This is a genomic window from Klebsiella sp. JN_Kp126, from assembly GCF_033843325.1.
GTDB classification, from domain to species: domain Bacteria; phylum Pseudomonadota; class Gammaproteobacteria; order Enterobacterales; family Enterobacteriaceae; genus Klebsiella; species Klebsiella michiganensis.
The window spans coordinates 114,579-170,594 of sequence record NZ_JAWXQV010000050.1 but is presented as its reverse complement, the minus strand read 5'-3'; the positions used below and the strand labels follow the sequence as shown (position 1 = coordinate 170,594).

At 56.1% G+C, this 56,016-nt stretch carries 54 protein-coding genes (2 of these 54 running past the window's edge); 19 read left to right on the top strand and 35 right to left on the bottom strand.

The genetic code is table 11. The features are described from left to right. The 4 genes from SIK97_RS09745 to SIK97_RS09730 all read left to right on the top strand — a co-directional run. A protein-coding gene (locus SIK97_RS09745; protein ID WP_057173035.1) for a LysR family transcriptional regulator crosses the window boundary here: on the top strand, positions 1–756 show its 3' portion. 153 nt of this gene lie to the left of the window's left edge; 756 of the gene's 909 nt are visible here — the last part of the coding sequence; its start codon lies off the left edge, out of view; its stop codon occupies positions 754–756. Continuing rightward, positions 750–1,193 carry a FosA family fosfomycin resistance glutathione transferase gene (locus SIK97_RS09740; RefSeq protein WP_014227755.1) on the top strand — a complete coding sequence of 148 codons (444 nt, stop codon included), beginning with the start codon at positions 750–752 and terminating at the stop codon, positions 1,191–1,193. Before SIK97_RS09745 ends, SIK97_RS09740 begins: the two co-directional genes overlap by 7 nt. 259 nt (positions 1,194–1,452) lie before the next feature. Further along, entirely contained in the window at positions 1,453–1,740 is a 288-nt protein-coding gene (locus SIK97_RS09735) for a BrnT family toxin (protein WP_042933975.1), read from the top strand. Then, positions 1,727–2,029 carry a BrnA antitoxin family protein gene (locus tag SIK97_RS09730; protein ID WP_014227757.1) on the top strand — a complete coding sequence of 101 codons (303 nt, stop codon included), beginning with the start codon at positions 1,727–1,729 and terminating at the stop codon, positions 2,027–2,029. The genes SIK97_RS09735 and SIK97_RS09730 overlap by 14 nt, the downstream gene beginning before the upstream one ends. 120 nt (positions 2,030–2,149) lie before the next feature. Here the strand turns inward: SIK97_RS09730 and SIK97_RS09725 are convergent, their stop codons facing one another. From SIK97_RS09725 to SIK97_RS09690, 8 genes are all read right to left on the bottom strand, one after another. Beyond that, positions 2,150–3,493: an APC family permease gene (locus SIK97_RS09725; RefSeq protein WP_057173034.1), complete on the bottom strand. Its 1,344-nt coding sequence runs from the start codon at positions 3,491–3,493 to the stop codon at positions 2,150–2,152. Continuing rightward, positions 3,490–4,401 (bottom strand): acetamidase/formamidase family protein, encoded by a 912-nt coding sequence (locus tag SIK97_RS09720; protein ID WP_057173033.1) that lies wholly within the window; start codon positions 4,399–4,401, stop codon positions 3,490–3,492. The genes SIK97_RS09725 and SIK97_RS09720 overlap by 4 nt, the downstream gene beginning before the upstream one ends. A 451-nt stretch (positions 4,402–4,852) precedes the next feature. Next, on the bottom strand, positions 4,853–5,188 hold the full coding sequence (gene symE / locus SIK97_RS09715) for an endoribonuclease SymE (protein WP_047724615.1): 336 nt from the start codon (positions 5,186–5,188) through the stop codon (positions 4,853–4,855). Between the two features lie 223 nt (positions 5,189–5,411). Continuing rightward, positions 5,412–8,675: a type I restriction endonuclease subunit R gene (locus SIK97_RS09710; RefSeq protein WP_057173032.1), complete on the bottom strand. Its 3,264-nt coding sequence runs from the start codon at positions 8,673–8,675 to the stop codon at positions 5,412–5,414. A 95-nt stretch (positions 8,676–8,770) separates the two neighbouring features. After that, positions 8,771–10,144: a restriction endonuclease subunit S gene (locus SIK97_RS09705; protein ID WP_220995189.1), complete on the bottom strand. Its 1,374-nt coding sequence runs from the start codon at positions 10,142–10,144 to the stop codon at positions 8,771–8,773. After that, the gene (locus tag SIK97_RS09700; RefSeq protein ID WP_057173842.1) at positions 10,134–11,753 is read right to left on the bottom strand and encodes a type I restriction-modification system subunit M; all 1,620 of its coding nucleotides are present in this window, start codon (positions 11,751–11,753) and stop codon (positions 10,134–10,136) included. The genes SIK97_RS09705 and SIK97_RS09700 overlap by 11 nt, the downstream gene beginning before the upstream one ends. A gap of 29 nt (positions 11,754–11,782) precedes the next feature. Further along, positions 11,783–13,129: an McrC family protein gene (locus tag SIK97_RS09695; protein WP_057173843.1), complete on the bottom strand. Its 1,347-nt coding sequence runs from the start codon at positions 13,127–13,129 to the stop codon at positions 11,783–11,785. Beyond that, entirely contained in the window at positions 13,129–15,201 is a 2,073-nt protein-coding gene (locus SIK97_RS09690; RefSeq protein ID WP_057173844.1) for an McrB family protein, read from the bottom strand. Before SIK97_RS09690 ends, SIK97_RS09695 begins: the two co-directional genes overlap by 1 nt. 186 nt (positions 15,202–15,387) lie before the next feature. Between SIK97_RS09690 and SIK97_RS09685 the strand changes: the two genes are divergently transcribed. Beyond that, a complete protein-coding gene (locus tag SIK97_RS09685) occupies positions 15,388–15,780 on the top strand; it encodes a hypothetical protein (protein ID WP_057173845.1) in 393 nt (130 codons plus the stop codon). Between the two features lie 262 nt (positions 15,781–16,042). Here the strand turns inward: SIK97_RS09685 and SIK97_RS09680 are convergent, their stop codons facing one another. Then, complete coding sequence (locus SIK97_RS09680; protein ID WP_047724610.1) at positions 16,043–17,467, bottom strand: PLP-dependent aminotransferase family protein; 1,425 nt, start codon at positions 17,465–17,467, stop codon at positions 16,043–16,045. A 177-nt stretch (positions 17,468–17,644) separates the two neighbouring features. Between SIK97_RS09680 and SIK97_RS09675 the strand changes: the two genes are divergently transcribed. From SIK97_RS09675 to SIK97_RS09660, 4 genes are all read left to right on the top strand, one after another. Next, complete coding sequence (locus SIK97_RS09675; RefSeq protein WP_004098259.1) at positions 17,645–17,809, top strand: DUF1127 domain-containing protein; 165 nt, start codon at positions 17,645–17,647, stop codon at positions 17,807–17,809. 571 nt (positions 17,810–18,380) lie between these two features. Then, positions 18,381–18,845 (top strand): MarR family winged helix-turn-helix transcriptional regulator, encoded by a 465-nt coding sequence (locus SIK97_RS09670; protein WP_057173110.1) that lies wholly within the window; start codon positions 18,381–18,383, stop codon positions 18,843–18,845. A 6-nt stretch (positions 18,846–18,851) separates the two neighbouring features. After that, positions 18,852–19,919, top strand: coding sequence for an HlyD family secretion protein (locus tag SIK97_RS09665; RefSeq protein ID WP_057173111.1), 1,068 nt, complete (start codon positions 18,852–18,854; stop codon positions 19,917–19,919). After that, entirely contained in the window at positions 19,909–20,973 is a 1,065-nt protein-coding gene (locus tag SIK97_RS09660; RefSeq protein WP_004098265.1) for a DUF2955 domain-containing protein, read from the top strand. The genes SIK97_RS09665 and SIK97_RS09660 overlap by 11 nt, the downstream gene beginning before the upstream one ends. Positions 20,974–20,975: 2 nt before the next feature. On the opposite strand, the gene SIK97_RS09655 is transcribed toward SIK97_RS09660, so the two are convergent. Then, positions 20,976–21,890, bottom strand: coding sequence for a LysR substrate-binding domain-containing protein (locus SIK97_RS09655; RefSeq protein WP_025108161.1), 915 nt, complete (start codon positions 21,888–21,890; stop codon positions 20,976–20,978). A gap of 312 nt (positions 21,891–22,202) precedes the next feature. Between SIK97_RS09655 and SIK97_RS09650 the strand changes: the two genes are divergently transcribed. The 3 genes from SIK97_RS09650 to SIK97_RS09640 are packed head-to-tail and all read left to right on the top strand — an operon-like array spanning position 22,203 to position 24,470. Continuing rightward, positions 22,203–22,886 (top strand): nucleoside recognition domain-containing protein, encoded by a 684-nt coding sequence (locus SIK97_RS09650; protein WP_014227768.1) that lies wholly within the window; start codon positions 22,203–22,205, stop codon positions 22,884–22,886. After that, positions 22,879–23,346, top strand: coding sequence for a YjiG family protein (locus SIK97_RS09645; RefSeq protein ID WP_004128539.1), 468 nt, complete (start codon positions 22,879–22,881; stop codon positions 23,344–23,346). Before SIK97_RS09650 ends, SIK97_RS09645 begins: the two co-directional genes overlap by 8 nt. 20 nt (positions 23,347–23,366) lie before the next feature. Further along, on the top strand, positions 23,367–24,470 hold the full coding sequence (locus SIK97_RS09640; protein WP_047724607.1) for a M20 peptidase aminoacylase family protein: 1,104 nt from the start codon (positions 23,367–23,369) through the stop codon (positions 24,468–24,470). Positions 24,471–24,529: 59 nt separating this feature from the next. On the opposite strand, the gene SIK97_RS09635 is transcribed toward SIK97_RS09640, so the two are convergent. The 4 genes from SIK97_RS09635 to SIK97_RS09620 all read right to left on the bottom strand — a co-directional run bounded on the left by SIK97_RS09635 (position 24,530) and on the right by SIK97_RS09620 (position 27,030). Further along, entirely contained in the window at positions 24,530–24,784 is a 255-nt protein-coding gene (locus SIK97_RS09635; protein ID WP_014227770.1) for a DUF3343 domain-containing protein, read from the bottom strand. Next, on the bottom strand, positions 24,781–25,548 hold the full coding sequence (gene yjiL / locus SIK97_RS09630; RefSeq protein WP_014837323.1) for a putative 2-hydroxyacyl-CoA dehydratase activator YjiL: 768 nt from the start codon (positions 25,546–25,548) through the stop codon (positions 24,781–24,783). The genes SIK97_RS09635 and yjiL overlap by 4 nt, the downstream gene beginning before the upstream one ends. A gap of 8 nt (positions 25,549–25,556) precedes the next feature. Further along, positions 25,557–26,708, bottom strand: coding sequence for a double-cubane-cluster-containing anaerobic reductase (locus SIK97_RS09625; RefSeq protein ID WP_025108164.1), 1,152 nt, complete (start codon positions 26,706–26,708; stop codon positions 25,557–25,559). Between the two features lie 82 nt (positions 26,709–26,790). After that, a complete protein-coding gene (locus tag SIK97_RS09620) occupies positions 26,791–27,030 on the bottom strand; it encodes a DUF2164 domain-containing protein (RefSeq protein ID WP_009652824.1) in 240 nt (79 codons plus the stop codon). Positions 27,031–27,404: 374 nt separating this feature from the next. Between SIK97_RS09620 and SIK97_RS09615 the strand changes: the two genes are divergently transcribed. Continuing rightward, positions 27,405–28,616: a phosphoadenosine phosphosulfate reductase gene (locus tag SIK97_RS09615; protein ID WP_047724604.1), complete on the top strand. Its 1,212-nt coding sequence runs from the start codon at positions 27,405–27,407 to the stop codon at positions 28,614–28,616. Continuing rightward, positions 28,616–29,242, top strand: coding sequence for an IbrB-like domain-containing protein (locus SIK97_RS09610; RefSeq protein ID WP_014227775.1), 627 nt, complete (start codon positions 28,616–28,618; stop codon positions 29,240–29,242). Before SIK97_RS09615 ends, SIK97_RS09610 begins: the two co-directional genes overlap by 1 nt. 10 nt (positions 29,243–29,252) lie before the next feature. Here the strand turns inward: SIK97_RS09610 and mdtM are convergent, their stop codons facing one another. Both mdtM and SIK97_RS09600 read right to left on the bottom strand, forming a co-directional pair. Then, positions 29,253–30,494, bottom strand: coding sequence for a multidrug efflux MFS transporter MdtM (gene mdtM, locus SIK97_RS09605; RefSeq protein ID WP_049075164.1), 1,242 nt, complete (start codon positions 30,492–30,494; stop codon positions 29,253–29,255). A 163-nt stretch (positions 30,495–30,657) separates the two neighbouring features. After that, on the bottom strand, positions 30,658–31,947 hold the full coding sequence (locus tag SIK97_RS09600; protein WP_074463557.1) for a DUF445 domain-containing protein: 1,290 nt from the start codon (positions 31,945–31,947) through the stop codon (positions 30,658–30,660). 300 nt (positions 31,948–32,247) lie between these two features. Between SIK97_RS09600 and SIK97_RS09595 the strand changes: the two genes are divergently transcribed. After that, a complete protein-coding gene (locus SIK97_RS09595) occupies positions 32,248–32,682 on the top strand; it encodes an RICIN domain-containing protein (RefSeq protein WP_046877824.1) in 435 nt (144 codons plus the stop codon). An 89-nt stretch (positions 32,683–32,771) separates the two neighbouring features. Here the strand turns inward: SIK97_RS09595 and SIK97_RS09590 are convergent, their stop codons facing one another. Both SIK97_RS09590 and SIK97_RS09585 read right to left on the bottom strand, forming a co-directional pair. Next, the gene (locus SIK97_RS09590; RefSeq protein WP_047724601.1) at positions 32,772–33,413 is read right to left on the bottom strand and encodes a LysE family translocator; all 642 of its coding nucleotides are present in this window, start codon (positions 33,411–33,413) and stop codon (positions 32,772–32,774) included. 46 nt (positions 33,414–33,459) lie between these two features. Beyond that, positions 33,460–34,275: an AraC family transcriptional regulator gene (locus SIK97_RS09585; protein ID WP_032747771.1), complete on the bottom strand. Its 816-nt coding sequence runs from the start codon at positions 34,273–34,275 to the stop codon at positions 33,460–33,462. Between the two features lie 208 nt (positions 34,276–34,483). Here SIK97_RS09585 and SIK97_RS09580 point away from each other — a divergent pair, with 208 nt between their 5' ends. Together SIK97_RS09580 and SIK97_RS09575 are read left to right on the top strand one after the other, a co-directional pair. Next, positions 34,484–35,434, top strand: coding sequence for an Rpn family recombination-promoting nuclease/putative transposase (locus tag SIK97_RS09580; RefSeq protein WP_057173113.1), 951 nt, complete (start codon positions 34,484–34,486; stop codon positions 35,432–35,434). Positions 35,435–35,612: 178 nt separating this feature from the next. After that, on the top strand, positions 35,613–36,983 hold the full coding sequence (locus tag SIK97_RS09575; RefSeq protein ID WP_057173114.1) for an NAD-dependent succinate-semialdehyde dehydrogenase: 1,371 nt from the start codon (positions 35,613–35,615) through the stop codon (positions 36,981–36,983). Between the two features lie 44 nt (positions 36,984–37,027). Here SIK97_RS09575 and SIK97_RS09570 read toward each other — a convergent pair whose 3' ends face one another. The 16 genes from SIK97_RS09570 to SIK97_RS09495 all read right to left on the bottom strand — a co-directional run bounded on the left by SIK97_RS09570 (position 37,028) and on the right by SIK97_RS09495 (position 52,561). Then, on the bottom strand, positions 37,028–37,348 hold the full coding sequence (locus tag SIK97_RS09570) for a hypothetical protein (RefSeq protein ID WP_004098289.1): 321 nt from the start codon (positions 37,346–37,348) through the stop codon (positions 37,028–37,030). After that, positions 37,348–37,893: a YfaZ family outer membrane protein gene (locus tag SIK97_RS09565; RefSeq protein WP_057173115.1), complete on the bottom strand. Its 546-nt coding sequence runs from the start codon at positions 37,891–37,893 to the stop codon at positions 37,348–37,350. Before SIK97_RS09565 ends, SIK97_RS09570 begins: the two co-directional genes overlap by 1 nt. A gap of 347 nt (positions 37,894–38,240) precedes the next feature. After that, positions 38,241–39,197: a GTPase gene (gene yjiA / locus SIK97_RS09560; protein WP_057173116.1), complete on the bottom strand. Its 957-nt coding sequence runs from the start codon at positions 39,195–39,197 to the stop codon at positions 38,241–38,243. An 11-nt stretch (positions 39,198–39,208) separates the two neighbouring features. Further along, positions 39,209–39,412 carry a YbdD/YjiX family protein gene (locus SIK97_RS09555; protein WP_004098292.1) on the bottom strand — a complete coding sequence of 68 codons (204 nt, stop codon included), beginning with the start codon at positions 39,410–39,412 and terminating at the stop codon, positions 39,209–39,211. A 109-nt stretch (positions 39,413–39,521) separates the two neighbouring features. After that, complete coding sequence (btsT, locus tag SIK97_RS09550; RefSeq protein ID WP_014227784.1) at positions 39,522–41,672, bottom strand: pyruvate/proton symporter BtsT; 2,151 nt, start codon at positions 41,670–41,672, stop codon at positions 39,522–39,524. A 297-nt stretch (positions 41,673–41,969) separates the two neighbouring features. Beyond that, a complete protein-coding gene (locus tag SIK97_RS09545; protein WP_047724590.1) occupies positions 41,970–42,482 on the bottom strand; it encodes a 4-hydroxyphenylacetate 3-monooxygenase reductase subunit in 513 nt (170 codons plus the stop codon). A gap of 19 nt (positions 42,483–42,501) precedes the next feature. Further along, positions 42,502–44,064 carry a 4-hydroxyphenylacetate 3-monooxygenase, oxygenase component gene (gene hpaB, locus SIK97_RS09540; protein ID WP_057173117.1) on the bottom strand — a complete coding sequence of 521 codons (1,563 nt, stop codon included), beginning with the start codon at positions 44,062–44,064 and terminating at the stop codon, positions 42,502–42,504. Between the two features lie 363 nt (positions 44,065–44,427). After that, positions 44,428–45,318, bottom strand: coding sequence for a 4-hydroxyphenylacetate catabolism regulatory protein HpaA (gene hpaA, locus SIK97_RS09535; protein ID WP_057173118.1), 891 nt, complete (start codon positions 45,316–45,318; stop codon positions 44,428–44,430). Positions 45,319–45,327: 9 nt separating this feature from the next. Continuing rightward, positions 45,328–46,704 (bottom strand): 4-hydroxyphenylacetate permease, encoded by a 1,377-nt coding sequence (gene hpaX, locus SIK97_RS09530; RefSeq protein ID WP_014227785.1) that lies wholly within the window; start codon positions 46,702–46,704, stop codon positions 45,328–45,330. A gap of 43 nt (positions 46,705–46,747) precedes the next feature. After that, positions 46,748–47,539, bottom strand: coding sequence for a 4-hydroxy-2-oxoheptanedioate aldolase (gene hpaI / locus SIK97_RS09525; RefSeq protein WP_032747780.1), 792 nt, complete (start codon positions 47,537–47,539; stop codon positions 46,748–46,750). A 10-nt stretch (positions 47,540–47,549) separates the two neighbouring features. Further along, entirely contained in the window at positions 47,550–48,353 is an 804-nt protein-coding gene (hpaH, locus tag SIK97_RS09520) for a 2-oxo-hept-4-ene-1,7-dioate hydratase (RefSeq protein WP_004098303.1), read from the bottom strand. Between the two features lie 99 nt (positions 48,354–48,452). After that, the gene (locus SIK97_RS09515; protein ID WP_004098305.1) at positions 48,453–48,833 is read right to left on the bottom strand and encodes a 5-carboxymethyl-2-hydroxymuconate Delta-isomerase; all 381 of its coding nucleotides are present in this window, start codon (positions 48,831–48,833) and stop codon (positions 48,453–48,455) included. A 12-nt stretch (positions 48,834–48,845) separates the two neighbouring features. Continuing rightward, positions 48,846–49,703 carry a 3,4-dihydroxyphenylacetate 2,3-dioxygenase gene (gene hpaD / locus SIK97_RS09510; RefSeq protein WP_004098307.1) on the bottom strand — a complete coding sequence of 286 codons (858 nt, stop codon included), beginning with the start codon at positions 49,701–49,703 and terminating at the stop codon, positions 48,846–48,848. A 1-nt stretch (position 49,704) separates the two neighbouring features. After that, the gene (gene hpaE, locus SIK97_RS09505; protein ID WP_032719289.1) at positions 49,705–51,171 is read right to left on the bottom strand and encodes a 5-carboxymethyl-2-hydroxymuconate semialdehyde dehydrogenase; all 1,467 of its coding nucleotides are present in this window, start codon (positions 51,169–51,171) and stop codon (positions 49,705–49,707) included. Then, entirely contained in the window at positions 51,168–51,932 is a 765-nt protein-coding gene (locus tag SIK97_RS09500) for a fumarylacetoacetate hydrolase family protein (RefSeq protein ID WP_057173119.1), read from the bottom strand. The genes hpaE and SIK97_RS09500 overlap by 4 nt, the downstream gene beginning before the upstream one ends. Then, positions 51,929–52,561, bottom strand: coding sequence for a fumarylacetoacetate hydrolase family protein (locus tag SIK97_RS09495; protein ID WP_048262622.1), 633 nt, complete (start codon positions 52,559–52,561; stop codon positions 51,929–51,931). The genes SIK97_RS09500 and SIK97_RS09495 overlap by 4 nt, the downstream gene beginning before the upstream one ends. A gap of 285 nt (positions 52,562–52,846) precedes the next feature. Here SIK97_RS09495 and hpaR point away from each other — a divergent pair, with 285 nt between their 5' ends. Beyond that, positions 52,847–53,284, top strand: coding sequence for a homoprotocatechuate degradation operon regulator HpaR (hpaR, locus tag SIK97_RS09490; RefSeq protein WP_014227790.1), 438 nt, complete (start codon positions 52,847–52,849; stop codon positions 53,282–53,284). A gap of 121 nt (positions 53,285–53,405) precedes the next feature. Here hpaR and SIK97_RS09485 read toward each other — a convergent pair whose 3' ends face one another. Next, a complete protein-coding gene (locus tag SIK97_RS09485) occupies positions 53,406–54,620 on the bottom strand; it encodes an amino acid deaminase (protein WP_057173120.1) in 1,215 nt (404 codons plus the stop codon). Between the two features lie 201 nt (positions 54,621–54,821). Between SIK97_RS09485 and SIK97_RS09475 the strand changes: the two genes are divergently transcribed. Continuing rightward, positions 54,822–56,016, top strand: partial view of an N-acyl-D-amino-acid deacylase family protein gene (locus SIK97_RS09475; RefSeq protein ID WP_057173121.1) — the 5' portion only. Its footprint extends 245 nt past the window's final position; only the first 1,195 of its 1,440 coding nucleotides appear in the window; its start codon is at positions 54,822–54,824; its stop codon lies off the right edge, out of view.

Below are 56,016 nucleotides of genomic sequence, written 5' to 3'. Positions count from 1 at the left end.
CCGCTGCTGCTGCCGGGGCCGCGCGGTATGCAGTCCACCGCCCGCGCCGATGAACTGCGCGGGCCGCTGCGCGATGCGCTGCTGGCGCTGGAGCTGGCGGTAGCGCCGGTTCAGCCCTTCGACCCGGCCACGGCGGCGCAGACCTGGCGGGTGGCGGCGACCGACTATATGGCGTCGGCGATTTTGCTGCCGGTGCTCAGTACCCTGCGCATCGCCTCTCCGGCCAGCCGCCTGGCGCTGTTTGAGCTACAGCCCGCGCGGCTGGTACAGCAGGCGGATCGCGATGAAGTGGATCTGTTTTTTCACACGCGAGACGGCGCGCCGCCCGGGCTGCATCAGCGTTTGTTGTTCCGCGAACGCTACGTGCTGGCGGGCAGGGCCGGGCATCCGGCGCTGCGGTCGCCATTAAGCCTGGCGCAGTTCTGCCAGCTGGAGCAGGTGATTGTCTCGCCGGACGGCGGAGGATTCAGCGCCGCGACCGATAGCGCGCTGACGAATCTCGGGCTGGCGCGGCGGGTTGTCCTTTCCGTGCCACATTTCCTGTTTATGCTGGAGACGCTGCGTAATAGCGAGCTGGTGGCGGTGCTGCCGGAGCGGCTGGTGCGCGGAGCTGAGGGGCTGACGGTGGTTGAACCGCCGCTGGCGGTCGCCGGGTTTGAGATGCTGATGCTGTGGCACGAGCGCTGGCACCGCGATCCGGCGCATCGGTGGCTGCGCCAGCAAATCGTAACGTCATTAGAGGAAAAGCCATGTTAAGCGGATTAAACCATCTGACCCTGGCGGTCAGCCAGCTGGCGCCGAGCGTGGCGTTTTATCAGCAGCTTCCGGGGATGACGCTGCGCGCCCGCTGGGATAACGGCGCGTATTTCTCCTGCGGCGACCTCTGGCTGTGCCTGTCGCTGGACCCGCAGCGGCGCGTTATTTCGCCGGAGGAGAGCGACTACACCCACTACGCGTTCAGCATTGCGGAGGCGGATTTCGCGCTTTTTGCCGGACGGCTGAATGCGGCTGGCGTCCCGGTATGGAAAACCAATAAAAGCGAAGGCGCGTCGCACTATTTCCTCGACCCGGACGGCCACAAGCTGGAGCTGCACGTTGGCAATCTCGCCCAGCGCCTGGCGGCGTGCCGGGCGAAGCCCTATAAAGGTATGGTGTTTTTTGGCGAGGACGAACAGGCGGCCGGGAACCCGTAGCCCGGCTAAGCGCAGCGCGAGCCGGGGAAAAGCTGAGGCTGCATTGCGCGTTGTTTCCCCGGAGGCGGCGCTTGACGCGCCTTGTCCGGGCTACCGGCCCGCAGACGGCTGGGAACCTGTAGCCCGGCTAAGCGCAGCGCGAGCCGGGAACATCTTTTACAATTCCTGCTTTAAAAATGTGAAGTTTTTTCCAACGTTGAGAGTATTATCCCTGGATAATTGTCTATACTTTTTTGTATATACAATCAGGATGAATATGATGCCAATGGAGTTTGAATGGGATGCAAACAAGGCAAGAAGTAATCTAAGAAAACATGGAATCCGGTTTGAAGAAGCGGTGCTCGTCTTTGACGATCCCCGGCATCTTTCCCGACAGGATCGTTATGAGAATGGTGAATATCGCTGGCAAACTATCGGTCTCGTTCATGGGGTCATTGTTATCATGGTTGCGCATTCGGTCCGTTTTGAAAGTGGAACAGAGGTCATTCGTATTATCAGCGCCCGGAAGGCGGACAGCAAAGAGAGAAATCGTTATGAACATGGTTAAACATAAACGTGACAATCCGGATACGCTTACGGCTAAGCGAGACGATGAGCTTAAAGCGCTGGCCAACAAAACGGATGATGAAATCGATTATAGCGATATTCCCGCCACAGACGACGCACAATGGTCAGATGCCGTACGCGGTAAATTTTACCGACCGCTAAAAACTCAGGCTTCTGTCCGTATTGATGCCGATATTATGGAGTGGCTTAAACGTCCCGGGAAAGGTTATCAAACGCGACTGAATGCGATCTTAAGAGAAGCGATGATTCGCGATCTTAACAAGAAATAGCCTGCCTCATGATTACCCCGGAGGCGGCGCTTGACGCGCCTTGTCCGGGCTACGGGCTCGCAGACGATGGGGAACCCGTAGCCCGGCTAAGCGTAGCGCAAGCCGGGGAGATAAATCGCGTTAGCCTTCCAGCTTCAGTTCCACATTGCGCTTGAGCACCAGGCGCATCAGCAGGTAATAGACCACGCCAACCGCCATCCAGCTCAGCCCCAGCACCTTGGCCTGCGCGTCCATTTCATAAATAACAAAGCCGATAATGCACAGGCCCACCACCGGGAACAGCAGGTGTACCACCAGATTGCGCGATTTCTGACGAATGATGTAATGGTTTATCACGGCAATGTGCAGCACCAGGAAGCCCATCAGCGCGCCGAAGTTCACCAGCCGGCTGAGGTTATCGATATCGCCGTAGAACCAGAGGCCGGAAGCCAGCGAAATCAGCGCCACAAACAGGGTGCTGACGTAAGGCGTTTTCAGCCGCGGGTGCACTTTCGCCAGCAGCTGCGGCAGCTGCTTGTCGCGCGCCATCGCAAACAGAATACGCGACACGGCGGCCTGCGCCACCAGGGCGTTAGCAATCCCCCAGGAGATCACCGTCGACCACATGGTGACATACTTCAGCCAGCCGCCGCCTGCCAGATTCGCGGTATCGTAGAAGGCGGTATCGAGGCTGCTGAACGTCATCCCCTGCGCCAGATCGGCGGCAATCCACGTTTGCAGGATAAACAGCGAACCGACCAGCATCAGCGCGCCCAGCGATGCCTTACCCACGGTATCCACGCCGCCTTTCGTTTCCTCCGACAGCGTGGAGATCCCGTCGAAGCCGAGGAACGAGAGCACGGCGATGGAGACCGCGCCCATCACCAGCGGCAGGCTGAACTTATCGGCGTTGTAGAGCGGGTCGAGGGTCAGATGGCCCGCCCCGGCGCCGGAGTAGAGCGCAATCAGCCCGAGGACGACGAACACCGACAGCACCACGATCTCCGCGATCAGAATCGTGTTATTGGCGCGTGCGGTAAAGGTAATGCCGCGCAGATTAATCAGGCTGTTAATCGCGATAAAGCCGACAATCCACAGCCAGCCCGGCACGCCCGGCAGCATGGGCGCCAGCGCCGCCGCGCTGACGATATAGAGCAGCGACGGCACCAGAATATAGTCCAGCAGGATCAGCCAGCCGGCAAAAAAGCCGACAATGGGATGAATCCCTCGTTGGGCATAGGCGTATACCGAACCGGAGACCGGGAACGCGCGCGACATCGACCAGTAGCTCATGGCGGTAAAGAACATCGCCACCATGCCGATGAGATAGGCCAGCGCCACCATGCCCTGCGCGCCGTCCCAGACGTAGCCAAAGACGCCAAACGGCGCGATGGGCACCATAAATATCATCCCGTAGACCAGCAGATCGCGGAACGTCAGCGCCCGATGCAGCTCCTGCTTATAGCCAAATTGTTCAACGCTCATGCCTGCTCCCCTTCGATGCTCAGGGAGAGCTGCTTCGCCACCGATTTGGGTAACGCGTAGCGGCAGGTTTTCAGCGGATCGACCACCTGACAAATTTGCAGGTCGCCGGCGATGCTCAGAATACTGATCGCTTCAGCCAGCGCCAGGGAGGTATTGTCGGCGATAAAATGCGCCATATTGCGGGTGGCCAGGGCGGCGGCATCATCGAGGGTCAGCGCCGAGGCGAGGGTAAACAGGGTCTCGCTGTTTTCGAGCATCGGCAGCGGCAGGCGGCGGTTTTTAACCACAGTCAGTTCGACCAGCACTTCGCCAGGGATTTCCAGACCGCAGACCGAGACTTCACCATCGCCCATCGCGGCGTGTAAATCGCCCAGCCCGAACAGCGCCCCGGGAACGTTGACCGGCAGCCACAGGGTGCTGCCGGCGGTAATCATTTTGCAGTCCATATTGCCGCCGTGGCTATCCGGCGTGCCGCAGGAGATGGCTTCCCCGGCAGGCGCGACGCCGATCACGCCGACCATCGGGTTAAGCGGGACGCGCACGTTGCCGGGCAGTATGGCATGGTCGTTTTCAATGGGCACGATAGTGACCTTCGGGGCATCAAGCTCGTCGCCAATCACTCCGAGCTGCGGCGCGGTGACCATCACCGCCTGATTGCTCGTCAGGGTAATGCGCTTGATGGTGATCTTGAGCGCATCGCCCGGCTCGGCACCCTCGACGTAGACCGGCCCGGTCGCCGGGTTGATGCGCTGCCAGTCCAGCTCGTTGAACACGGCATCGGCGGAGGTGATTTGGTCGGAGAAGCAGTCGCAGGTTTCGAACAGCACTTCACTGCCGCTGCTGACGGTAGCGACAGGAGCGTTATCCCGCGACATGGCGTAGACCACCCGATCTTTGGTTATTTTCATGACATTCATCCCGGTTATATTGTTGTGTTTTTTATATTTAGAGTTTCCCGCAGGGGGAGTGAGTGAATTTATCGGGATTATTACAGGAAGGCAATCAGGTCAGTTTTTTCAAAAATAAATGGTATATATTTGCTGGTGAATCAGGCGGTTAGATATATTGGTGGGGTTTTCTTATATGCTGGTTATTTAGCAAAAAACTTTTTGTTATTTTGGCTTTAGTGGTTATTTTCTAATTGTTTACTGCTATGGGGTTATTATCCAGCATATTACGCTGCTGCGTGCGGCAGTATGATTTAAAATATGCGGTGATATGAGCGCATTATGTGGTTTTAGGTGCCGTGAGAAGAGAAATCCCGGGGGCGGCGCTTGACCGCGCCTGTCCGGGCTACCGGCCCGCAGACGGCCGGAATCCCGTAGCCCCGGTCAGCGCAGCGCCGCCGGGGAATTTAGCTTAGGCCAGCTTACGTTTCTGCCCGGCGATCGCGCCGATTAACGCCTGCACCTGCTTCTGCTTACGCGCCGACAGCTTATGCAGCTGGCGCAGAGACTCCACCAGTTCCGGCTCCGGCTGCTTCGCGGTAATCACGATGCAACCTTCCATTACTTTGATATCAATTTTAGTACCGGTGGCAAAACCGGCAGCTTCCAACCACTGGCCTTTCATGATAATCGCCGGGATACGCTGGCGATCTTCAAAGCGGCTCGCGTAACTGACGGTGCCTTTACGGTTATTTTCCGGGGAGACTTCTGGATCGGTGAATTCTGCAATAGAATGCGGGGTAGTCATGGTCTCTATTCCTTGTTAATAGGGATTGTGATTAGCGGGCTGGCCGTGTTGCCGCACGACCAGCTCGCGTTAAATAACACCTGTAAATCTACCCAGTAAATAAAAATAAAGCCAGCTAAAAATAGACAATAATAAAGACGGAACTGGAAATATAAACGAGGGAATTAAATTGCCAGGAAATATAAAATAGGCCGGATAAGCAAAGCGCCATCCGGCAATAACATTAATACAGCGTGTTAATATGATGCTGTTTAAAATTCTCCGCTTGCGCCAGCACGCCCATATACACATCATCATTCGCCACCGGTGGGAATTTATGTTTGTGCAGCAGCAGAATCAGTTCCACCTTCAGCTTGGCTTTAATATCATCACGTTTGCTCCAGTCCGGGTACTTTGATGTGTTATCGACCACCGCCTTCATCTCTTTCGCCAGCGCCAGCATCTTGTCGTCTTCATAGGTGAACTGATACTTATCGCGCATATGCGCCAGAATGTCGTAGAAAGCTTTCTCTTCGATATCAATCCCCATTTCGGCATAGGTACCCATTTCGGTTTTAATATCGTAGATAATATCGGTCATCTCCTGACTGAAGGAATCGAATTCCTCACCATTGAGCACATCATCTTCCCGGCGTTCGTTATATTTATCCATAATCGACTGGAAACGGCGGGTGAAGTTGATCCCCTGCAGCTGGTTGATCTTTTTAAAGTCGCTGATGGCTTTTTCCAGCAGTTTTTGCAATAGCTGAATTTTGGTTGCCGGGAGTTTGATCTTATTAATGCGCGCCAGGTAATCTTCATCAAAGATATCGATCGACTCCGCTTTCTTGTCGCCAAGGAAAAACAGCTCTTCCACGCCGTCGGCCTTTAACGCATCGGCAATCATCTCTCGCACCCGGGCGTTCATCTGCGTCACATCAGGCGCGTCACCTTTAGTGAGCTTGAAGACGATCGAACGTACCGCGAGGTAAAAATGGATACGATCGCGCTCCGCCTGCGAAAGCGCTTCGCTGCCGCAGCAGACGTCATAGGCCGCTTTCAGGCGCTTCACCAGCCCCATAAAGCGGCGCTCTGTCTTCTGAGTACGCATAACAAACTCTGCCGCCTGATTCAGGCACGCCAGCTGCGCCTGCAGTTCTCCGCTGAAGTAAGGTCGGCTATCGAAATCGTGTAAAACCTGCGCCAGCAGATCGAGATGATTTTTCACCTCAATTACCGATTGCTGAATATCTTCAAAGTTAGCGGCATCGATACGAGAATACATCGCCAGCGCCTGGTTCATCTGGCGCTTAATACCGATATAGTCGACGACCAGCCCTTTGCTTTTGCCTTCCAGCTTGCGGTTAACGCGGGAGATGGTCTGGATCAGGTTGTGCTTTTGCAGCGGCTTATCGATATAAATGGTGTCCAGCTCCGGCACATCAAAACCGGTCAACCACATGTCCACCACGATGGCGATTTTGAAATTCGACTTCGCGTTTTTGAATTGTTTATCCAGCTCTTTGCGATACTCTTTACTGCCCAGCAGGTCGTACAGTTTCGCGTCATCATCTTTGCCGCGCGTCATCACCATCTTGACCATTTCGGACGGCGGCAGCTCTTTTGCCTCTTGCTCGGTCAGTTCAATCCCATCCGGGGCCTGCTTAACCTCAAACCATGCCGGACGAAAGTCTTTCAACTGACGATAGAAATCCCAGGCAATCTCGCGGCTGGCGCAGACAAACATCGCCTTGCCTTTCACCGTGGAGCCTTCGTTGACACGTTTTTCATAATGTTTAGCAAAGTCTTCCGCCAGTGCTTCAAGGCGATCATCGTCGCCGAGAATGGCGTTCATGGTGGCGCTGGCTTTTTTACTTTCGTCGATTTGCCATTCATTGGTACCGGCGTTAGCGCACTCATCGTAGTACTTTTCCACCTCTTCCAGCTTACCAGCATCGAGGATGACCTTCGCCGCGCGGCCTTCATATACGATGCGCACGGTGATCTCATCCTGAACGGATTCGGTCATGGTGTAGCTGTCGACGATGTTGCCAAAGACTTCCATCGTGGCGTCGATAGGGGTGCCGGTAAAACCAACGTAGGTGGCCTGCGGCAGGGAGTCGTGCAAATATTTGGCGAAACCGTAAGTTTTGCGCACTCTGCCGCTCTCTTTATCGACGATTACTTTCTGATCGAGGTTGACCTGGCTGCGGTGCGCTTCGTCGGAAATACAGATGATATTGCTGCGCCCGGAGAGCAGTTCGGTATCTTCGGTAAATTTGTGGATGGTGGTCAGGAAGACGCCGCCGCTGTTGCGACCGGCCAGTTTTTCCCGCAGATCGTCGCGGCTGGTGACGGGCACTACGGTGTCGTCGCCAAGATAGTTTTTGGCATTGCACATCTGTGCCGAGAGCTGATCGTCCAGGTCGGTGCGGTCGGTGATCAGCACGATAGTCGGGCTGGCGAACTCGACGCTTTTCATCAGCAGGCGGGTTAAGAACTGCATGGTGTAGCTCTTGCCGCAGCCGGTCGCGCCAAAGTAGGTGCCGCCCTTGCCGTCGCCGAAAGGTTTACGCGCCCGTTCAATGCTGTAGTACAGCTTGCGCGCCGCATAGTACTGCGGGTAGCGGCAGCAAATTTTCACTTCATGTTTGGCTTTATCCGGGAAGCAGATAAAGTTTTTGATCACGTCCAGCAGGCGGACCGGATGAAACAGCCCCTGAATCATCGAGTGCAGGGAAGGGATGCCGTCCTGCTCGCGGTTTTCATTGCCGGTGATTTTGCGCCAGGAGTAGAAATACTCGTACGGCGCAAACAGGTTGCCCATGCGGTTATTGACGCCGTCGCTGATAATGCACAGCGCGTTATAGACAAACAGCTGCGGAATATCGCGGCGATAGCGGATGCAGAGCTGCTTATACGCATCGCCAATATTGGCTTCCTGCTCGCGCACCGCGCTTTTAAACTCAAAGACCACCAGCGGCAGGCCGTTGATATATAGAATGGCATCCGGGATACGCGGCTGGTTTTCTTTGCCGGTGATGGTCAGCTGATTGACGATTTTCACCCGGTTCAGCGGCTGGATAAGATAGCTTGCCGACGGTTCTGCTGCCTGTTGCAGCGGAACCTCTTCGGTATCGAACAGTTCACGTAGTGCGGCGGGCAGATGCCGGGTGTCGAGCAGTTCGATATAGAGATCTTTCTGCTGGCGATCGTCGCGTTTAAACAGGAAACCGTTGGCCAGCCAGGCGCAGAAGGTTTTATTGCTTTCGTAAAGATCGGAGGCGGGCAGGGTAGTGAACTGCTTAATCAGCCGCTGGATCTCTTCATCGGTGATGCCGTCGGCCTGGTAGCGCGCGGCGAAGTAGTGACGAAGATCGTCTTCGATAACCACCTGATCGAGGCTTGAACGCGGCACATCATCGCCGATCAGATGTTGGTAGCCCTGATCCTGTAGCAGTTCAATTATCGCCTGTTCTAACTTCGCTTCACTGAATGAGAGAGGCATATCTCGCTCCGGCCCTGGCTGGTTTTCTGGTAAGGGTTCCTGTAACTAAAGAAAACCTTACCAGAAAGCCCCTGATTTAACAGGGGCAAAATGCATTAAGCGGGTTCGGTTTGGGTTACTAAATCCGGGAGATCCTCCAGGGACAGCTCGCCGGAGATAAGTTTGGGGAGCAGGGTGTCGCGGAGGGCAGTTAAAGTCTCTGTATTTTTCGTTATATCTAATATTTTTTTATGTAACTCTGTACCTAGTTTATCAAAGTACGAAATAATATCCTTTCCAGGAACTGTAATTTTAAACTGTTTTAAAATGTCAGTTTTAAGGTTTGTAAAGACACTACCATTACCTTGGGATATTAGTTGTTCTTTAATTTCTAGGAATAGATTGTACAAATATACGTCTGTTAATTTTTCTTTCTCTGGGAAATATAACCAACCATCATGTATGCATGCTTCTATATCAAGAAATTTGGGAAGCCCTGGGGTAGCACTATTAGACAGGATTAGACTTCCTTTCTTTAAAAAAACAGTTTTGTTTAAACCTTCACTTTTAATGAACTCTTTTGTGGACATTAAAAATCTTGTGCTGGAAGCAGTTGCATCGCTAATCTTTACCCAAGGAAAACCGTCTGCTCGTAAAAAATCATGTATTGGTCTTGGCGAACCGCCTCTTTTAACCGTAACAAGCTGCCCCAACTCGGTTACGGACCAACCTTTTGGTACCCAACCCATCTCCGTTTCTTCAAATTCAGCCGGGAACAATGCACGAAGATCCGCCGGAAGTGGTTTGAAATCTGCGCTATTTCGTGCTTTTTGACGCAGTTCGGCGCGAGATTGCAGCGCTTCCGGGATTGGGTTTCCTGTATCCAGCGCGTTATCAATCACCGGATCGAAATCCACAAACCAGGATTTGAACAGGGTTTTTGACATTTGTTCCAGGGTTTGGTTTTGAGCGTTACTTAATCTTTTTCGCTCATCAACTTTTTGTATTATATATACAGCTTTCTCTTGATCCTCTTTCGATTCTGGCATTAGAAATCTGAAATCACGCATCATTTTTAGCGATACGTTTTTGATTGTACTTCCGGTTGAGCATCTTTGAATATACTCTTGGAATAAGTAACCAGAAAGTATATAGAGTATAAAATATTTGCTAATGCTATCTTTTAGATTTATATAGCAAGCACTTTTACCTAAGATTATATTTTCATTATTATATAGCGCTGTATTTCCGATGGTTCCATTTATGGAGACTAAGACAGTATTGTCACCTAATTCTTTACGATGTTTCAAAAATTCATCATGATCAACTCGCTTAGTTGTGTCGGTTATTTTTATTGAGTTATCAGATAAATTACTTCCATTTATAAAATAGTAGTTACCCGAATCGTTATAAACAGGTGTTCCGTGAATTCCATCACCGATTTTTTCAGAAATCTCTCCCAACGATACTTCTATCCACTTACTCCCCATAACCCAGCGCCTCCAGGTTCTGGCGAACCGCGTTATCCAGTTCTTCCGCCTGCTTCATCTGCGCAAACAACGTCTGCGACAACTCGCGCATTTTGGTTTCAAACGCTACGCCGTCGTCTTCCTGCTCGGCGGCACCGACGTAGCGGCCTGGCGTCAGCACATAGTCGTTCACCTTCATCTCTGCAATAGTCGCGACCTTGCAGAACCCGGCCTGGTCTTCGTACTGCGCCAGCTTGCTGTCGCCGCGCTTAACGCGCTCGGCCAGCTCTTCTGGCGTGCTGCGCCAGGCATGGTAGGTGTCGGCGATGGTGGCGATGTCGTCCGCCGTCAGCTCTTTGATGGTGCGGTTGATCATGGTGCCAAGGTTACGCGCATCGATAAACAGCGTTTCGCCCTGACGGTTGCGATAGCCCTTGGCCGGATCGGCGGCCTTCGACTTGGTCATAAACCACAGGCACACCGGGATCTGGGTGGTGAAGAACAGCTGGCCGGGCAGGGCAATCATGCAGTCGATCAGATCGTTTTCGATCATCTGCGCGCGGATCTCACCTTCGCCGCTGGTGTTGGAGCTCATCGAGCCGTTCGCCAGCACAAAACCGGCGGTACCGTTGGCCGACAGCTTGGAAAGCATATGCAAAATCCAGCCGTAGTTGGCGTTACCGGTCGGCGGCGTGCGGTAACCGGCAAAGCGCGGGTCTTTGGTCAGCTCGGCATCGTTGCGCCAGTCTTTCAGGTTAAACGGCGGATTTGCCAGAATATAGTCGGCTTTCAGGTCCGGGTGTTGGTCGCTGAAGAAGGTATCCGCCGGGCGCTCGCCGAGGTTAGCGGAAAGGCCACGAATCGCAAGGTTCATCTTCGCCAGCTTGTAGGTGGTGGCCGTCAGCTCCTGACCGTACAGGGCGATATCACGGCTTTTCCCCTGATGGCTTTCGACAAACTTCACCGACTGGACAAACATTCCTGCCGAGCCGCAGCACGGGTCATAGATTTTGCCCTCGAACGGTTCGAGCATTTCGGTCAGCAGCGTCACCACGCATTTTGGCGTATAGAACTCGCCGCCGCCTTTACCCTCAGTGGCGGCAAACTTGCCGAGGAAGTATTCATACACGCGACCGACCAGGTCTTCTTTCGACAGCGCTTCCACGTCGGTTTCGTGGGCCAGCGTTTCGATGTTATCGATGGTATCGATAAGCGATGCCAGCTTCTTGGTTTCCAGATTCTGACGGCTGAAGTAGTTGTCCGGCAGCGCGCCTTTCAGCGTCGGGTTGCGCTTCTCAATGGTGGAGAGCGCGGTATCAATGCGCACGGCAATATCATCCTGTTTGGCGTGCTGCTTGATGAACGACCAGCGCGCCTCTTCCGGCAGATAGAAGATATTGTCCTGCTGATAGAAGACTTCCATTTCGAGGAAATCGCCCTGGCCTTCGTCTTTCATTTTCTGACGGCGGGCTTCAAACTTATCGCTGATAAATTTGAGGAACACGAGGCTCAGCACCACGTGCTTGTACTCGGAGGATTCTACGCTGCCGCGAAGCTGGTTCGCGGTATCCCATAATGTGTCTTCAAAGCCTTTCTTTGCTTTGGTTTTTTTGGTTGGTGCTTTGGCCATGATGAACTCGTTCTGGAAAAATTTGCTGGCTATTGTAACGGTAAAAACGGTGAAGTTCCGCAGTCTGTCAGGCTAAACTTTGCTGGCATGAGTAATCTTGAGGTTTGCAGGCTGGTTCCAGCTTCGAATGGCACAACCCACAGGCGTAGCGTTTTTCCCCCTGAATGATTGAATTCAAAAGGGTGTTCGAGGGGGGCCAGGAATCCTTCATGGCGTGGATAAATTAAAAGCATGTCCCCTGAGCCCTGCATGTGGTTCACACCATAGGCCAGCATTTGATACAAATCACTCTGTGTAAGGTTGAACTTATTGTTGTTCGTATCGATCAGCTTCCATTTCATGTCGCAAATGACGGATGACTGCTCTGGTCGGTTGCGGGGGATAAGCCAGATATCTGGTCGAAGTTGAAACATGGGTGAGGTGCCATACTGAGCAAGATAATGTGATTTTGATTGCGGCTTCACCTGCCAGTGAGTATGACAGTACTGGCGTAGCCAGGCGGTGACAAAAGCTTCAAATACCGCTTCCATTGGAAACAAAAGAGATATGGCTTCTGCATGGCCTTGCATACAATGCGGCGAGTTGCCTTGCAGAATCAGCTTTGCCCAATTTAGTGGTGATTCGTAATACTGCATATGACGATCCAGATGAACCTGCCTGAAGGCGATATCAACATTATCGACTTTAGGTATGGTATCAAATAGTTCCTGCAGGCGGTTTAGAGCCTGCAGAAGCAATGGATTAGTTGTGTAACCGTAAACTTTATCAATGGCGGTTTTTAACAATCGGTTTTCTGGTCGCTCGATACGATACTCGTCATATTCGACATAGAAGCGATCGCGATGAACGCTATTTTTTTTGAGTTGTTCGCTAGTTAACAGTTTACCTCTCAACCATGGAAGGTTGTCCCGTTGACGCAAGTAATCATATTTTAATCCCCTGCGAACGATAGTCTCCATGCTCGTGACAAACTGTTGGATGAAAATATCCATTAATGTCATCCTTGACGTCATGATATTTGCTGTTGTAGTTGCCATATGGCGAAAGCTATTAAGCGTTTCAAGCATCATCAACAACCGCCGACGGGCATGAGATTTGTCATCTCGCAACTTACCAGTTTTCGGCAAAATTTCGATAAGCCGTTGTTGAGGAAGGGCAATAACACCTACATAATTTTTCACCTGTATCACTTTGACGCCGCCAATGGCACGTAGGGATAATAAACGTTCCTCCTCACTTTCTTTATCTCTAAGGCAGCGTTGTTCTAACCAGCGAAACGAAGCTGCAGGTAGTGATTCAGCATCAGCCAACTTTCCGTGGTCCTCTTCACTGATAAGATAACCATACTCAAAAATGGTGTGGATACTGCCAGCCATTAGCTTTGTACCGTTGTAGTTGTATTGGGAGCGTAGATTTGTTGATATGCCAACGGATTATCCCAGACCTGATCGTCATCCTTGCATAACTGATAGCTAATACCGGCTTCCTGAAGATCATCAAGAGCGGTTTGCCCGAAAAGCGTTGCCAGATCGCTCTGATTTTCTACTGAACGAACAAAATGTAGCGATTCCTCTTTTTTTTGATTATCCCCAAGCACCAGGCGAATTTTCTGCCAGTCGTTATAAAAATACTCCTCCAGCAGTGGGAGTATTTTATTCTTCATCACTCGTTTTAATTTCTTAAGCGCTTCAGCTGGGTTATCTTTCTCTTGTACAACCGGCATAAAAAAAGCGTGTCCGAGAGTGTGTTCGCTGTCATAAAGTGCCTGAATTCGTGCATTCAGCGTAGTGAGTAATTTTTTAAGATCAACGCCATGGATGAATGTATCGCTTAGAAGCGATACGTCAGGCATGAGAGGTTGAAATTCGAAACGGCGGCGTAGGGCGGTATCTAAGGCAGTCAGCGAACGATCCGCGGTGTTCATAGTACCTATGATGTAAAGATTACCAGGGACTGAAAATGGCTGCGATGAGTAAGGAAGGCTCACGCTTAGTGCTTCACTTTCTCCTGCGCGTTTTGAGGTTTCAATCAACGTAATGAGCTCGCCAAATATTTTTGAAATATTGCCACGATTAATTTCATCAATGATCAAGACGTAATTTTGTTTTTTCTTTATCTGTTGCTTTCCTGGTGTTTCTGGGAGATGCCATTCTTTGATCAAATACTGAAGAATACCGCGGACATAGGAAATATTATAAATATTTTCTTTCTCCCCCTGATAAAGGCGACGAATATTTTCAATCGATGCCGGATATCCTTTATCCAGTTGTTCATTTTTCGATTGCGAAGGAAATACTCGAAAAGTATTGTTATTGGCGTATGTGACTCTAAAATCACTACCGTTGGTCGTCTTTAAAACAATGACGTCTTTTTCCGTACACTGCGTTTTGAACTTCTCTATAGCATCATCAAGCGCTAATTGCGCCCCCGCGTTACCGAAAGCAGCATCTTCGCAAATTTGTTTAAAGACACCGGGTTTTATATCATAGCGAACATTGCCATCATCACTGGTTTCGGCTCTAAGTCCCTCAATGAACTCCTCGTAGCCAAAACTTTGATGGAACGTGATGAAGCGTATACGTTTTTCGGCGATAAGTGCGTCATACATGCTTTTAATCTCAGCACGACGTTCGATTTTTTCTTTTCCTTCAAGGCGAGCATAGGCTTGTGGCTCACAAGCACGTACGGCAATTTCGATGGTTTTGTAAGTCTTTCCGGTGCCCGGTGGACCGTAGAGAATGAGGTTTTTGGCAGGAAGGATGTCGTTCGGTTCATCACCGCGATCATCATCGCTTGAGATAGAAGATTCTATGTTCTCTGAGCTATTACTATCTTCTTCAATTTCAGATGCATAAAGATGCCAGAGGCACATATTGAGTTCAATATCTTCTGGTTCGTTACTAACGTAACGATGAAATGTTTCTTTAAGGGCCAGATTAAGCTTGAACCATTTTGATGGAGACCATTCACCATCTTTAGGCAAATTCAGTTGGAAGCGGTTGTTGCAGTAGTTATAAACACGGAAGAAGGCCCCCTCATTGATAATGCTGGTTATTTGCGAGGGATAGAAGGCTGCAAAGGTACGGCTGCACAATGCTCGGTAAAACTTCTTCAGCTTTCCTTGCTCTTTAAGAGACTGTAAGCGTTGATGCGCCAGTTCAAAAACCTCAAGTGTACAACCAGAGGCAATGAGTCTGGTGAGAGCACGGAGATCATCTTTAGTTTGAAGGAATTCTTCATGGGACATCCCGCCTTGTCGCAGACTGGCAACCCTGTTGTCGCGTGTATACCAAAGATCCATGATAGTTTGATCGGTGAAATCTGGGTTTTCACGCTGAACTCGACCAAAAAGTTCCCGATATCCAGGCCCCCACTCGGCGTTTTTTTTGTTATTGTCCAGAGCGAATTGCCTGAAGAAAGGGGCTAGTGATTGCGGATCTTGTACCATTTGATGGGCTCCCTGATATCAATACTATTTATCATGGTTATATGTTATATCAAAAAAATCACTGTATTGTGTGAAATATTTTTCAAATATATGAAATTTTAAAATATTTTTTCGTTAAATGATAAATATATCAAGTAGAATGTTTGGGGCGATTCTATAATCAGTTACCTTCATAAGGTGAATAATATGCGAGATTTTAATTCCGGAAATATCAATGGTGATGTCACCATTAACGATCATTCGAATCAGCATGCATCTAAGTTGTTGATTTATTGTGATAACGATGAGTTGATTTCAGAGGAGCAACATCGACTAAAAGTTTTGCAAAAAGAGAGAAAAAGAAAATCAACTATTTTCTTGAAGATTCTGGCCGGATGCGGCCTGCTAATGCTATTTGCTGGGGGATGGTATTTTATTCATGGTCAATGGGATCTTGTCTCTGGTTTGACCGGATTAGCTGGCGGGGTTTTCAGTCTTACCGCTATTTGTAGTTCAAATACACCAACTCCTTTTGAGAAAAGACAGCTGGATGCTTTGCGGGAAATTAATCTCATTCTTAGAGAAAGAGATTTCAGATAGCCGGGACCTCTTAATAACTATAAATTTGATTTATCGAAGGGGGAGCAGGAGAAAATAAATAAATCTTTCGCGTAGATGCATGACATCGTTAAAATGCTGCGGTCTGTTTAATTTTTTAAAGTGGATATGAGGACAGCAGCATAAAAGACTCAGACGCTGGAAAGTGGACGAACTGTAAAATCCGGAGGCGGCGCTTGACGCGCCTTGTCCGGGCTACCGGCCCGCAGAGAGCGGGGAACCGGTAGCACCGGCCAGCGCAGACTCACTGCGCCTCCCACTCCATCGCCACCTTCACCGCCATTCCCAGCTGCACCATCACCTCTTTATGCTTATCTGTCGGCGGCAGGGCGCAGTTGATCCTTAAGCAGTTGCGGTATTTCCCGGATGCTGAAAACAGCGATCCCGGCGCGACCTGGATCTTTAGCCGGCACAGCTGCTTCGCGACGCAGACCATATCCACCTGCTCCGGCAGCTCGACCCACAGCATAAAGCCGCCTTTCGGGCGGGTAACGCAGATCCCACAGGGGAAAAACTCCCGCAGCCAGCAGGTGTAAATCTCCATATTACGCTGGTAGATCTGCCGCATCCGCCGCACGTGGCGGTGATAGTGGCCTTCGCGAATAAAGTTACAGGCCGCCAGTTGGGTGGAGGGAACGTTGGTGCCGCTGGCGGCATACTTCATCTGCAGCAGACGATCGTAATAACGGCCGGGGGCAATCCAGCCGATGCGCAGGCCGGGAGCGATGGTTTTGGTAAACGAACTGCAGAGCATCACCCGGCCGTCGATATCCCAGGAATGGATGGTGCGCGGGCGCGGGTATTCGGTCGCCAGCTCGCCGTAGATATCATCCTCAAAGATAACGATGTCGTGGCGCTGGGCGAGGCACAGCGCCGCCCGCTTGCGGGCATCCGGCATGATAAATCCCAGCGGATTATTGCAGTTGGGGACCAGGATCACCCCTTTGATCGGCCATTGGTCGAGCGCCAGCTCTAACGCCTCGATGCTGATCCCGGTTTCCGGATCGGTGGGGATCTCGATGGTTTTTAGCCCTAATCCGCGCAGCATCTGCATGGTGCCGTAGTAGCAAGGGGATTCGACGGCGACGATATCGCCGGGCTGGCATACCGACAGCAGCGCCAGCGACAGCGCGCTGTGGCAGCCGCTGGTGAGCACCAGGTCGTTGGCGGTGACCACCGATCCGCCATCGAGCATCAGGCGGGCGATCTGTTCGCGCAGTTCGCGACGCCCGGCCAGTTCGTCGTAGTTCAGCACTTCGCTAAGGTTGTGCTGGATTGCCCGGCTCAGCTCGCGCCAGATAGGCTTCAGGCTCGGCTGAGTGACGTCCGGCGAGCCGCCGCCGAAGGGGATAATCGATTTATCGTGGCGGGCGTCGAGCATGGTCAGCACCTGATCCCACTGGGTGATCTCAACGGGGCGTTGGACCGGACGCGACATCGGCGGTACCGGCGGCTGGGCTTTACGCGGGGCCACAAAATAGCCGGATCGCGGCTGCGGTACGATCAGCTGCTGCTGTTCCAGCGTCTGGTAGGCCTGCTGAACGGTGCTGATGCTGACGCCGTGTTCCTGGCTCAGGCTGCGTAGCGACGGCAGCTTTTCGCCGGGGCGATACAGCCCCTGTTCGATGCGTTCTGCCAGCAGGCTGGCCAGATGTTGATAGCGGGTCATGCTGTATCCTTGATCGTCGCCATACAGATCAATAAACCAGTACAGATTGGCGGTAAAAATGAGGTCTGCTGTACGTTTTAGCGAATCTGTATGTTAAAGAAAAGTATTTTGTGAATCTGTATTGTTTGGCCGCGGATCCGTGAAGATAAAGCCTCTGGCAAGGTGAGGAGGTAGAGGATGGAATTTCACGAGAATCGGGCAAGACAGCCGTTTATCGGCTTCGTGTTTCTGGCGCGGATAATCAAAAAATGGTGGCTTCGTGAACAAACGCGCAGAACATTGCAGCGTATGAGCGACGAACAGCTAAAAGATGTCGGGCTGCGTCGGGATCAGATCAATTAAAAAGTGCGATTTGTTACCCGGCATTTTCCCGGAGGCGGCGCTTGACGCGCCTGTCCGGGCTACCATACCGCGCAGAGCCGTAGCCCCGGTAAGCGCAAGCGCGACCGGGGATTTTCCCGGAGGCGGCGCTTGACGCGCCTTGTCCGGGCTACCAGACCGCGCAGAACTGTAGCCCCGGTAAGCGTGAGCGCGGCCGGGGATTTCCCCGGAGGCGGCGCTTGACGCGCCTTGTCCGGGCTACCATACCGCGCAGAGCCGTAGCCCCGGTAAGCGTAAGCGCGGCCGGGGATTTCCCCGGAGGCGGCGCTTGACGCGCCTGTCCGGGCTACCAGACCGCGCAGAACTGTAGCCCCGGTAAGCATAAGCGCGGACGGTGGGTTTCCCCGGAGACGGCGCTTGACGCGCCTTGTTCGGGCTACCAGACCGCGTAGAACTGTTGCCCCGGTAAGCGCAAGCGCGACCGGGGATGATACATTCATATAATTTATCAATTCATGCTTATCCACTCTTCGTTTCTTGATACTTACCGTGATAAGTATTATTTTCCTCACCGTTAAGTGAGGAAAAAAAGATGACCGAAGACGACCTGTTTGCCCGCCGCCCGATGGGGATGCGCATGGCGATGGTGGTGCGCCAGTGGCGCGCGATTATTGATTCTGCCATTACCGACACCGGCCTGACCCAGTCAAGCTGGACGGTGCTAATGCAGCTGCATCAGCTGGGGAATAACGTCTCGGTCAGCGAGCTGGCGGAAGTGCAGGGCATTGAACTGCCGCCGCTGATGCGCACCCTCACGCAGCTGGAAAAGCAGGGCTATCTGCTGCGTTCTACATCGCCTTATGACAAACGCATACGCCTGCTGACGCTGACGGCGGAAGGCCGCGCTATTCTGGAGAAGCTGAACCGCGTGATTGAGACCTATCAACAGCGCGTCACCGAAACTATCCCTGAAGCGCAGCTCGCCGCCTTTAGCGCCACGTTAAATCAAATCGCCTGCAATCTGCGGACTATCCGCGAAGAAGATAACAAGATCTAAAACACTATGATGACCCCTGAACAGAAATTTGCCCGCTGGGTAAGGGTGAGTATTGCCGCCTTCCTGGCCATATTCGCCTGGTTTATCGTTGCCGATATCTGGATCCCGCTCACGCCGGACTCCACCGTGATGCGCGTGGTCACGCCGGTCTCGTCGCGCGTCTCCGGCTATGTCTCCCATGTCTATGTGCACAACAACAGCCAGGTGAAGAAGGGCGACCTGCTCTATGAACTGGATCCGACGCCGTTTATCAATAAAGTGGAAGCGGCGCAGATCGCTCTTGAACAGGCGAAGCTGAGCAACCAGCAGCTGGACGCGCAGATCGCCTCTGCCCGCGCCAACCTGTGCACCGCCCAGTACACCGCGCGCAACGATAAGGTGACCTTCGATCGCTACCAGCGCCTGAGCACCATGCAGAACGTCTCTCAGTCGGATCTGGATAAAGTGCGCACCACCTGGCAGACCAGCGAGCAGTCGGTCAGTGCGCTCAACGCCAGTATCCAGAATCTGCTGATCCAGCGCGGTGAACGTGACGATGGGCGCAACGTCACGCTGCAGAAGTACCGCAATGCGCTGGAAGAGGCGCAGCTTAACCTCGGCTGGACGAAGGTCCGCGCGGAGACCGACGGGATGGTGAGCAACCTGCAGCTTAACCCCGGTCTGTACGCCACCGCCGCCACGCCGCTGCTGGCGCTGGTGAGCAATCAGACCGATATCGTCGCTGATTTCCGCGAGAAGAGCCTGCGCCACACCGGCGTCAATACCGATGCTGCGGTGGTGTTTGATGCGCTGCCGGGGAAAGTCTTCCCGGCGCACGTCACCAGCAGCGATGCCGGTATTCTGGCCGGCCAGGAAGAGGTCAATGGCCAGCTATCGCAGCCGGAGCAGTCCACCCGCTGGGTGCGCGACGCGCAGCGCATGCGCATTCACGTCGCCCTGGACGAGCCGCTGGATAAGCCGCTGCCCACCGGCGCCCGCGCGACGGTACAGCTCTATAACAGCGATGGCCCGTTCGCCCGTACCTTCGCCGGCGCGCAGATCCATCTGGTGAGCTTCCTGCACTATGTCTATTAATACCCTGGCGCGGGTCTTCACCCCGCACGGCAACATCGTCTACACGGCGAACGATTTTCGCCAGACGCTGCGCATCGCCGTGGCCGGCACTATCGCACTGAGCATTTCGACCTTCTACGACGTACAGTACGGCGTCTTTTTCGTGGTTTATCCGCTGATGCTGCTGTCGCTGGTGCCGGTATTTAACCGTCACGTGGCGCGGCAGTTTGTGTTCAGCGCAGCGGTGAACTGCGTCGAAATGGTGTTAATCGTCGGCTATCTGTCGCAGTGGCCGGTGATTATGACGCTGGTGGTGTTTGGCCTGTACGTGATGCGCTTTCGCTTTATGAGCCAGGGGCCGCTGTTTCTGCTGGGGTCGATGGGCGTGGTGTGTCAAAGCACGATGCTCAACTTTATGAGCTATCCCACCAGCAACTGGCACACCCTGATGTTCTCCAATATGGAGGCCTGCGTGATGGCGGTAGCGCTGAGCGCATTGCTCAACTACTTCATCCCGGACGTTGAACCGCGCAAGCCGCCGCCGCGCATTGAAAAAGACGCCGCCCGTATTCGCCACGAATCGCTGCTCTCCGGCAGCGTGGCGACAATGATTTTTGTGATCTTTCAGGTCTGCGACCTGAGCGACTCGCTGTCGGCGCTGATGGCGGGAATTTTAATTCTGTTCCCGATGCACTATCGCGGCGCGGTGATCAGCTCGATCTGGCGCGTGGTGGGGGTGGTGCTGGCCTGCCTTTATATCCTGGTGGTGCAGCTGATTATCTACGACTTCAGCAATCATATGGTGCTGATGATGCCGCTGATTGGTCTCGGCCTGGCGTTTAGCGCCCGCCTGCACGTGATGGAGAAGGTGGGGGCCGGCGTTGGCTTCGCCAGCATTACCACCATCGGCATCATGTTCGGCCAGAACCTGCATCCGGACCAGGACCTGGTGTTCAGCGATCTGTACCGCATCACTTCCGTCACCGTGGCGCTGATCGTCACGCTGACCATGGTCTTCCTTATGCATCGGCTGCTGAACTGCTTTGCGCCAACCCGATTCGTAGTGACCGAATAAGCTCAGGCCGCCAGCGCCCGCTGCGCGTCGCGAAAAGCGTTGTGCAGCAGCCGCCACATATGATGCGCCGCCGGGGAAAAGCGGCGGTCGGAGTTGCGTAGCAGGTGGCACTGGGCGCTGCTGGCGATGGGATGATCGATGGGGACCGCGGTCAGAATACCGTGGGCTATTGCTTCCCGGGCGGCGTATGCGGTCATAAAAGAGATCCCCAATCCCGCCTGGCTCAGGCTCATGGCGGTGGAAAAGAGGTTGCAGCGATAGGCCGGATGAAACTGCCGTCCGGCGGTTTTAAACATGGCGTTCATATGGCGCTGCAGGCCAAAGCTGTCGGTGAGCGCGATCAGGCGATATTGCGTAAGCTCATCGATGGTGACGGCGGGCAGGGCAGCGATGGGATGCTGTGGCGAGACCACGGCGCAGATAGGGCCCCACTGAAAGCTGTGGCGTTTAAGCTCCGGGTTGCCGATGGGGCCGAAGGCGACCGCCATATCCGCTTCGCCGCTGGCGATATCGTTGAGCATCTCCTGCATGCTGCCGACAATAATATCCACGAACACGTTAGGCCAGGACTGAGAAAAGGTGCTCATCACCGATTCAATAAAGGTGGTGACCAGCCCGCCGCCAATCCTCACCGAGATAGTCCCGCCGCGCATATGGCGTAAATCCTTCAGGTGACTTTCCAGCTTTTCCCGGCGCTGACGGCTTTCGAAGTAGTCCTCTGCCAGCAGACGTCCGGCTTCGGTCAGCACCACGTTTCGTCCCTGGCGTTCCAGCAGCGGCAGCTCCAGCGCCCGTTCCAGCTGCGCTATCTGGCGGCTGATGACTGACGGGTTGATGCCCAGCATATCGGCGGCCCGGCGAATGCCTCCCTGAATCCCGACTTCATACAGATAGCTCATCGGCCTCTCATGCAACATCGTTTCTCGCTCCTTTGTTGACCTGTAGTCAACAATAACACCCTTTCACAGGTATTTATCATCCCGGCAAGTTATAGATAATCGTAATTCGGACAAAAACTGACAGGGAGGAAAATTCTCATCGCTTATTCCCGGCGTGCTATTAAGGCGGCAAGGCTCGGGGAGTTGAAGAATAAGAAATGGTGATGATGCTGATTAAGGGAATATGGAAAAGCTTATCAGTGAAAATAATAAATTCGAATAACAATAAATTGACATAATTTCAAATTGCAAACAATCGCACTAACATTTCATTATGTGAGAGGACAGGGTATGAGTGAAAATAAAACGTTGGAATGTTCCTCCGACGAAACGACAAATGAGTGGAAAGTCGGGCCCGGAGCCTGGATTTCACTGATCGTCGTATTGTTAGTTTTCTCCGGGTTGCTGTTTAAGGTTGAGGGCATGGCCTGGCTGGGGGCGTTTGACTTTACCACCCTCGGCGGCGCGTTCGGCACCATGAAAACGCCGGAAACCAACACCTTTATCGGCAGCGGCGGCATCAGCGCCAAGGCCGGCTTCCTGTTTGCCCTGTCGCTGGTGCCGACGGTGATGCTGGCGCTGGGGCTGCTGGAGATATTTACCCACTACGGCGCGATCCGCGCGGCGCATAAGCTGCTGACCCCGCTGCTTCGCCCGCTGCTCGGGATCCCGGGTTATACCGGCCTGGCGCTGATTACCGACTTACAGAGTACCGATGCCGGGGCGGCGCTGACCAAAGAGCTGTATGACAGCGACAAAATAAATCGTAAGGATCTGGTTATTATGGGCGCCTGGCAATATTCCGGCGCCGGTCTGATTAATAACTACTTCTCGATTGGCTCAGCGCTTTTCGCTTCGTTAACCATTCCTATCATTATTCCGCTGCTTTTAATGTTTGTGCTGAAATTTGTCGGCGCGGCAATCACCCGTCTGGTTCTGAATACCGCTTATAAAAGGGATTTTGAAAATGAATAATTCGGCAAAAGTCGGCAGTAACCCATTCGATATTTTCGTTATCGGCGCGCGCAAAGGATTTAATATCGCCATCAACAATCTGATGCCGAATGTATTAATGGCCTACGTGATCGCTGAAATGCTGAATTTGCTCGGCGTGATGCAGATCATCGGCCACGTCTGCGCGCCGCTGATGGGCCTGTTTGGCCTGCCGGGTGAAGCCATTACCGTATTGCTGACCTCCTGGCTTTCCGCCTCTGCGGGAACCGGCGTGGCGGTGAGCCTGTTGAGCAAAGGCACCCTCAACGTGGCGGATATCACGATTCTCATCCCGGCGATTTTCCTCATGGGTTCGCAGCTTCAGTACATGGGGCGCCTGCTCGGCGTGGCGGATGTCCCGAAAAAATATTGGCCGCTGCTGATGGCGGTGAGCATTATCAATGCCGTTATCGCCATGCTGGTCATGCGCGTGATTGCATAATAGAAGGCAAGGAGTAAGACGTGTCGCGAACTTTAGAGCATTTCAACTATCTGCATCAAATCCCTGAACTGGGCTTTGAGGAGCACAAAACGTCGGCATACATCGGCGATGCATTAGAAGCCGCGGGGTTTCAGGTTCAGCGCAACGTCGGCGGCACCACCGGCATTGTTGCGCTGCTGGATAGCGGTAAGCCGGGGCCGGTCGTGGCGCTGCGGGCGGATATGGATGCGCTGGGCCATATCATCGATGGCCGCTTAGAGGCTCGCCATACCTGTGGTCATGACGGTCACTCTTCGGTGGTGTTGACCGCCGCGGAAGAGATCCTCGCCGAAGGGCTGGTGAAGCGCGGGAAGCTGAAAATACTCTTTCAGCCCGCCGAAGAGCTGGGCACCGGGGCGATCGCGCTGACGGACGCGGGCGCGCTGGACGACGTGGAGATGCTGTTCGGCTTCCACCTCAGGCCGCTGGAGGAGTGTCCGAAGGGCAAGGCGGTGCCGGCGATGTACTACTCCGCCTCGGCGACGGTGATGGTCGATTTCCACGGCAAAGCCGCGCATGCCGCCCGGCCTCACCTGGGCGTTAACGCGCTGGATGCCGCGTCGCACGCGGTGCAGGCGGTAAACGGGATTCATCTGGCGCCTTCGCTGACCTGGAGCGCTAAAGCGACGCGCTTTCTGTGCGATGCGGGGGTAACCAACTCGGTGCCGGCGAAAGCGCACGTGTGCTGGGATCTGCGCAGCGCGGAAAATGACGGCATGGCGACGCTGAAAGAGCGGGTGGTGCGGGCGATAGAGAGCAGCGCGGCGGCTTACGGCGCCACCGTCGATATCCAGATCGTCAAGGAGATGCCCGCCGCGATTATCGACGAACAGGCTACGGCTATCGTCAGCCAGGCGATCCGGGAAACGTTTGGCGAAGCCGGCTTAACGGAAGCGAAGAGTACGCCGGGCAGCGAGGACTTTTTCCACTACCTGCGCCTGCGTCCACAGGTGAAGGGCGGGTTCTGGGGGCTGGGCTGCGACCTGCTGCCGGGGCTGCATCATCCGGAGATGCACTTCGACCGCGCCGCGCTGGCGGATGGCGTGCGGGTGTTTAAATCCTGCGTTCGCCAGCTGCTGGGCTGAGGGAACAAACCCGGATATTGTGCTCGCTGTACGCCGCCGGGCGATGATTCGCGCCCTGGTTACGCCTGCGGCGGAAACTGAGCCAGCAGCTGATAATCATCCCCGGCGACGCGAAACAGAGCTTCCGTTTGGCCGGGGAGAATCCACTTCTGTTCTTCGCCCGGCTCACAGCTCAGATAAATGCAAAGCCCGCAGCCGCCGCGCAGCTGGCGCGGAATGTCCTTCACCCGGAAGGACGCTCCCGCCGCCTGCAGGGCTTTGCGCATCCGCACTACCCCCACCGTTGAGTGAAATAAAAACAGATATTCCGTCACCGGCGGCTCCTCTGACGTAAGCCGATCAGCGCCGCGCCGATCGCCCCGGCAAACTGCGCGTCGGGATGCGTCTGCACCGCCATACCCACGTGCCCCTCCAGCCTCCGCGCGAAGGCCGCGCAGTGGCTGACGCCGCCGGTAAACAGCAGCGGCCCCTGCGCCGACAGACGGCCAATAAAATTGGCGCTGCGTCGGGCCATGGCGTTGATCACCCCGGCGAGGATCGCCTCCGGCGGCACCCCGGCCGAACGCAGGCTGATGACCTCGGATTCGGCGAATACCGTGCACATGCTGGTAATCGCATGGGGTTCAATACCGTCGGTGATGCTGTCGAGCTGCTCGACGCTGGCCCCCAGCGTACGCGAGATCACCTCCAGAAAGCGCCCGGTGCCCGCCGCGCATTTATCATTCATCAGGAAATCGGTGAGATTACCCGCCTCGTCCAGCTGGATAACCTTGCTGTCCTGGCCGCCGATATCGATGACCGTCCGGGTCTGCGGGGCCAGCAGGCGCGCGCCGAGCCCGTGGCACGAGATCTCGGTGACCTGCTTATCGGCGAAATCCACCAGCTGGCGACCGTAGCCGGTTAAGGTTAAAAAGGGGCGCTCGCTCAGGCCAGCGCGGAGCGTTTCCCACGCCTCAACGATGGCGTCGGCGGGGCGAAACGGCGTCGGGCAGAGAAAGCGGCGCTGAATCACGCCGTCTTCAAGCAGGATGCCTTTGGTGGCGGTCGATCCGGAATCAATCCCTACGGTAATGGTCACGCGCGCTCCTAAAGCATCTCGATAAAGGCCGCCACGCGGGTGCTGAGCTGGCCGATATCCGCCGTCGAATAGTCGGTCTCAATGGCGATATAGGGGATGTCGTGCTGCTGGCGCACGTGGCGTTTTATCGCCAGCGATTCCACCGCGTAGGTGTGGCAGGCCTGCAAAATGACATCCACCACGCCGTCCGCCTGATATTCATCCACCATCTGGCTGAGCAGGGACAGGCGCTGGTCGTTCGGCGAAATACAGGAGCAGCCGATGGCGAGATATTTATCGGTCAGGGCGTCGTAAACGTCACCCGTCTCCTCCACGCAGCGCTCGGTGGCTTTCGCGCCGGTGCAGTTTTCAAAACCGACCACCCAGCCGCCGTTGTCCTCAATGGCTTTCACCACTTTTTCCGCCGCGCCGCCGATCGGGCAGCCGGTGATCAGAATACGCGGCCGCGCCTCCAGCCGTTTGCCCTCTTGCCACTGCTGGCGTACCCGATCTGCCATGTCGTTGAGCTCATCGATCAGCGCCGCTTTATCGAAGCGGAAGGTCGCGCCGTAAACCACTTTTAAGATATCGCTGCCGCTGAGCGCGGGCGGGTTGAGCTGCCCGACGCGATAAAAGTTCGCCAGCGCCCGCCGTTCGCGGTTCTTGAGGATAATCGCCTCGCGCAGGGCGGCTTCGGTAATCGGCGTACCAAAGCGATCTTCCACCACCTTCTGCAGGCGCAAAATTTCCGCTTTCCACAGCGCTCGCGAGGCATCATCGCTGGCGCTGTTCGGCAGCTGCATCACGTGCACGGCTTTGAATTCGGCCATGTATTCGTACATTTTCTTTTTGCCGTCGCAGGTGGTTTCGCCCACCACGAGGTCGGAAAAGTAGAAGTAGGGGCATTTGTCGGTCTTGCCAAAACCGTAGCTGCTTTTTATCAGCGGACAGAGGTTGCGCGGCAGATCCTTTTCCGCCTCTTCAATCGTCTCGTCGGAGGTGGAGCACAGCGACACCACCACCGCGCCGGCGGCCAGCGGAATTTCCTGCGGCATAAAGGTGCAGTAGGTGCCAACCAGCGGTATGTTTTGCTCTTTAAGCTCCATGACCGTGAGGAAACCCTGCTGGCGGGCTGCGGAGAAGTGGTCAAAAATGGCGGGTAGATCGGTGATAAGCGACATGGTTTTCCTTCCCCGTACACGGGAGATGATGAAAGAGGTCGCATTATAACCCTGTTTACTGTGGGTATTTATTGATCTTCCGCTAGTAGACTTTTTTCAGATCCATCTCTTCCTGAATCCGATCGCCCCACGCAAGGTGGGTGGCGATGGCCGCATCAATCCCGGCGTTATAAAACATTGGACCCAGCTCTTTCGCAATAAAGTCGACAAAGAATTCCGCGTCAAATTGCTCCAGTTCCAGCTCAAAATTCTCTTCGCAGTATTTAGACAGCTTCTCGCGCAGCAGATCGCGTTGCGGCGGGCTGAGATCGATATCGCTCATGGCGTTCCTTAATCAATATTGTTACGGTGGATCGGGGCTGCTGATTATATCCGATTGCGGAGAGTCAGTTGCGATATGGCGTGATGTTTTTGGCCGCAATAAAGGATATTGATGACCTCGCTCGGCGGAGAATTGTGACTGAGATCACAGTACTCCCGAGAAAACGAAGATAATAGGAGTTATTATCGTAACTTTATGAATTTAAATGAGATAACATGATTTTTATGGTGTGAATAACATTTAGTCGCGCTCGCCTTTTTTCAGCATGTTCGGTATCTGGATGAATAATCTATGAACCTGATTTCAGGTTATCTGGCTTACGGAATTTTTCTATAAGTACATTCTGACGGCGATTCATTTATCAGGGGTGAAGGATGAAACGCGTAAAACTGAATATGAATGTTTTTGACGCTGCTCTGATGCGCCTGGATTGGGTATTTGATACTTTCGAGCAGGTCTGTTTATCTTTTTCGGGTGGTAAAGACTCGACGGTATTATTTCATCTGGCGGCAGCCGTTGCGCGTAAAAAAGGGAAAAAGTTTGCGGTATTGTTCGTGGACTGGGAAGCGCAGTATTTATTAACCATCCAGCACGTACAAAATATGAAAGAGCGCTATCAGGACGTGGTAAGCCGCTTTTACTGGGTGGCGCTGCCAATGACCACGGTGAGCGGCGTATCGCAGCATGAGCCGGAATGGGTCGCCTGGCGGGCCGGGGAAGAATGGGTGAGGCAACCGCCGGATGACGCCATCACCGATGCCGCTTTTTTCCCTTTTTATCAGCCGGAAATGACCTTTGAAGCGTTTATACCGGCCTTTTCCCACTGGCTGGCTGCGGGGCGCAGTCTCGCTTCGCTGATCGGCATCCGCACCGACGAGTCGCTGCATCGCTATATGGCGCTCACCTCGCCGACCAAACTGCGCTTTGAGGAAGATAAACCCTGGACCACCGCCTCGCCGGAAGGGTTCAGCTATACCTGCTATCCCCTCTATGACTGGCGGACCCGCGACATCTGGATCTTTAATCATAAGTCGCGCCTCCCCTACAATCCGCTCTATGACCTGATGCACCGCGCCGGCGTACCGCTGAAAAATATGCGCGTCTGCGAGCCCTTCGGCCCCGAGCAGAGGCGCGGGCTGTGGCTCTATCACATTCTTGAGCCGGAGACCTGGGAGCGGATGTGCCGTCGGGTATGCGGCGCGCACAGCGGCGCGATTTACGCCAACGCCAGCGGCGACTACTTTGCGCTGAAGACCAAAATCCGCAAACCGGCGCATTTTAGCTGGCGCGAGTATGCGCTCTTTCTGCTCGACAGCATGCCGGCAAAAACCGCCGAGCATTACCGTAATAAAATCGCTATTTATCTGCACTGGTACCAGACCCGCGGTTTCCCTGTCGATATTCCCGACGAGCAGGAAAAAGATCTCGGCTATCGCGATGTTCCCTCATGGCGCCGCATCTGCAAGACGCTGCTGAAAAACGATTTCTGGTGCCGGATGCTGTCGTTCAGCCCGACGCAGCCAAAGCACTATGAGCGCTACTGTCGGCTGGTGAGTAACAAACGTAAAGAGTGGAGGACGCTTTGATGTCGCCGGATGTGGCTAAGACAGTGATTGAATATCTCGAGTCGTTTGATGATGTTGACCTGAAAATCAAAGCGATTAACGAGCTGAAGAGCCTGATCCACCAGCACAGTCCCTTCTGCCGCGAGCCGGTGGACTGCGTGCTGTGGGTCGAGGCCAAAACGGTTGAGGCGAATGACTACAACCCCAACGTGATGGCGACGGTGGAAAAAAAGCTGCTGGAACGCTCTATCGAACTGGATGGTTTTACCCAACCGGTAGTGGTGGCTCGCCAGCAGCGACGGCACCTGGTCGTGGACGGTTTTCATCGCCACCTGATTGGTAAGAGTCGCCCGGAGCTGAACCGGCGCCTGCATGGTTATCTTCCGGTGACGCTCATCAATGCCGAACGCGAAGGGCAGAAAGAGCGCATCGCCGCCACCATTCGCCATAATCGCGCCAGGGGCAAACATCAGATCGCGGCGATGTCCGACATCGTCCGCGATTTACATCGCCAGGGCTGGGACGATCGGCGCATCGGCGAAGAGCTCGGTATGGATGCGGACGAGGTGCTGCGCCTGAAACAGATCAGCGGCCTGACGGAGCTGTTCGCCGACGAGAGCTTTAGTGAAGCCTGGACCGTGGAGTAGCCAATGTGCGCTACTCCTGCGCCAGCTCGGCTTCCGGCTGCTGGCGTATCCGGCTTAATAAACCCGCCAGACAGCACGCGGCCGCGATCCCCGCCGCCACCCCCAGCAGATGAAAAGGCAGCCTGCCGCCGTTAAACCACAGCCAGCGCGCCGCTTCGATAGAGAGCGCGCTGACGCTAAGGATCACGATATTTAGCGAAGCGGAAACCGTACCTTTTGGCAGATCGTTAGAAAAGAGGGTAAAGCGGAACAGCGTCGGGAAGATCAGCCCGATGCCGAAGGCGTAGAAGCAGGTGCCGAGCACCGACCACAGCCAGACGTGCGGCCACAGCAGGTTGCCGAGGATCAGGATCGCCAGCCCGGTCATCTGGATGGGCACCGCGCGCCAGATAAAGCGCGGACGCGTCGGGTCTTTTACCCAGCGCGCCACCGACAGGTTGGCAATAATCACCGCGCTGAAGACCGGCACCTGGGTCCAGGCGAACTCGGCGGTGGTCAGCCCGCCGTCGTCAATCAGGATAACTGGCGAGACCGCAACCCAGCTCATCAGTGGAATATAGCTGAGCGAGAGCGTGGCGGCGCCGAACAGAAAAACGCGGTTGCGGAAAACATCGCGGAAATCGCGCAGCACGCCGCTGGCGCTGAAGGGGACGTCGCCGCGCCGGACGGTCTCCGGCATATTCAGCAGCAGCCCCAGCCAGGCGATAAACCCCATGACGGCAATAATCCCGAACAGCACTTTCCAGTGCACGAAGTGCATCAGCGCCGCGCCGGAGAGCGGGCCAATTATTGGCGCGATCAGCACGATCGAGGTAATAATCGCCATCAGCTTAATGGCTTTTGTCTGGCCGAACGCCTCCTGCACGGTGACGTAGCCGACCGTGGCGATAAAACAGATGCTGGTGCCCTGAACAAAGCGCGCGGCGAGGAACTGCTCCATTGAGGTGGTGAACAGGGTCGCGAAGCAGGCCAGGGTAAAGATCAGCGCGCCGGTGAGCAGCACCGGACGGCGGCCGATACGATCGGAGAGCGGCCCGAGCAGCCACTGTAGCGCCATGCCGCCGGCCATATACAGGCTGACCGAGGCGGGAGCCAGCGCCACGTCGGCGTCAAAGTCGCGCACCACGTGAATAATCCCCGGCTGGATAAGATCGGTGGTCAGATAGGCGGCAAAGTCATACAGGATCAGCGCCGCCGGGAAGAACAGCGTGGCGGAATGGCGGGCGAAAAAACGGGTCATCCATTGCAACATCGGTGGGCTCCTTGTTGAGTCTCTACGCCATAAATAGCCGTTTATGCGCGCACTATTTCAGCACTTCACACTGCAATAAATTTAGGGTCAACCTAAATATCCATGTGTTTTTAATGGTTAATATGTATTCATATAAGAAATACATTAAAAACAAAAAGTTGAATTAAATATGTAAATGCAGCAGCGAAGGAATTTGTGAAAACAGCCACAGCAGCAGACCGATAGTGCCGCCAACCAGCGTGCCGTTGATGCGGATAAACTGCAGATCCTTACCAATGTTCAGCTCGATTTGTCGCGACATATCGCGGGAGTCCCAGCTTTTAACGGTATCGCTGATATGGCGCGTCAGGAAGGCGGCAAACTCCGGGGCCACCCGGTGCGCCGCCTGCTCAAGATGTTCGTTCAGGGATTCGCGCAGCGCCTCATCGTGGAGCAGCGTTTCGCCAAACCACTGACCGGCTTCGGCAATGCGCTGCTTAATGCGTGAATCGTCGCTATTAACATCGTTTTTAACCCAGCCGCGCAGATCGGCCCATACCTCGCCCAGATAGCGGTTAAAGGTCTCATCGTTTTTCAGATACGCTTTGATATTGTCCGCTTTTTCCGCCATCAGCGGATCGGACTTCAGGTTGTCGATCAGCTTCAGCGCCGCGCGATCGAAGGCCTGGCGGATCTGATGGGCGCGATCCTGACTCACTTCGTCGAGCAGCGTGTTAACCACATCGGTAACCATTTCAGCGCTGTGCTCACCGAGCCATTCGGTAGGCAGCAGCCTGGCTTTAAGCGGATGCTCGGTCTCCAGCCAGTGCACGATGCCGCGGGCAATAAACGCCCGCGAGCTGTCGCGCTGGAGCAGGGCGATCAGCTGGCTAATCAGCGAATCCAGCAGCTTCTGGTGGCGATTATCGCGCGTCAGCCCTTCCAGCATCATAGCGCTGGTTTGGGTTAGATCGACCTTATCAATCGCTTTATGCACCGCCCGACGCAGCAGGCGCTGAATGCGCGCGTCATCGGTTAGCTCCAGAAAGCCGCTCATCACCTGCAGCAGATGCTGGCCGACCCGACGCGCGTTTTCCGGCTGGCTGAACCAGTTACCGAGCATCAGCGCCGGTTCATAGCGCCGGATCAGCGCGACCAGAGAGGGCGTATCGAGAAATTTTTCCTGCACGAAATAGCCGAGATTATCAGCAATCCGGTCCTTATTACGCGGAATAATCGCCGTATGCCGCGCAACGAACGGCAGCGGAATACGGCGAAACAGCGCCACGACTGCAAACCAGTCCGCCAGCGCGCCGACCATTGCCGCTTCGGAAATAGCCTTTAGCGCACCGACCCATGGCGTAGGCGGCAGCACGAGGGTAGTGATAAAAATGGCGGCTGCAATCAGCAGCAGCGAGAGCGCCAGCAGCTTGGCGCGTTTCAGTTCAGCGAGTTTTTCCATAAGCTTAAGCATATAGCCTGACGGCTAATGCGTAAAATCTTCGCCATTTGACGCCCTGGTCATTCGGATTCCTCTTTTTCCGACGAGAGAGACGATGAGGGTTAATTTAATTTACGTAGCTTAAATTCTATTTTTAAATAATTAAACTTAAATGCATTCATAATATATATCCCACATGGGTTTTTTCTTAAGTTAGTTATTAATAAGTGATCTTAATCACATTATATTCAAGGTTAAATAAGGCATTGTTTATTTCAGGGAAAACGTTAATCAATTTCTCTTGCTACTGGTCTTTTATAAAAGGAGTTTTTCATGATTGGTATATTTAAATATGCAGCAAAAAAAGACATGGTATTAGGTATTAGCGATCAGCAAGCCGGGGCTAAGGCTGTTATCTTACCGACGTCCTCACCGTTAAATAAAATTCTGTGGTCGGTTGATGACAGGACCGGCGAGATCGTCCTGGCCGCCAGCGAGGAGCTGCTGCTGGGCATTTGCGGGGATCGTATGGGCTCAGGCGCAGCGATTGAGCTCCAGGTTCGCGGGAATAAAGCGACGCAGCGGTGGGATTTAGTCAGCTCACGTCGCTTTATTAAAAGCAAACAAAACCCGAGCTTTGTTATGGACAGCTACAACCGCGGCACGAACCAGGGGAATCCGATTATTCTTTTCGAATTTAACGGCTCGGAAGCACAGCAGTGGGTATTTGTACCGATGGATATGTTGACGGCAAATAGTCCGGAATAATTATTGTGTAAGATGGCGATAGAGTGAAGCCTCGTTTATTCCCTGCTGGGGAACGGCGAGGCTTTGTCCTTATTTGATGATTGGTAATATTAATTAAAAATAAACTGCCACACAATCCAACAACCAAAAGCCATCAATACGCCGCCGGCCGTGCGCTCGACTCGCCAGACGACGGCGGAAAGGCGGCGCTGCACCGACGGTAGCGCAATCAGCGTGACCAGCAACAGATCCCATATCAACACCACGCTGGTCATCCAGGCTCCGCTGACGGCCTGCTGCACCAGCGTGACGTTCGGGCCCAGCAGGGAGGTCATCAGCGCGAGGTAGAACAGCGCGTTTTTCGGATTGAGCAGCGAAGAACCCAGCCCGAGAAAAAGCTGTTTCACCAGCGGCGGGCGCGAAGCCGAGGCGCCGTGCAGCGCCAGCGTGGTCGGACGGCTTCTGAGCAGCAGGCTGCCAATCCACAGTAAATACGCCGCGCCCAGCAGCTCAATCACCGTAAACAGCAGCGGCGCCTGGCGCAGGATCCCCCAGCCGATAATGGCCAGAAGAATATACAGACCGTTTCCGGCGGCAATGCCGATACACAGGCCGACGCTGCCGCGCAGGCGATAGCGGATGGCGTAGCCCACCAGCAGAAAAAAATCCGGCCCGGGGCTCAGCAGGGCGACAAAATGGGAGAGCGCCAGCGCGGGGAAGGCGGAGGGAAAGAGCGTAGCGAGTATGTCCATAGCAACCTCAGTATTAATCTGAGGTCACCTTACGCCAGCGTAAACGCTAATTATTGTCTGTTATTGATCGGGACTGCGCATACTGGCGCGGCGTGGCGGCGGTATAGCTGACAAAGGTTTTATGAAAGTGGCTCTGGTCGGCAAACCCGGCCTGGTAGCCCACATCGGCGATATTATCCCCGGCCCGCAGGCGCGTTTTGGCGAACTCAATCCGCGCGATATTGATAAAGCTGGCGGGCGTCAGGCCGGTATCCTGCTTGAAGGCGCGGATCAGCGTCTCTTTGCGCAGCGCAAACTCATCGGCGAGGCTATCCAGCGTCGGCGGCGCCTGCAGATTGGTTGCCAGACGACTGAACAAACGCGCGCTGGTCTGACTAAGCGCCACAGGCGCGAGCGGGCGCAGCGGCAGATCGCGCAGGAACCGGGCGACGCTGACGGGTAGCGCGGCGGTGTTTTGCTGAGTCATCAACGCCACGATCTGCAGATACCGGGCAAAGAGCCCGGCATCGCGAATCACCGGCTGGGAGGTTATCAACCGCTCGTGATGCGCATCGTTTGCCAGCTGCCGCCAGCACCAGCTTAGCTCGAGATAGAGCATATGGTAGCTGCGCGGCTGGCCGTCGCGCGGATTGCAGCTGTGGGGCGCCTGGGCGGGGATAATAATCAGATCGCCCGGCCGCAGCAGATACTCCTGCCCGTTGCAGATACAGCGCGTTTCCCCCTCGATAATCGCCCCCACGGAGAGCTGCGGATGGCGGTGACGTTTGTAGGCCTGACGGCTTTGCCAGGTGCTGCGCAGCTCCAGCCAGGGCAGCTGTTCATCGCGCCAGAAGGTTTGCTGAATATCGCGCGTATGGCTCACGGTGGACTCCTTAGCTGAGGGGGATAGCTGTTTATAACATGCCTTCATCCTGCGGGAGAACCGCGAGTCGCGTTCAACAAAAATGTCTCGCTTGCAGCCGAAGGAAGATATCTTTCGTCGCGGCTCGTAAAGGTCAGCAACAGTGTGTGTGATGAGAAAAATGGCGCAGTAGAGTGGCGGCAGGATTTTTTTACGCAGGCGGATAGCCATGGAAAAGGGTACTACGTCAACGCCGCACGATGCGGTCTTCAAACAGTTTTTACGTCAAGCTGATACCGCGCGCGACTTTTTGGATATCCATCTTCCTCCGGCGCTCAGACAGCTTTGCGACCTGGATTCGCTGACGCTTGAATCCGGGAGCTTTATTGAGGAGAACCTGCGGGCATACTACTCCGATGTTCTGTGGGCACTGAAAACCGCCGCGGGAGAAGGCTATATCTATGTTGTCATCGAGCATCAAAGCTCTCCGGATGCGTATATGGCCTTCAGAATGATGCGTTACGCCATTGCTGCGATGCAGCGCCATCTGGATAACGGACATAAAACGCTGCCGCTGGTTGTACCGATACTGTTCTATCATGGCGTCGCCACGCCTTATCCCTGGTCGTTATCCTGGCTCGACAAGTTTGCTGACCCTGCTCTGGCTAAGCAGCTTTATACCATGCCGTTTCCGCTGGTGGATATTACCGTCGTGCCTGATGACGAAATTGTCCAGCATCGAAGAGTCGCCTTACTGGAGCTGATGCAAAAACATATTCGTCAGCGCGATTTGCTGGGCATTGTGGAACATCTGACGGCCATTTTGCTTAGCGGATACGCTAATGACAGGCAGCTAAAAACGCTGTTTAATTACCTGATTCACTCGGGCAAAGCGCTTCGGTTGGGGAAATTTATCCGCGAAGTGGCTCAGCGTGTTCCGCAGCATAAGGAGAAGCTCATGACTATCGCCGAAAGGTTACGTGAAGTGGGGCGCAGGCAGGGGAAGCGGGAAGGTCGCCAGGAAGGTCTCGAAAAGGGACGACTGGAGGGCGTTGAGGAGGGGCAGCGCGCCGAAGCGCAGCGTATTGCTCAAACGATGCTCGCCGAAGGTATGGCCCTGGAAACGGTGCTGAGAATTACCGGTTTGTCGGAGGCGGATATCCGGGGTGTTGCTCACTAACTTATTGATATAACGCTGTTATTTATGAGCGATTTATGCCGATAGCGCGCTCCGTTCCATTTCGGGAAAATTCCGTATCTCTCTGAGTTTGGCCGCATCCTCAGCTATCTCGACTAACCTTAATATCCTGTGCGGTATTTATGACTGCGTTAACAGCGATAACAAGGAGACATGCGATATGGCTTATCAGACGGTGAATCCTGCAAACAATCAGCTTATCAAAGCGTACCCGGCACACAGCGACGCGGACGTGGAAGCGGCTCTGCAGAAGGCGGATGCGCTATATCATTCGTCGTGGTCGAAAGGCGATATAGCGCAGCGGCTATCGGTGCTGTACAAGCTGGCGGATCTGATCGACGGCCGGGTTGACGAGCTGGCGAAAATCGCCAGCCAGGAAATGGGCAAACTCATTGAGCAAAGCCGCGGTGAAGTGAAGCTGTGCGCGCAAATTGCCCGCTACTACGCCGACAACGCCAAACAGTTTTTGGCGCCGGTAAAGTATCCGTCCGAGCTGGGTGAAGCCTGGGTCGAACACCATCCCATCGGCGTACTGATGGCGGTAGAACCGTGGAACTTCCCTTATTATCAGCTTATGCGCGTGCTGGCACCGAACCTGGCGGCGGGGAACCCGGTTATCGCCAAACATGCCAGCATCGTCCCGCACTGCGCGGAAACCTTCGCCCACCTGGTACGCGAAGCCGGTGCGCCGGAGGGCGCGTGGACTAACCTGTTTATTTCTCAGGATCAGGTGGCGAAGATTATCGCCGACGATCGCGTACAGGGTGCGGCCCTGACCGGCTCGGAAAAAGCCGGTAGCGTGGTGGCGGCGCAGGCGGCTAAACACATCAAGAAAGCGACGCTTGAACTGGGCGGCAACGATGTCTTTGTGGTCCTGGACGACGCCGATCTGGCGAAGGCGGTGAAGATCGGCGTGCAGGCGCGGCTCAACAACGCAGGCCAGGTGTGCACCGCGGCGAAGCGCTTTATCCTGCATGAAAAAATTGCCGACTCGTTCCTGAGCCAGTTTACCGAGGCCTTCCGTCAGGTGAAAATCGGCGATCCGCTGGACGAAAGTACCACGCTGGGCCCGCTCTCTTCAAAAGACGCGCTGGAAACGTTGACCAAACAGGTTGACGAGGCGGTGAAAAACGGCGCGAAGCTGCATCTGGGCGGAAAACCCGCGCAGCGGGAAGGCAGCTTTTTCGAGCCCACTATACTGACCGGCATTACCCGCGATAACCCGGCCTACTTCGAAGAGTTCTTTGGCCCGGTCGCGCAAATCTACGTGGTGAAAGATGACGATGAGGCGGTGAAGCTGGCCAACGATTCGCACTATGGCCTCGGCGGAGCCGTATTCAGCCAGGATATCGAAAGGGCGAAACGCATGGCGTCGCGGATTGAAACCGGTATGGTCTATATCAACTGGCTAACCGATACCGCTCCGGAGCTGCCGTTTGGCGGCGTTAAGCGCTCCGGGTTCGGCCGCGAGCTTTCCGATCTCGGGATTAAAGAGTTTGTGAATCAGAAGCTGGTGGTCGTGCATAAATAACGGCGTGAAGACAAAAACCTGCCATCTGGCAGGTTTTTTGGCGTTCACTGAACTTCAATCTTATCCCAGCCGCTCTTAAACATGCAGCTGTCGACGAGCGTATCCCTGCGCCCCTCATTGGCGTCCTCAACCGTATAGCTGGTGGAAATATCCTTTTTCTTGTTCTTTTTGTCCGTTTTTTCCGAGCTTGAACCGGTGACGACGTTATCCGGGGGGAGATCGATCAGCGCCTGAGCTTCGCACTCCGTGAGCTTTTTATTCATCTCCGTATCGCTGACTCCCGGCTTCACCCATTTGTACTGGACGCAGCCTGACAGCAGCACGGTGAAGCTCAGAACGCAAAGCGCGGCGAAGCGGCCGTTCATCAGAAGGTAACCCCGCCGCCGACATAGGCGCCGTCAATCAGCGTGTGGCCCGGGCGGCCATCCTTGCCGTCGACGCTGACATGGCGATAGCCCACTTTCAGCGTGACTGGGGTGATTGGCGTCCAGCTTACGCCGCCGTTGGCTTCAACGTAGTTTTTGACGCTATTGTTCAGGCTCTCCGGTGCGGCATAGCCCTCACCATAGAGATGGATGCTGTCGGTCAGGGCCACGTTGACGCCGCCGCCGATGGGGAAGGCCACGCCGTTATCGCCTTTTTTAGGGCCGAGGTAGATGGCTTTCGCGCCGGCATTGAACATCACCGGGCCGAGCGCCAGGTTATAACCCGCGCCTACGCCGCCTGTCTGGGTACCGTCATCGGTATTTTTGAGCCAGTTGCTTTCCACATACAGGCCAGAAGAGGATTTCCCCATTTCCAGATTCAGGTTAGTGAAGTTCTTGCCCTGCTCAACGGTGCCGCCCATCGCGAGTGCGGATCCCGAGACGGCAGCCAACGCCGAGAGAAGAAGGATATTCAGCTTTTTCATGTTTTATGCCTCATCATTACATTACGCGGAGGGCACCTTAACAATCGATTTTTATGACTGCAAATCAGCGAGTGATGACTGTTTTATGCTAATTTTGTTATTAGATATATTTATTTGTGTTGTTTGTTAGTTGTTTTTACTGCGGAGTCAACGGGTAATCTTTAGCCGTTGAGCGTGAGTTGAATCTTTTGGCTAAATATTCGCTGAACAGGCGCGAAAAAGCGGTTGTGGACGCAATAATTGGCTTTCTAATTATTTCCAAAAACATTTCTACTGTTACATATAAGAACGGAATTTTACATTTCAGCCGCGCATTCCCCCTCCAGAAGAGGGGGAATGCGACATGACTACTTGCGCAGGCTCGCAAATGCGGTGCGAATCTCATCTTCCGGAAGCTGTATTCCAATAAACACCAGGGTACTGTGCGGCCGCTCATCGCCCCACGGCCGGTCCCAGTCGGCGCTGTATAGCCGTTGAACGCCCTGGAACAGCAGGCGGTTGGGCTCGCCGTCGATCCACAGCATCCCTTTATAGCGCATCAGCTGTTCAGCAAAGGTGAGCAGCAGGTTTTCCATCACCCGCGACACGTCGCTGATATCCACCGGATAATCCAGCTCCACCACGATAGACGACACGTCGTTCTGCTTATCGGCCATAAAGTGGAAGCGCGGTTTGCTGCTGACCACGTTCTCTTCCAGCATAAAGCCGCTGGTGTTAAACAGCAGATTCAGGTCGATATCGCCGTGGGTGACGTTGTAAATCGGCGCGCGGGCGTTAATACGCATCAGCCGTTCGCGGAGCTTGCCGCTGTCGCCCGCCACGTCAGTTTTGGTGAGCAGGATACGATCGGCGTAGCCCACCTGCGACTGGGCAATGGTGAACTGATTCATCTGCTGGTCGGCATGCACCGCGTCAACCAGCGCAATCACGCCATCCAGCAGATAGCGTTCACACAGCACATCGTGAGAGAAAAAGGTCTGGATAATCGGGCCGGGGTCGGCCATGCCTGTGCATTCGATCACCAGCCGGTCAAAATCAATTTCTCCGCGATCGCGGCTGTCGAGCAGATCGAGCAGGGCGTCTTCCAGTTCGTTGGAACGGGTACAGCAGATGCAGCCGTTGGTCAGGGTTTTAATCTGCGTGGCGCGATCGCCGATAAGCTGGTCATCGACGGCGACTTCGCCAAATTCGTTTTCGATAACGGCAATTTTAAAGCCGTGCCGTTCGTTCAGGATATGGCGCAGCAGGGTGGTTTTACCCGCGCCAAGAAAACCGGTGAGCAGGGTGACTGCAATCGGTGCCATGTTTGCCTCCATTAGCAGCAGCGTACGCCGCCTTTGCCGTCGCCGCCGTAGCGGGCCTGCTGGCGTTCGCGAAAGAATTCATCGTAGGTCATGTACGGCTTGTCCGGATGGTTAGTCTGCATATGCTCGACGTAATTATCGTAATCCGGAATGCCAATCAGCATTTTCGCTGCCTGACCGAGGTATTTTTTTGCCTGACCTAAGTTACCAAACATTGTGAGTCCCAGAGAACGAATAAAGCCGGATGGCGGCTAGCGCCTCATCCGGCCTACAAACATTCGTTTGTGTAGACCGGATAAGCGTAGCGCCATCCGGCATTAAGGTTTAGTGATGCGAAGAGGTCTTCACGCCGCCTTCCGGTACCGGCACGTACGGGGTCTCTTTGTCGGTACGCACTTTATTGTTGCGCACGTTGAGCCAGGTTTTGATGCCGTAGAAGATGATGCTGTAGACCACCACCAGGAACAGAATGCTCAGACCCGCGTTGGTGTAGTTGTTCACCACGATATGGTTCATGTTGGCAATCTGCTGCGCGGTCAGTTCGCCGCCGGCGGCGATCTTCTCTTTATACTGCTGCGCCATGAAGAAGAAGCCTTCCATCTGCGGATTGGTGCTGAACAGTTTCAGGCCCAGCGCCCAGGTGGTGCACAGCAGCAGCCATGCGGCTGGGATCACGGTGACCCAGATATATTTGGTGCGCTGCATTTTGACCAGCACCACGGTGCCGAGCACCAGCGCCACGGCGGCCAGCATCTGGTTAGAGATACCGAACAGCGGCCACAGGCTCTTCACGCCGCCCAGCGGGTCGACCACGCCCTGATACAGCAGGTAGCCCCACAGGCCGACGCAGCCCGCGGTACCGATAACACCGGCCACCAGCGAGTCGGTTTTCTTGAGGAACGGCACGAAGTTGCCCAGCAGATCCTGCAGCATAAAGCGGCCTGCACGGGTACCGGCATCCAGCGCGGTAAGGATAAACAGCGCTTCAAACAGAATACCGAAGTGGTACCAGAAGCCCATATCCGCCATCGGGATGATTTTGTGGAACACGTGAGCGATACCCACGGCCAGCGTCGGCGCGCCGCCCGCGCGGTTCAGTACCGACGGTTCGCCGATATCTTTCGCGGTTTGCAGGATTTGCTCAGGTGAGATCACGAAGCCCCAGGAGCTGACGGTCGCCGCCGCGTGTGCGGTGACATCCCTCAGCTGCGCGGCAATCAGCGCGGCGTTCTCACCGCCCATTTCGTGCAGGTTCGGCATGGTGATGCCCAGACCCGCCGGCGGGGTGTTCATCGCGAAGTAGAGGCCCGGTTCGATAATTGAGGCCGCTACCAGCGCCATCACCGCCACGAAGGACTCCATCAGCATCGCGCCGTAGCCGATAAAGCGGGCGTCGGTTTCGTTAGCCAGCAGCTTCGGCGTGGTGCCGGAGGCGATCAGGGCGTGGAAGCCGGAGACCGCGCCGCAGGCGATAGTGATAAACAGGAACGGGAACAGCGCGCCTTTCCACAGCGGACCGGTACCGTCAATGTACTGGGTCACCGCCGGCATTTTCAGGTCCGGATTGAGGATAACAATGCCCAGCGCCAGGCCGACGATAACGCCAATTTTCAGGAAGGTCGCCAGGTAGTCGCGCGGCGCCAGAATCAGCCAGACCGGCAGCAGCGCCGAGATAAACGCGTAGCCAATCAGGGTAAAGGTAATAGTGGTGTCTTTAAAGGTCAGCGCCGGGCCCCAGTACGGGTCGTGGGCAATCACGCCGCCGAAGTAAATCGACGCTACCAGCAGGACGATACCAATCACCGATACTTCGCCTACGCGGCCCGGGCGCAGGAAGCGCATGTAGATCCCCATAAACAGGGCGATCGGCACGGTCGAGCAGACGGTGAAGACGCCCCACGGGCTTTCCGCCAGCGCTTTCACCACGATTAACGCCAGCACCGCAAGGATGATGATCATTATCAGGAAGCAGCCGAACAGCGCGATGGAGCCCGGTACCGGACCCATCTCCTGCTTGATCATTTCTCCCAGCGAGGCACCGTTACGGCGCGAGGAGATAAACAGCACCATAAAGTCCTGCACCGCCCCTGCCAGCACGACGCCCGCCAGCAGCCACAGGGTACCCGGCAGGTAGCCCATCTGCGCGGCGAGCACCGGGCCCACCAGCGGACCGGCGCCGGCAATCGCGGCAAAGTGGTGGCCAAACAGCACGTAGCGGTTGGTCGGAACGTAGTTCAGGCCATCGTTGTTAATCACCGCAGGCGTGGAGCGCGTAGGATCGAGCTTCATGACCTTTTGCGCAATGTACAGGCTGTAATAACGGTAGGCGACGAGGTAGACGGAAACCGAGGCCACCACGATCCACAGCGCACTGACGTGCTCGCCGCGGCGCAGAGCGACGACCGAGAGGCAAAATGCCCCGATGATTCCAAGAATCACCCAGGGTATGTGCTTGAATAACTTTTTAGTATCCATAGTAAAACCTGGCTTAATAAGATGAATAATGGGCCGAAGCCGTCTGGGTTTAGTTAGTGTTTGAGGAGGCATTGATTAGCTATGCTGGGGACCATCTTGCCAGAACGTCGCGCGCGTAAAGTTGGGTAAATCTGTGAGTGGTTATATTCGGGGTTAAGCGGTCACTTGCAGGGGTAAGCGGTTGGGGATAAGAACGGGTGTCCGTAAATATGTGATTGAGATCACAGGAATATTCCCGCCGTGACGATGGGGGGAAGCGAGGTAATCCCCTCTCCCGCGAGAGAGGGGAAGGCAAAACTACGCCACGACGTCCATCTCCATCATCACCGGATGGAAGCGGCGCTTAAAGTAAATCAGCCCGTGGCCCTGCTGGCTCAGGGTAATGTTGCTGATTTCCACCAGATAGACCAGGTGGCTACCGATGGTCTGCACCTGGCTAATCTCGCCCTCGAGGCTCGCCAGCGCGCCTTTCAGCACCGGCTGGCCCAGCGCGCCTTTTTGCCAGCCGCTGAGGCCGAAACGGTCGTCCATCGTCATCCCGGTCATGCCGGCGAAGTGGCGGGCCATCTCCTCTTGCTCGTGGTTCAGCACGTTGATGCACAGCTTGCCGTTGCCCTGGAACACCGGATTCATCGCGCTGTTAGCGTTGATGCAGACCATTACCGACGGCGGCGTATCGGTCACCGAACAGACCGCGGTGGCGGTGATACCGCAGCGGCCCGCCTCGCCTTCGGTGGTGATGACGTTAACGGCGGCCGACAGACTGGCCATGGCATCGCGAAAACGCAGACGTTGTTCATCTAATTGCATTGTGACCTCCCGCTGCCGGTTACTTCAGCAGCTTATCCAGCATGTTGATATCGGTATTGTTGTGCAGATGCGGCACCGTCCAGCCGTTCTGGTCGTACTCGGACAGGCAGCGATCCACCATCGCCATCATTTTGTCCATGTTGCCGGAGCTCTGCGCCTGACGCAGGCACTGCAGGCGAATCTCATCCTGGCTACCGGAGTAGTTGATTTCGTACAGTTCATGACGGCCGCCAAACTCGCTGCCGATGGCGTCCCACATCAGTTTGAGGATCTTGATGCGCTCGACGTGATCCATACCGTTCGATCCGCGCACGTATTTCGCCAGATATTCGTTGATCTGCGGATTATTGAGATCGCGGGCGCTGGACGGCAGATAGATCAGGCCGCTGGTGACGTTGCGTTCAATAATGTTTTTGATTTTGGCGTAGGCCATCGGCGCCATCACGCGATAGGTTTGCAGCGCGGCGTGATCCGGCAGATACGCGCCGTTAACCCACGGCGTGGCTTCGGCGCACATCGAATCGCTCAGCGCCCAGAACATATTGCGCCAGGCCACCACTTCGCCGAGATCCGCCTGCACGCCGCGGAATTCAAGGGTGCCGGTGCAATCCAGCGAGCGCTTGAGCAGGGCGGTGATAAAGTCGAGCTTCACGGCCAGACGCACGCAGGCCTGCAGCGGATACATGCGGGCGAAACCGCCCTCCATCGTCCAGCGGCGGCAGCGATCGAAGTCGCGATAGATCAGCACGTTTTCCCATGGGATCAGCACATTATCCATCACCAGGATCGCATCGTTTTCGTCGAAGCGGCTGGAGAGCGGATAATCGTAGGGCGATCCGGTTGCTCCGGCGACCAGCTCATAGGAGGCGCGGGAGATAAGCTTGACCCCTTCGGCGTCCATCGGCGCGACGAACATCAGCGCGAAGTCCGGGTTTTCGCCCATCACCTGCGCCGAGCCGAAGCCAATCATGTTGTAGTGGGTCAGCGCCGAGTTGGTGGCTACCACTTTCGCGCCGCTGACGATGATCCCGGCATCGGTCTCTTTCTCCAGCTTGATATAGACGTCTTTCACTTCGTCGGCCGGCTTATGGCGGTCGATGGGCGGGTTGACGATGGCGTGGTTAAAGTAGAGGCCGGTTTCCTGGATGCGGGTGTACCAGTTACGGGCGTTCTGTTCAAACTGACCATAAAACGCCGGGTTTGCGCCTAGCGCGCAGCCGAACGCGGCTTTGTAGTCCGGGGTACGGCCCATCCAGCCGTAGCTCAGGCGCGACCATTCGGCGATAGCGTCGCGCTGCTGGCGCAGATCGTCGGCGCTTTTCGCGACGCGGAAGAACTTGTGGGTATAGCCGCCGCTGCCGGTATCGGTGCCCCAGCACAGGGTATCCTGCAGCTCGGGTTTATGCAGCGCGTCGTACATCTGGGCGACGGAGGCGGCGGCGTTGCGGAACGCCGGGTGGGTGGTCACGTCCTTAACGCGTTCGCCGTAGATATAGATTTCGCGGCCGTCCTGCAGGCTCTTCAGGTACTCTTCACCGGTTAACGGGCGTTTAGCGTCGGCACGGAAATTTTCAGGTTTCATAGGTGACCTCTTCAGTATTAATCGGAATGCGATGTTAAATTTATGTTTTGTTTTTGTTGTTCAATTGAAGCGGTTAACGCGGCTTTCGTGAAGAGACTTTTAGGTCAACGGTCGGTACTTTTCAGGCGGGGTTGGGTTATGTGATCGGGGGTTGGTTTTTTCTATTTTCCGGCCTGGCTCCCCGGTGATCCGACGACAAGCCAGGGTGGGTTTTGAATGTGTAGGCCGGACAGATGCGCAGCATCGCCTCCGGGAAATTCAGCGGCTCTGCGCTCTGCTCCCGGGGGCGGCGCTTGACGCGCCTTGTCTGGCCTACCGCCTCTCAGACGGCTGCGAACTCGCCGCGCCGTCCCCGGTAAGGTCTTATGATACCGGTACTTTTTGCGTTCTGAACGCGCTCGGCGAGCAGCCGACTAAGCGGTTAAAAAAGCGGGCAAAATAGGCCGGATCCTTAAAGCCCAGCTGCCAGGCTATCTCGTTGACCGCGCTGTCGGAAAAGAGCAGTAGCCTCTTGGCTTCGCGCAGCTGCCTGTCGAAAATCAGCCGTTTGGGCGGCCGGTTGGCGAAGCGGCGGCAGATATCGGTTAACCGGGATTCGGTCAGATGCAGCTCGCTGGCGTAATCCGGCACCGTCCAGTGCTGATGGTAGTGGCCGTCGATCAGCTGGTTAAACCGCTGGAACAGCTTGAGCTCGCCGCGTATCCCGCTGGCCGCGTGATCGTCAAGCTTCGCGTTGCGCAGCAGCAGGGTGAACACCGCCTGCGCCAGCAGCGTCAGGGTATGTTCCCGCCCCGGCAGCTGCGACGTCGATTCCCGTTCAATCAGCCGCCAGTAGTGCGCCAGCGCCGCCAGCTCCTCGGGCCTGTCGGCCAGCGACAGGCAGATGCCCGGCAGACCGAAAGCCTCCCGCGTGCCGGGATAGAGCACCTCCAGCAGCGGCCAGACCAGATCCTCGCGCACCGTCAGCACGTGACCGTCGCTATCGGACTCGGTGATAAAAGCGTGCGGCACCGAGGGCGGCGTCAGGACAAACAGCGGCGCCTGCACCGAATAGCTATGATCGTCGAGCTGCAGCTCAATCTGCCCGGTATCGAGAAAGTGCATCTGAAAATACTGGTCGTGACGGTGCGCCTGCATATCGCGGCCAAAGAACTCCGCCATCCTGGCAAACGATTGATAATGCACATCTTCCGTCCCCAGGCTCTCATCGTACTCTTTATTAATATCGATATTGGCTATCGGGCTCTGGCACATGGCGGCTCCTTACGGCGTCGCGCGCGGACGCGTTCCTTTCATCGGAATCACCCAGATAATCATCGCGCCGATGACCAGCAGGGCGGCGACGAACCACAGGCCGCTGCTGAAGCTGCCGGTAATATCCTTCAGCCAGCCGATCATAAAGGGGCTGAGCGCCGATCCGATATTACCCGTCGCGTTGATCACCGCGATGCCGATCGCTCTGGCGCGCAGGCTGATCGACTGATCCGGCGTGGTCCAGAAAATGGCCATTGCGCTAAACGATCCGGTGGAGGCCATCACGATCCCGAGCAGCTGGATCAGGTTGTGATCGGTGGCCGACGCCAGCAGCCAGCCCGCGGCGGCGAACAGGAACGGCAGGGCGGTGTGGTGCTTACGCTCCTGATGTTTATCGGAGTGGCGGCTCCAGTAGATCATCCCCAGAATGGTACAAATCTGCGGGATCGCCGCCAGCAGGCCGATGGTGATATTGCTGCTGCTTTCGTTAAAGCTTTTGAGGATCTGCGGCGTCCAGATGCTGATCGCACTGAGCGTATTGGTCAGGCAGAAGTAGGCCAGGGTGTACATCAGCACGATCGGCGTGAACACTTCCCGCCACAGGCTGCGCTGCTGCATGGCGTGATGGCTGATCGCCCCTTCCGGCTGGACCAGCGTCAGGCGGTCGTTATCCATCATCTCCTGCAGGCATTTTTTATCGTCCGCGGTCAGCCATTTCGCCTTCGACGGCGAATCATCAAGCCAGAACCAGACCATAATACCGAGCAGCACCGACGGGAAGCCTTCCAGCAGGAACAGCCACTGCCAGCCGTGCAGGTTCAGCAGGCCGTCCATCGACAGGATATAGCCGGAGACGATCGACCCCAGCGCGGTGGTCACCGGCATCGCGATCATAAACAGCGCGTTGGCGCGGGCGCGGAAAAAGGCCGGGAACCAGTAGGTCAGATAGAGCAGAATGCCGGGCAGAAAACCGGCCTCGGTGATGCCCACCAGCATGCGCAGGATATAGAGGCTGTTCGGCCCGGTCGCGAACATGGTGGCGGTGGAGGCGATGCCCCACAGCACCATGATGGTGGCGATCCAGCGGCGAGCGCCAACGATGCTGAGCATCACGTTGCTGGGAATGCCGAATATCACGTAGGTGGCGTAAAACAGGGTGGTGGCAAGACCGAACATGGTGGCGTTAAGGCCCAGATCCTGGCCCATGGTCAGCCCGGCAAAGCCGATATTGATGCGATCTAAAAACGAAAAGATAAACAGCACGAACAAAAAGACGATCAGGCGGCGAAAGAGCTTGTTGATAACCGACTGCTGCTGCGCCGTCAGCTGCTTGTGCTGATTTGCCGGATCGAACTTTTCCGGGATGGCAGATGATGTATCGCTCATTATCATTTTCCTCTAATGGGAATTTTGTAGGGTACTGCGGGTATTAATAGACGCCTGACGAACCCTGGGCGGTTTTTTCCGCGCCAAATCGCGCCGCTAGCGCTTCCGCGCCGCGGGCCAGCAGGGTGGTATCGACGCCGACGGCGACAAACAGCGCGCCGAGTTCCAGGTAGCGCTTCGCCAGCGGCTCGCTGGCCATCAGGATCCCCGGCGCTTTGCCCGCCGCGCGAATTTGCCCGATGGCGCGCTCAATAGTGGCCTGCACTTCCGGGTGCTGCGGATTGCCGCTAAAGCCCATATCGGCGCTCAGATCCGCCGGGCCAATAAACACGCCGTCCACGCCCTCGACATCGAGGATCTGCGGCAGATTGTTGAGCGCTTCGCGGGTTTCGATCTGCACCAGCACGCACATCGCGTCGTTGGCCTGATGGAGATAATCCGGGACGCGGTTCCAGCGCGAGGCGCGGGCCAGCGCGCTGCCGACGCCGCGAATGCCCGCCGGCGGGTAGCGGGTGGCTTTCACCGCCAGCCGCGCTTCGTCGGCGTTCTGCACCATCGGCACCAGCAGGGTTTGCGCGCCGATATCCAGCAGCTGTTTAATCTGCACCGGGTCGTTCCACGACGGCCGCACCACCGGCTGGCTGGGGTAGGGAGCGATCGCCTGTAGCTGGGTCAGGATTGTCTGCACGCTGTTTGGCGCATGCTCGCCGTCGATCAGCAGCCAGTCGAACCCGGCCCCGGCCAGCAGCTCGGCGCTGTAGCTGCTGGTCAGCCCCAGCCACAGGCCAATCTGCGGACGACCCGCTTTTAAGGCGTCTTTAAAGGCGTTATGCATCAAGTTTCTCCTAGACAAAGCGGCAGCTAATCGCGCCCATGTTGCCGTAGTCGACGTGGAAGGTGTCTCCCTTGCGCGCCGGTACCGGACGGGTAAAGGAACCGCCGAGAATAATCTGCCCGGCTTCCAGCTGGACGTCGTACGGCGCCAGCTTGTTCGCCAGCCAGGCCACGCCGTTGGCCGGGTGATTCAGCACCCCCGCGGCGACGCCGGTCTCTTCAATCACGCCGTTGCGATAGAGCAGGGCGGCGATCCAGCGCAGATCCAGCTCGTCGGGTTTAATCGGGCGGCCGCCGAGGATCACCCCAGCGTTGGCGGCGTTATCGGAGATGGTGTCGAAGACTTTGCGCGGGCGCTGGGTTTCCGGGTCGATGTTGTGGCAGCGGGCGTCAATCAGCTCCAGCGCCGGGATCACGTAGTCGGTGGCGTTGTAGACGTCGAACAGGGTGCAGTGGGGGCCGCGCAGCGGTTTGGCCAGCACGAAGGCCAGCTCCACTTCGATACGCGGGACGATAAAGCGGTCGGTAGGAATATCGCCGCCGTCGTGGAAAAACATATCGTCCAGCAGCGCGCCGTAATCCGGTTCGCTGATTTGCGAACTGGCCTGCATTGCTTTTGAGGTCAGGCCGATTTTATGTCCTTTCAGCACGCGGCCTTCGGCGATTTTCATATTTACCCATTCGCGCTGTACCGCGTAGGCATCTTCGATAGTGATCGTCGGGTGATCCAGCGAAATAGCGCGGATCTGTTCACGCTGTTTTTCCGCCTGGTTTAGCCGCTGGGCGATCAGGGTATGGGTATGTTTATCGAGCATAGTTGCTTCCTGTTACGTCATTCGGTGCTGCTGCGCCGGAAATAAAAGCCGGCGTCGTTTCACCCTCTCCCGGCGGGAGAGGGCCTGACCGGCCGCACGCTATTTAAACAAGGCGTGCACGTTGTTCTGCTTGTAGTTCAGCGTCGGGTGCAGTTCATCAATCTCAAACGACAGCGCCAGATAGCGGCTCTCCATCAGCGCGGCGAAATGGGCTTTGATCAGCGTGAACAGCATATCGCCCACGTCCTGGCGGCTCTCCAGGCTGCGTCCGGCGCCAATTTTCAGCGTCATATGCACAAAGGCGTAATCGTGCTGGCCGTCGGCCATCTGCCAGGTATCCAGCCAGATGGCGCGGCTGCGAATGCCGCCGATGGGGAAGATGCCGGTGGCCGCCAGCGCGGCGTTCACTTTGCCGAACAGGCCCGGTAAATCAGCCTGTTCGCGGATGTTGTCGGTACATTCAGCGATAAAATGCGGCATTCTGCGTGCTCCTTACGCCGTTTCCGGCAGCGGGAAGACGGCGTTGACCTGGCCGGTGCCGGAGCTGGCGAACAGCTCGGTAATAAACTCTACTTTGCCGTCGTATTTGTCCCAGCCCAGCAGGCCCAGCAGCATCACCGTGTCGTGCATATTGCCTTCGCCGAAGCAGTAGTCGGCGTACTCCGGCAGCATGGTGCAGAACTCTTTGAATTTGCCTTCGCGCCACAGCTTCACGACCCGTTCGTCCATCTGGTGATCGAACTCGCGGGTATAGCTGTTCATCCCCTCTTCGGCGCGCTGGTCGTCGATAAAACGGTGCGACAGCGAGCCGCTGGCAAAGACCGCCACGGTGCCGTCATATTTCTCGATAGCCTTAAGAATGGCTTCGCCCAGCCTGCGGCTGTCGGCAAAATCATGAACGGTACAGAACGCCGAGATAGAGACCACTTTGAAATGCTTATCGCTGTTCATGTAGCGCATCGGCACCAGGGTGCCGTACTCCAGCTTCAGGCTTGGAATGTTATGCGCTTTGGCGCGGACCCCGAGCTTGACCGCTTCGTCGGCGATCAGGTGGCCGAGCGCCGGGTTACCGTCATAGTCATAGGTCATGTCGCGAATAAAATGCGGCAGCTCGTTGCTGGTGTAGACGCCCTGGAAATGGTCGGCACAGTTGATGTGGTAGGCGCTGTTAACCAGCCAGTGGGTATCAAAGACGATGATGGTATCCACGCCCAGCTCGCGGCACCGCTTGCCGATTTCTTTATGCCCATCGATGGCTCCCTGGCGGCAGCCGTGGTTTTTACCCGGCAGTTCAGAAAGATACATCGACGGTACGTGAGTGATTTTTGCTGCTAACGCTAACTTTCCCATATCAGACTCCCCATTTTGGGATCGGATGGTCGCCCATCGAGATGCAGACGTTTTTCATTTCAGCGAACACTTCAAAACTGTATTCGCCGCCTTCGCGGCCGGTACCGGAGGCCTTCACGCCGCCGAACGGCTGACGCAGGTCGCGGACGTTCTGGGTGTTGACGAACACCATTCCGGCTTCGATGCCGCGCGCCAGGCGCAGCACCTTGCTGACGTCCTGGGTCCAGATATAAGAGGCGAGGCCGTACTCCACGTCGTTGGCCAGGCGCAGACCTTCCGCCTCGTCTTTAAACGGCAGCAGACAGGCTACCGGGCCAAAAATCTCTTCCTGCGCCACGCGCATGCGGTTATCGACGTCCGCCAGCACCGTTGGCCGCAGGAAGTTGCCGTTTCTCAGATGGGCGGGCAGATCGGCGGGTTTATCCGCGCCGCCGGCCAGCAGGGTCGCCCCTTCTTCAATGCCGAGGCGGATATAGCCGGAGACTTTCTCCCAGTGCTGCTGGCTAATCAGCGCGCCCACCTGGGTATTCGGGTCGGTGGGGTCGCCGACGCGCAGGCGGTTAGCCCGCTCGGCGAAGCGTTTAACGAACTCGGGGTAGATGCTCTGCTGAATGAAAATGCGCGAGCCGGCGGTGCAGCGTTCGCCGTTGATCGAGAAAATGGTGAACAGCGCGGCGTCGAGGGCGCGCTCAATATCGGCGTCTTCGAAAATCAGCACCGGCGATTTGCCGCCCAGCTCCATGGAGTACTTTTTCAGCCCGGCGTTTTTCATGATGTTGCGCCCGGTGGCGGTACCGCCGGTGAACGAGACCGCGCGTACGTCATGGTGGCGGACCAGCGCATCGCCCGCCGTCGCGCCGTAGCCCTGAACCACGTTCAGCACCCCCGGCGGAATACCCGCCTCCAGCGCCAGCTCGCCAAGACGGTCGGCGGTTAGCGGCGACAGTTCGGACATCTTCAGCACCGCGGTATTGCCCAGCGCGAGGCACGGCGCCACCTTCCAGGTGGCGGTCATAAACGGCACGTTCCACGGCGACACCAGCGCGCAGACGCCGACCGGCTGCACGAGGGTGTAGTTGAGCATCTTGTCGTCAACCGGGTAGGTCTTGCCGTTCATCTGCTGGCACACTTCGGCGAAGAATTCGAAGTTGTGCGAGGCGCGCGGGATCAGCACGTTTTTGGTCTGGTGGATCGGCAGGCCGGTATCGGCGGTCTCCATGGCGGCGATCTCCGGGACGTTCTGGTCGATCAGATCCCCCAGCCGGCGCATCAGACGCGCGCGCTCTTTCATCGGCAGATTGGCCCATTTCGGGAACGCCTCTTTCGCCGCCGCCACCGCCTGATTCACCTCGTCGGCGCCGCCGGAGGCGACTTCCGCCAGCACTTCGCCGGTGGCCGGGTTAGTGGTATGGAAATATTCCGCGGCGGCGACGTTTTTGCCGTTGATCCAGTGGTTAATTTTTTTCATGACAGCTTCTCCTCATATGCCTGCTGGCTAATGATGTGGTTGACCAGGCGGCCGACGCCTTCCACTTCGACGATCACTTCATCGCCCGGCACCACGTCCGACAGCCCCTTCGGCGTGCCGGTGGCGATCATGTCGCCCGGCTGCAGGGTCATAAATTCGCTGAGGTAAGCGATCAGGAACGGAATGCTGAAGATCAGATCGGCGGTGGTGCCCTGCTGGCGCAGTTCGCCGTTGACCCAGGTGCACAGCGCCAGGTTGTGCGGATCCTGGATCGTCTCTTTGCTGACGATCCACGGGCCTATCGGCGTCAGGGTGTCGCGGCTTTTGACCCGCAGGTTGGGACGATAGTAGTTTTCCAGGTAGTCGCGGATGGCGTAGTCGTTGCAGACGGTGTATCCGGCCACGTACGCCATGGCGTCGGCTTCGGTGACCTTACGCGCGGTTTTGCCGATCACCACCACCAGTTCAGCCTCGTAGTGCATGTACTCGACGTTATCCGGGCGCACCGACTCTTGCCTATGGCCGATAAAGGTGTTGGGCGCTTTGATAAACACCAGCGGTTCGGTTGGCGGCGTAAACGCCAGCTCGCTGGCGTGATCGGCGTAGTTCAGGCCCAGCGCGAACAGGGTGCCGTCGGCGGGCGGCAGCCAGCGAAACTCGCCTTCCTGAAGTAACCTGCCGTTGGCGAGCTGGACCTGACCGCGTTCATCAACCTGGACATCGTGCCGTTGCCCCTGCCACTCAATACGTGCCTGTTTCATGCCAGTTCTCCTTCAGCAACCACCGGGTTTTCCAGCGCCGGGAAGCCCTCGGCGAGAATGCGTACGCGATCGCCGGGGCGCAGCGTAACGCGGGAGTGGGGCGTACCGATCAGAATCGCATCGCCGGGATTGAGGGTGGCGAATTCGCTCAGGGCGCTCAGCAGCTCGGCGGCGGAGCGCTGGAGATCGACGGTATTCCAGCTGTCCGCCTCGCGACCGTTGATTTCGGTGATGATGGTCAGGTTATCGACGTTGCTGAGCGGCGCGAGCGCGCCAAGCGGGCAGAAGCCGTCGCGGCATTTGGCTTTGATGGCCGGACGATAGAAGCTCTCTTCCGGCAGGCTGACGTCGTTCGCCAGCGCGTACCCGGCGATATAAGCCGCAGCGTCTTCCGCGGCGATTTTGCGTGCGGTTTTACCGACGATCAGCGCCACGGTGGCGCCGCTCTGCACGGTTTCGCCTTGCGGATAGGGAATGCTCTCGCCGTCGCCGATAACGGTGTTGCGCGGTTTGATAAACCAGACCGCGGTCTTCGGCGGGGTTTTATACGGGGCCTGCTGGAACGCTTCGCGCCAGGCGTCGAGCTGGCTGCGGTGGTTAAGCGCCACGGCGAAGATGGTACCTTTCATTGACCACTCCTCTGCTACGGAATTAGGAAGTTAGTTAATTCATTAATATGTTAATGATCATCTTTTATGCTTTGCGGAAAGGTTTGGCAAACAGAAGTGAATGTTTTGTGATCGGATTAACAATAAATTTACAGTTATATTTTTTATTTGTTTTTAATCAATTAGATAATTAATTTTCCTGTACCTTCTGGTACTTTTCATGGGCAGAAACCGGTTGCCTTCAGAAGGAATTAGCGCTAATTATTAACTTATTAACAGATTGGGGATTTATTTCAGAGGTATGTGATGCATGATTCGTTAACTATCGCGCTGCTGCAGGCGCGGGAAGCGGCGATGGCCCACTTTCGGCCCATCGTTAAACGCCACAATCTGACCGAGCAGCAGTGGCGTATCGTGCGCATCCTCGCCGAAAATCCGTCGATGGATTTTCACGATCTGGCCTTTCGCGCCTGTATTTTACGTCCGAGCCTGACCGGTATTCTGACCCGCATGGAGCGCGACGGCCTGGTGCTGCGTTTAAAACCGGTTAACGATCAGCGCAAGCTGTACGTTTCGCTGACGCCTGCGGGCCTGAAGTTGTATGAAAGCGCCCAGGCCCAGGTGGAAGAAGCCTATCGCCAGATAGAAGCCCAATTTACCGTCGAAAAAATGCGTCAGCTTACCGCGCTGCTGGAGGAGTTTATCGCCCTGGGGAATGGGGTGGGTGGAGAGGAAGAAGCGTAATTTTCCTTCCGTGAAGCTAGAAATATTCCCCCGGTCGCGCTGTGCTTACCGGGGCTACGGGCCGGTGCCATCCCGTAGCCCGGATAAGGCGCCAGCCGCCATCCGGGGAGTTCCCTGCCACTCAGAACAGGGTATCGAGCTCTTCCAGCACGTTATACTGCTCGTCCACCAGCAGTAGGGTTTTCCATTTATCAAACGTCAGGCACGGATGCGAGGTGCCGAACACCAGAATATCGCCGACCTGCACGTCGCTGCCCGGCGCGAGGCGCAGCATACAGTGCTGATCCATGATCCCCACGCTCTCGATCCCCGCCGCAGACAGCTGCGCGCCGTTGCGATAGCGAGCGATCGGCTGCGGCAGTCCGGCGTCGAAGGCGCAGTCGCGCTTACCGAAGTTGACCACCGCGCGATCCGCTTCCGGCACCGACTGGACCATCGCCATCAGCTCCAGCGCCGAGGTTAAATCACCGCCCAGATCGCAGGCGATCGGATCGCGCGCCACCAGCGCTTTCTGCGCGATATCGTAGATCCCCCGATCGTGGGTGATATAGCAGCCGGGGCGGATAACGATCCGGCACCGCGCCGGTTTCTTCGCCGCCAGCCAGATATTGCACACCACGTCATACCAGACGGTACCGGCGCCGGTCAGCACAAACTCCCCCTCAACCAGATGTTCCATCCGGCAGGCCAAATCGGCGGCCTGGCGCAGCAGAGCTTCCACCTGCGGCTGCGGATCGTCGCCGTGCAACACCCCTTCATACAGCTCAAGTCCGCGCAGCTTAAGGCCCGGGAGGTCCGCGACGGCCTCCGCCAGAGCCTGTGCATCCTCAACGCTGCGGCAGCCGCAGCGCCCGCCGGCCACGCCCAGCTCAATCAGCACGTCCAGCGTTTGCCGCCGTTCGCTGAAAAAGGCCGACAGCGAGCGGGCGTTGGCGAGGCTATCGATGCAGCAGATAAACTCCGCCGCCCGGTAATGCGCCTTCAGGCGCGATACCGCCTGCATATTCGCCCTGCCGACCAGCTGATTGACCATCAGGACGCGCTCAACGCCGCTGGCCATCGCCGCGCTGGCCTGCCAGGCGCTGCCCACGCCGATTCCCCATGCGCCCGCCCGCTGCTGGGCCTGAAAAATCCACGGCGTCATCGTTGTTTTACCGTGCGGCGCCAGCGAAACGCCGCGCGCGTCGGCGTAGCGCTGCATCCAGGCGATGTTATTTTCCAGCGCCGTTTTTTTCAGCAGCGCGGCGGGGAGGCAGACCTCCTCCGCCAGCAGATTTGCCGGAGCGGCCATCACGGCGGCTTTGTGCGGAATAAGCGTATCGGAGTGGTATTTCATAACACTATCCTTTTAGGGTTTATGCTCGGAATAAAGCTGAGTATCAATTTTAATTAATTGAAAAATATAAATTTAATATGTGATTTTTATTGTTTGTGAATAAAAGTATCACAATTTGATCTGGTTTTTGCGTAGTTTTCCACTGTTTTTCCGCCTTGTAAATGGTTAACTTGTCGACAGAGTTGAAAGGGAGTCATTGCGATGAAAGTTAACTGGCTTTTCAAAAACGTCACGGTCATTGACGGCAGCGGCGGACCGCAGTTTCGCGGCGACGTGGCGGTGAAGGGCGATCGGATTGTAGATATGGCCCCGGCGCTGAACCTGCCGGCGGAGCAGGTGATTGACGGGCAGGGGCGCGTGCTGGCGCCCGGGTTTATCGATGTGCATACCCATGACGACATCAACGTCATTCGTATGCCGGCCTATTTGCCCAAGCTGAGTCAGGGGGTGACGACGGTGATTGTCGGCAACTGCGGGATCAGCGCGGCGACGGCGACCCTGCGCGACGGCGTGCCTGACCCGATGAACCTGCTGGGCGAGCAGGAGCATTTTGTTTACCCCACCGTTGATGCTTACGCCCAGGCGGTGGAGGCGGCGAAGCCGTCATTGAACGTCGGCACGCTGATTGGCCATACCGCGCTGCGCAATAACCATATGGACGATCTGTTCCGTCCGGCGACGGACACCGAGATCGCCGGAATGCGGGTGCAGCTGCGCGACGCGCTGCGCCAGGGGGCGCTGGGTCTGAGCAGCGGGCTGGCCTACGCCAGCGCGTTTCAGTCCACCACCGAAGAGGTGATGGCGCTGGCCGAGGAGCTGGCGGCGGAGGGGGGAATTTATACCACCCACCTGCGTTCTGAGTTCGAGCCGATTCTGGAGGCGCTCGACGAGGCGTTCCGCATTGGCCGCCACGGCAACGTGCCGGTGGTGGTCTCGCATCATAAGTGCGCCGGCGCGAAAAACTGGGGCCGCACCCGCGAGACGCTGGCCTTCTTCGATGAGATGCGCCAGCGCCAGGAGATCGCCTGCGACTGCTATCCCTACTCCGCCAGCTCATCGACGCTGGATATGAAGCAGGTGACCGATGAGTTCGATATCGTCATCACCTGGTCGGAAGCGCAGCCCGAGCAGGCCGGGAAAACCCTGCGGCAGATTGCCGACGGCTGGCAGGTTAGCCTGCACGAGGCGGCGGCGCGGCTGATGCCCGCAGGCGCCATCTACTACAACATGGACGAGCAGGACGTACGGCGGGTGCTGCGTTACCCGGTGACCATGATCGGCTCCGACGGTCTGCCGAACGACCCGATGCCGCATCCGCGGCTGTGGGGCGCGTTCCCGCGGGTCCTGGGCCACTACAGCCGCGATGAACGGCTGTTTCCGCTGACCACCGCTATCC

Excerpts from the sequence above, each read along its gene's own strand:
- SIK97_RS09600 (WP_074463557.1), bottom strand. The coding sequence starts at position 31,947 with ATGCTTAAGCTTATGGAAAAACTCGCTGAACTGAAACGCGCCAAGCTG.
- SIK97_RS09555 (WP_004098292.1), bottom strand. The coding sequence starts at position 39,412 with ATGTTTGGTAACTTAGGTCAGGCAAAAAAATACCTCGGTCAGGCAGCG.
- SIK97_RS09565 (WP_057173115.1), bottom strand. The coding sequence starts at position 37,893 with ATGAAAAAGCTGAATATCCTTCTTCTCTCGGCGTTGGCTGCCGTCTCG.
- hpaE (WP_032719289.1), bottom strand. The coding sequence starts at position 51,171 with ATGAAAAAAATTAACCACTGGATCAACGGCAAAAACGTCGCCGCCGCG.
- SIK97_RS09680 (WP_047724610.1), bottom strand. The coding sequence starts at position 17,467 with ATGACCCGCTATCAACATCTGGCCAGCCTGCTGGCAGAACGCATCGAA.
- hpaX (WP_014227785.1), bottom strand. The coding sequence starts at position 46,704 with ATGAGCGATACATCATCTGCCATCCCGGAAAAGTTCGATCCGGCAAAT.
- SIK97_RS09590 (WP_047724601.1), bottom strand. The coding sequence starts at position 33,413 with ATGGACATACTCGCTACGCTCTTTCCCTCCGCCTTCCCCGCGCTGGCG.
- SIK97_RS09675 (WP_004098259.1), top strand. The coding sequence starts at position 17,645 with ATGGAATTTCACGAGAATCGGGCAAGACAGCCGTTTATCGGCTTCGTG.
- SIK97_RS09740 (WP_014227755.1), top strand. The coding sequence starts at position 750 with ATGTTAAGCGGATTAAACCATCTGACCCTGGCGGTCAGCCAGCTGGCG.
- SIK97_RS09515 (WP_004098305.1), bottom strand. The coding sequence starts at position 48,833 with ATGCCGCATTTTATCGCTGAATGTACCGACAACATCCGCGAACAGGCT.
- SIK97_RS09730 (WP_014227757.1), top strand. The coding sequence starts at position 1,727 with ATGAACATGGTTAAACATAAACGTGACAATCCGGATACGCTTACGGCT.
- yjiA (WP_057173116.1), bottom strand. The coding sequence starts at position 39,197 with ATGGCACCGATTGCAGTCACCCTGCTCACCGGTTTTCTTGGCGCGGGT.
- btsT (WP_014227784.1), bottom strand. The coding sequence starts at position 41,672 with ATGGATACTAAAAAGTTATTCAAGCACATACCCTGGGTGATTCTTGGA.
- SIK97_RS09575 (WP_057173114.1), top strand. The coding sequence starts at position 35,613 with ATGGCTTATCAGACGGTGAATCCTGCAAACAATCAGCTTATCAAAGCG.
- SIK97_RS09620 (WP_009652824.1), bottom strand. The coding sequence starts at position 27,030 with ATGAGCGATATCGATCTCAGCCCGCCGCAACGCGATCTGCTGCGCGAG.
- SIK97_RS09625 (WP_025108164.1), bottom strand. The coding sequence starts at position 26,708 with ATGTCGCTTATCACCGATCTACCCGCCATTTTTGACCACTTCTCCGCA.
- hpaB (WP_057173117.1), bottom strand. The coding sequence starts at position 44,064 with ATGAAACCTGAAAATTTCCGTGCCGACGCTAAACGCCCGTTAACCGGT.
- SIK97_RS09655 (WP_025108161.1), bottom strand. The coding sequence starts at position 21,890 with ATGTTGCATGAGAGGCCGATGAGCTATCTGTATGAAGTCGGGATTCAG.
- SIK97_RS09500 (WP_057173119.1), bottom strand. The coding sequence starts at position 51,932 with ATGAAACAGGCACGTATTGAGTGGCAGGGGCAACGGCACGATGTCCAG.
- SIK97_RS09580 (WP_057173113.1), top strand. The coding sequence starts at position 34,484 with ATGGAAAAGGGTACTACGTCAACGCCGCACGATGCGGTCTTCAAACAG.
- SIK97_RS09705 (WP_220995189.1), bottom strand. The coding sequence starts at position 10,144 with ATGGGGAGTAAGTGGATAGAAGTATCGTTGGGAGAGATTTCTGAAAAA.
- SIK97_RS09735 (WP_042933975.1), top strand. The coding sequence starts at position 1,453 with ATGCCAATGGAGTTTGAATGGGATGCAAACAAGGCAAGAAGTAATCTA.
- hpaD (WP_004098307.1), bottom strand. The coding sequence starts at position 49,703 with ATGGGAAAGTTAGCGTTAGCAGCAAAAATCACTCACGTACCGTCGATG.
- hpaR (WP_014227790.1), top strand. The coding sequence starts at position 52,847 with ATGCATGATTCGTTAACTATCGCGCTGCTGCAGGCGCGGGAAGCGGCG.
- SIK97_RS09650 (WP_014227768.1), top strand. The coding sequence starts at position 22,203 with ATGAGTGAAAATAAAACGTTGGAATGTTCCTCCGACGAAACGACAAAT.
- SIK97_RS09665 (WP_057173111.1), top strand. The coding sequence starts at position 18,852 with ATGATGACCCCTGAACAGAAATTTGCCCGCTGGGTAAGGGTGAGTATT.
- SIK97_RS09690 (WP_057173844.1), bottom strand. The coding sequence starts at position 15,201 with ATGGTACAAGATCCGCAATCACTAGCCCCTTTCTTCAGGCAATTCGCT.
- hpaA (WP_057173118.1), bottom strand. The coding sequence starts at position 45,318 with ATGTGCCAGAGCCCGATAGCCAATATCGATATTAATAAAGAGTACGAT.
- SIK97_RS09660 (WP_004098265.1), top strand. The coding sequence starts at position 19,909 with ATGTCTATTAATACCCTGGCGCGGGTCTTCACCCCGCACGGCAACATC.
- SIK97_RS09725 (WP_057173034.1), bottom strand. The coding sequence starts at position 3,493 with ATGAGCGTTGAACAATTTGGCTATAAGCAGGAGCTGCATCGGGCGCTG.
- SIK97_RS09700 (WP_057173842.1), bottom strand. The coding sequence starts at position 11,753 with ATGGCCAAAGCACCAACCAAAAAAACCAAAGCAAAGAAAGGCTTTGAA.
- SIK97_RS09570 (WP_004098289.1), bottom strand. The coding sequence starts at position 37,348 with ATGAACGGCCGCTTCGCCGCGCTTTGCGTTCTGAGCTTCACCGTGCTG.
- SIK97_RS09685 (WP_057173845.1), top strand. The coding sequence starts at position 15,388 with ATGCGAGATTTTAATTCCGGAAATATCAATGGTGATGTCACCATTAAC.
- hpaH (WP_004098303.1), bottom strand. The coding sequence starts at position 48,353 with ATGCTCGATAAACATACCCATACCCTGATCGCCCAGCGGCTAAACCAG.
- mdtM (WP_049075164.1), bottom strand. The coding sequence starts at position 30,494 with ATGTTGCAATGGATGACCCGTTTTTTCGCCCGCCATTCCGCCACGCTG.
- SIK97_RS09615 (WP_047724604.1), top strand. The coding sequence starts at position 27,405 with ATGAAACGCGTAAAACTGAATATGAATGTTTTTGACGCTGCTCTGATG.
- SIK97_RS09670 (WP_057173110.1), top strand. The coding sequence starts at position 18,381 with ATGACCGAAGACGACCTGTTTGCCCGCCGCCCGATGGGGATGCGCATG.
- SIK97_RS09720 (WP_057173033.1), bottom strand. The coding sequence starts at position 4,401 with ATGAAAATAACCAAAGATCGGGTGGTCTACGCCATGTCGCGGGATAAC.
- SIK97_RS09495 (WP_048262622.1), bottom strand. The coding sequence starts at position 52,561 with ATGAAAGGTACCATCTTCGCCGTGGCGCTTAACCACCGCAGCCAGCTC.
- SIK97_RS09595 (WP_046877824.1), top strand. The coding sequence starts at position 32,248 with ATGATTGGTATATTTAAATATGCAGCAAAAAAAGACATGGTATTAGGT.
- SIK97_RS09610 (WP_014227775.1), top strand. The coding sequence starts at position 28,616 with ATGTCGCCGGATGTGGCTAAGACAGTGATTGAATATCTCGAGTCGTTT.
- SIK97_RS09645 (WP_004128539.1), top strand. The coding sequence starts at position 22,879 with ATGAATAATTCGGCAAAAGTCGGCAGTAACCCATTCGATATTTTCGTT.
- SIK97_RS09710 (WP_057173032.1), bottom strand. The coding sequence starts at position 8,675 with ATGCCTCTCTCATTCAGTGAAGCGAAGTTAGAACAGGCGATAATTGAA.
- symE (WP_047724615.1), bottom strand. The coding sequence starts at position 5,188 with ATGACTACCCCGCATTCTATTGCAGAATTCACCGATCCAGAAGTCTCC.
- SIK97_RS09545 (WP_047724590.1), bottom strand. The coding sequence starts at position 42,482 with ATGCAATTAGATGAACAACGTCTGCGTTTTCGCGATGCCATGGCCAGT.
- hpaI (WP_032747780.1), bottom strand. The coding sequence starts at position 47,539 with ATGCATAACGCCTTTAAAGACGCCTTAAAAGCGGGTCGTCCGCAGATT.
- SIK97_RS09485 (WP_057173120.1), bottom strand. The coding sequence starts at position 54,620 with ATGAAATACCACTCCGATACGCTTATTCCGCACAAAGCCGCCGTGATG.
- SIK97_RS09695 (WP_057173843.1), bottom strand. The coding sequence starts at position 13,129 with ATGGCTGGCAGTATCCACACCATTTTTGAGTATGGTTATCTTATCAGT.